This window comes from Amycolatopsis sp. N2S4-7, assembly GCF_058119595.1.
This window is the reverse complement of sequence record NZ_CP172299.1, coordinates 4527928-4585598: the sequence shown is the minus strand read 5'-3', so window position 1 is coordinate 4585598 and position 57671 is coordinate 4527928. Positions and strand designations below refer to the sequence as shown.

44 protein-coding genes and 1 pseudogene (2 of these 45 only partly in view) are annotated in these 57671 nt (G+C 71.2%); 23 read left to right on the top strand and 22 right to left on the bottom strand.

From position 1 onward, the window contains the following. The 3 genes from ACH54P_RS21440 to ACH54P_RS21430 form a co-directional block, all read right to left on the bottom strand. Positions 1–945, bottom strand: partial view of an ABC transporter permease gene (locus ACH54P_RS21440; protein WP_489915400.1) — the 5' portion only. Its footprint begins 81 nt before the window's first position; the window shows 945 of its 1026 coding nt (coding positions 1–945); the start codon lies at positions 943–945; the stop codon falls past the left edge of the window. Then, on the bottom strand, positions 942–2480 hold the full coding sequence (locus ACH54P_RS21435; RefSeq protein WP_489915398.1) for a sugar ABC transporter ATP-binding protein: 1539 nt from the start codon (positions 2478–2480) through the stop codon (positions 942–944). Before ACH54P_RS21435 ends, ACH54P_RS21440 begins: the two co-directional genes overlap by 4 nt. 63 nt (positions 2481–2543) lie before the next feature. Continuing rightward, on the bottom strand, positions 2544–3518 hold the full coding sequence (locus ACH54P_RS21430; protein ID WP_489915396.1) for a substrate-binding domain-containing protein: 975 nt from the start codon (positions 3516–3518) through the stop codon (positions 2544–2546). Between the two features lie 367 nt (positions 3519–3885). Here ACH54P_RS21430 and ACH54P_RS21425 point away from each other — a divergent pair, with 367 nt between their 5' ends. After that, positions 3886–5013 (top strand): CapA family protein, encoded by a 1128-nt coding sequence (locus ACH54P_RS21425; protein ID WP_489915394.1) that lies wholly within the window; start codon positions 3886–3888, stop codon positions 5011–5013. A gap of 129 nt (positions 5014–5142) precedes the next feature. Here ACH54P_RS21425 and ACH54P_RS21420 read toward each other — a convergent pair whose 3' ends face one another. Genes ACH54P_RS21420 through ACH54P_RS21405 form a run of 4 tightly spaced genes read right to left on the bottom strand, consistent with a single transcriptional unit; the run spans position 5143 to position 9129 of the window. Further along, the gene (locus tag ACH54P_RS21420) at positions 5143–6159 is read right to left on the bottom strand and encodes a family 2 encapsulin nanocompartment cargo protein polyprenyl transferase (protein WP_489915392.1); all 1017 of its coding nucleotides are present in this window, start codon (positions 6157–6159) and stop codon (positions 5143–5145) included. Further along, positions 6156–7547, bottom strand: a complete 1392-nt coding sequence (locus ACH54P_RS21415; RefSeq protein WP_489915390.1) for a family 2B encapsulin nanocompartment shell protein — start codon at positions 7545–7547, stop codon at positions 6156–6158. Before ACH54P_RS21415 ends, ACH54P_RS21420 begins: the two co-directional genes overlap by 4 nt. After that, positions 7544–7726 (bottom strand): hypothetical protein, encoded by a 183-nt coding sequence (locus tag ACH54P_RS21410; protein ID WP_489910201.1) that lies wholly within the window; start codon positions 7724–7726, stop codon positions 7544–7546. The genes ACH54P_RS21415 and ACH54P_RS21410 overlap by 4 nt, the downstream gene beginning before the upstream one ends. Beyond that, positions 7726–9129, bottom strand: a complete 1404-nt coding sequence (locus ACH54P_RS21405) for a family 2B encapsulin nanocompartment shell protein (protein ID WP_489910202.1) — start codon at positions 9127–9129, stop codon at positions 7726–7728. Before ACH54P_RS21405 ends, ACH54P_RS21410 begins: the two co-directional genes overlap by 1 nt. A gap of 457 nt (positions 9130–9586) precedes the next feature. On the opposite strand from ACH54P_RS21405, the gene ACH54P_RS21400 reads away from it, so the two are divergent. The 3 genes from ACH54P_RS21400 (at position 9587) to ACH54P_RS21390 (ending at position 13851) form a co-directional block, all read left to right on the top strand. Next, on the top strand, positions 9587–10351 hold the full coding sequence (locus ACH54P_RS21400) for a bestrophin-like domain (RefSeq protein WP_489915388.1): 765 nt from the start codon (positions 9587–9589) through the stop codon (positions 10349–10351). Further along, positions 10348–11637, top strand: a complete 1290-nt coding sequence (locus tag ACH54P_RS21395) for a DUF6923 family protein (protein ID WP_489915386.1) — start codon at positions 10348–10350, stop codon at positions 11635–11637. Before ACH54P_RS21400 ends, ACH54P_RS21395 begins: the two co-directional genes overlap by 4 nt. Positions 11638–12273: 636 nt before the next feature. Continuing rightward, positions 12274–13851 (top strand): esterase-like activity of phytase family protein, encoded by a 1578-nt coding sequence (locus ACH54P_RS21390; protein ID WP_489915384.1) that lies wholly within the window; start codon positions 12274–12276, stop codon positions 13849–13851. 3 nt (positions 13852–13854) lie between these two features. On the opposite strand, the gene ACH54P_RS21385 is transcribed toward ACH54P_RS21390, so the two are convergent. Continuing rightward, positions 13855–14871, bottom strand: a complete 1017-nt coding sequence (locus ACH54P_RS21385) for an autoinducer 2 ABC transporter substrate-binding protein (RefSeq protein WP_489915382.1) — start codon at positions 14869–14871, stop codon at positions 13855–13857. A 261-nt stretch (positions 14872–15132) separates the two neighbouring features. Here ACH54P_RS21385 and ACH54P_RS21380 point away from each other — a divergent pair, with 261 nt between their 5' ends. After that, a complete protein-coding gene (locus ACH54P_RS21380; protein ID WP_489915380.1) occupies positions 15133–15585 on the top strand; it encodes a DUF4396 domain-containing protein in 453 nt (150 codons plus the stop codon). Between the two features lie 37 nt (positions 15586–15622). On the opposite strand, the gene ACH54P_RS21375 is transcribed toward ACH54P_RS21380, so the two are convergent. From ACH54P_RS21375 to ACH54P_RS21360, 4 genes and pseudogenes are all read right to left on the bottom strand, one after another. After that, positions 15623–16858, bottom strand: a complete 1236-nt coding sequence (locus ACH54P_RS21375; protein WP_489915378.1) for a glycoside hydrolase family protein — start codon at positions 16856–16858, stop codon at positions 15623–15625. 231 nt (positions 16859–17089) lie between these two features. Beyond that, positions 17090–17506 (bottom strand): annotated as a pseudogene (locus ACH54P_RS21370) (FAD-binding oxidoreductase); the annotation flags it as partial. Between the two features lie 173 nt (positions 17507–17679). Then, entirely contained in the window at positions 17680–18906 is a 1227-nt protein-coding gene (locus tag ACH54P_RS21365; RefSeq protein WP_489915377.1) for a DUF8814 domain-containing protein, read from the bottom strand. Between the two features lie 124 nt (positions 18907–19030). Further along, on the bottom strand, positions 19031–21964 hold the full coding sequence (locus tag ACH54P_RS21360) for an AfsR/SARP family transcriptional regulator (RefSeq protein WP_489915375.1): 2934 nt from the start codon (positions 21962–21964) through the stop codon (positions 19031–19033). Positions 21965–22085: 121 nt separating this feature from the next. Between ACH54P_RS21360 and ACH54P_RS21355 the strand changes: the two genes are divergently transcribed. The 4 genes from ACH54P_RS21355 (at position 22086) to ACH54P_RS21340 (ending at position 26802) form a co-directional block, all read left to right on the top strand. After that, complete coding sequence (locus tag ACH54P_RS21355; protein WP_489915373.1) at positions 22086–22742, top strand: SH3 domain-containing protein; 657 nt, start codon at positions 22086–22088, stop codon at positions 22740–22742. Positions 22743–22775: 33 nt separating this feature from the next. After that, entirely contained in the window at positions 22776–24347 is a 1572-nt protein-coding gene (locus tag ACH54P_RS21350; protein WP_489915371.1) for an alkaline phosphatase D family protein, read from the top strand. 23 nt (positions 24348–24370) lie between these two features. Then, a complete protein-coding gene (locus tag ACH54P_RS21345) occupies positions 24371–24997 on the top strand; it encodes a TetR/AcrR family transcriptional regulator (protein ID WP_489915370.1) in 627 nt (208 codons plus the stop codon). A gap of 314 nt (positions 24998–25311) precedes the next feature. Beyond that, entirely contained in the window at positions 25312–26802 is a 1491-nt protein-coding gene (locus tag ACH54P_RS21340; RefSeq protein WP_489915368.1) for a glycoside hydrolase family 28 protein, read from the top strand. Positions 26803–26864: 62 nt separating this feature from the next. Here the strand turns inward: ACH54P_RS21340 and ACH54P_RS21335 are convergent, their stop codons facing one another. Beyond that, positions 26865–28052 carry a glycoside hydrolase family 88/105 protein gene (locus ACH54P_RS21335; protein WP_489915366.1) on the bottom strand — a complete coding sequence of 396 codons (1188 nt, stop codon included), beginning with the start codon at positions 28050–28052 and terminating at the stop codon, positions 26865–26867. 354 nt (positions 28053–28406) lie between these two features. On the opposite strand from ACH54P_RS21335, the gene ACH54P_RS21330 reads away from it, so the two are divergent. Continuing rightward, complete coding sequence (locus ACH54P_RS21330) at positions 28407–30179, top strand: discoidin domain-containing protein (RefSeq protein WP_489915365.1); 1773 nt, start codon at positions 28407–28409, stop codon at positions 30177–30179. Here the strand turns inward: ACH54P_RS21330 and ACH54P_RS21325 are convergent. Continuing rightward, a complete protein-coding gene (locus ACH54P_RS21325; protein ID WP_489915363.1) occupies positions 30158–31402 on the bottom strand; it encodes an amylo-alpha-1,6-glucosidase in 1245 nt (414 codons plus the stop codon). The two genes, ACH54P_RS21330 and ACH54P_RS21325, sit on opposite strands and share 22 nt — an antisense overlap. A gap of 52 nt (positions 31403–31454) precedes the next feature. On the opposite strand from ACH54P_RS21325, the gene ACH54P_RS21320 reads away from it, so the two are divergent. Next, complete coding sequence (locus tag ACH54P_RS21320; protein ID WP_489915361.1) at positions 31455–32603, top strand: ROK family transcriptional regulator; 1149 nt, start codon at positions 31455–31457, stop codon at positions 32601–32603. Positions 32604–32919: 316 nt separating this feature from the next. After that, positions 32920–34875 carry a S53 family peptidase gene (locus tag ACH54P_RS21315; RefSeq protein ID WP_489915359.1) on the top strand — a complete coding sequence of 652 codons (1956 nt, stop codon included), beginning with the start codon at positions 32920–32922 and terminating at the stop codon, positions 34873–34875. Between the two features lie 43 nt (positions 34876–34918). On the opposite strand, the gene ACH54P_RS21310 is transcribed toward ACH54P_RS21315, so the two are convergent. Then, positions 34919–36469, bottom strand: a complete 1551-nt coding sequence (locus ACH54P_RS21310) for a sensor histidine kinase (RefSeq protein ID WP_489916558.1) — start codon at positions 36467–36469, stop codon at positions 34919–34921. Positions 36470–36628: 159 nt separating this feature from the next. On the opposite strand from ACH54P_RS21310, the gene ACH54P_RS21305 reads away from it, so the two are divergent. The 3 genes from ACH54P_RS21305 to ACH54P_RS21295 are packed head-to-tail and all read left to right on the top strand — an operon-like array spanning position 36629 to position 39717. Further along, positions 36629–37996, top strand: a complete 1368-nt coding sequence (locus tag ACH54P_RS21305) for a purine-cytosine permease family protein (protein WP_489915358.1) — start codon at positions 36629–36631, stop codon at positions 37994–37996. A 45-nt stretch (positions 37997–38041) separates the two neighbouring features. Continuing rightward, entirely contained in the window at positions 38042–38713 is a 672-nt protein-coding gene (locus ACH54P_RS21300; RefSeq protein ID WP_489915356.1) for an SDR family NAD(P)-dependent oxidoreductase, read from the top strand. Beyond that, positions 38710–39717, top strand: a complete 1008-nt coding sequence (locus ACH54P_RS21295) for an S-adenosylmethionine:tRNA ribosyltransferase-isomerase (RefSeq protein ID WP_489915354.1) — start codon at positions 38710–38712, stop codon at positions 39715–39717. Before ACH54P_RS21300 ends, ACH54P_RS21295 begins: the two co-directional genes overlap by 4 nt. Here ACH54P_RS21295 and ACH54P_RS21290 read toward each other — a convergent pair. Beyond that, the gene (locus ACH54P_RS21290; protein ID WP_489915352.1) at positions 39714–40112 is read right to left on the bottom strand and encodes a hypothetical protein; all 399 of its coding nucleotides are present in this window, start codon (positions 40110–40112) and stop codon (positions 39714–39716) included. The genes ACH54P_RS21295 and ACH54P_RS21290 overlap by 4 nt on opposite strands. A gap of 297 nt (positions 40113–40409) precedes the next feature. Between ACH54P_RS21290 and ACH54P_RS21285 the strand changes: the two genes are divergently transcribed. From ACH54P_RS21285 to ACH54P_RS21275, 3 genes are read left to right on the top strand one after another with little or no spacing between them, the layout of a single operon-like run. Continuing rightward, positions 40410–41468 carry an ABC transporter substrate-binding protein gene (locus tag ACH54P_RS21285; RefSeq protein WP_489915350.1) on the top strand — a complete coding sequence of 353 codons (1059 nt, stop codon included), beginning with the start codon at positions 40410–40412 and terminating at the stop codon, positions 41466–41468. 19 nt (positions 41469–41487) lie between these two features. Beyond that, on the top strand, positions 41488–42279 hold the full coding sequence (locus ACH54P_RS21280) for an ABC transporter ATP-binding protein (RefSeq protein WP_489915348.1): 792 nt from the start codon (positions 41488–41490) through the stop codon (positions 42277–42279). Then, positions 42266–43150: an ABC transporter permease gene (locus ACH54P_RS21275; protein WP_489915346.1), complete on the top strand. Its 885-nt coding sequence runs from the start codon at positions 42266–42268 to the stop codon at positions 43148–43150. Before ACH54P_RS21280 ends, ACH54P_RS21275 begins: the two co-directional genes overlap by 14 nt. Before the next feature lie 836 nt (positions 43151–43986). Here the strand turns inward: ACH54P_RS21275 and ACH54P_RS21270 are convergent. Further along, the gene (locus ACH54P_RS21270; protein WP_489915344.1) at positions 43987–45501 is read right to left on the bottom strand and encodes a DEAD/DEAH box helicase; all 1515 of its coding nucleotides are present in this window, start codon (positions 45499–45501) and stop codon (positions 43987–43989) included. A 235-nt stretch (positions 45502–45736) separates the two neighbouring features. Between ACH54P_RS21270 and ACH54P_RS21265 the strand changes: the two genes are divergently transcribed. The 4 genes from ACH54P_RS21265 (at position 45737) to ACH54P_RS21250 (ending at position 49158) form a co-directional block, all read left to right on the top strand. Further along, entirely contained in the window at positions 45737–47443 is a 1707-nt protein-coding gene (locus ACH54P_RS21265) for an acyl-CoA dehydrogenase family protein (RefSeq protein WP_489915342.1), read from the top strand. Further along, complete coding sequence (locus ACH54P_RS21260) at positions 47443–47889, top strand: nitroreductase family deazaflavin-dependent oxidoreductase (protein ID WP_489915340.1); 447 nt, start codon at positions 47443–47445, stop codon at positions 47887–47889. The genes ACH54P_RS21265 and ACH54P_RS21260 overlap by 1 nt, the downstream gene beginning before the upstream one ends. After that, entirely contained in the window at positions 47886–48656 is a 771-nt protein-coding gene (locus tag ACH54P_RS21255; RefSeq protein ID WP_489915338.1) for a 2-keto-4-pentenoate hydratase, read from the top strand. The genes ACH54P_RS21260 and ACH54P_RS21255 overlap by 4 nt, the downstream gene beginning before the upstream one ends. A gap of 88 nt (positions 48657–48744) precedes the next feature. Next, a complete protein-coding gene (locus tag ACH54P_RS21250) occupies positions 48745–49158 on the top strand; it encodes a hypothetical protein (protein WP_489915336.1) in 414 nt (137 codons plus the stop codon). A gap of 74 nt (positions 49159–49232) precedes the next feature. Here ACH54P_RS21250 and ACH54P_RS21245 read toward each other — a convergent pair whose 3' ends face one another. Beyond that, positions 49233–51605, bottom strand: coding sequence for a Tex family protein (locus ACH54P_RS21245; protein WP_489915334.1), 2373 nt, complete (start codon positions 51603–51605; stop codon positions 49233–49235). A 157-nt stretch (positions 51606–51762) separates the two neighbouring features. On the opposite strand from ACH54P_RS21245, the gene ACH54P_RS21240 reads away from it, so the two are divergent. Then, positions 51763–53241, top strand: coding sequence for a chitinase (locus ACH54P_RS21240; protein WP_489915332.1), 1479 nt, complete (start codon positions 51763–51765; stop codon positions 53239–53241). 55 nt (positions 53242–53296) lie between these two features. Here the strand turns inward: ACH54P_RS21240 and ACH54P_RS21235 are convergent, their stop codons facing one another. From ACH54P_RS21235 to ACH54P_RS21220, 4 genes are all read right to left on the bottom strand, one after another. Continuing rightward, complete coding sequence (locus ACH54P_RS21235) at positions 53297–53737, bottom strand: barstar family protein (RefSeq protein WP_489915330.1); 441 nt, start codon at positions 53735–53737, stop codon at positions 53297–53299. 40 nt (positions 53738–53777) lie between these two features. Beyond that, entirely contained in the window at positions 53778–55436 is a 1659-nt protein-coding gene (locus ACH54P_RS21230) for a GMC oxidoreductase (RefSeq protein ID WP_489915328.1), read from the bottom strand. Further along, complete coding sequence (locus ACH54P_RS21225) at positions 55436–56899, bottom strand: flavin-containing monooxygenase (protein WP_489915326.1); 1464 nt, start codon at positions 56897–56899, stop codon at positions 55436–55438. Before ACH54P_RS21225 ends, ACH54P_RS21230 begins: the two co-directional genes overlap by 1 nt. 77 nt (positions 56900–56976) lie before the next feature. Beyond that, a protein-coding gene (locus tag ACH54P_RS21220) for a winged helix DNA-binding domain-containing protein (protein WP_489915324.1) crosses the window boundary here: on the bottom strand, positions 56977–57671 show its 3' portion. The gene runs 403 nt beyond the window's last position; the window shows 695 of its 1098 coding nt (coding positions 404–1098); its start codon lies off the right edge, out of view; it ends in the stop codon at positions 56977–56979.

The window sequence follows — 57671 nt, the reverse complement described above, 5'->3', positions numbered from 1 at the left end:
GACGTTCTGCCAGAAGGGGTTGATGCCCAGCCCGGACATGCCGTTGTCGAGCACGCCCAGGATGATCACCGCGAGCACGGTGGAGATGATCGACCCGCGGCCGCCCTTGAGCATCGTGCCGCCGAGCGCGGCGCCGGTGACGGCCTGCAGCTCCAGGCCTTCGGACCCGGACGTCGGCTGGCCGGAGCCGGTGCGCGCGGTGATCAGCACCCCCGCGATCGCCGCGACCACGCCGACCAGGGCGTAGACGCCGATGATGTACCGGTTGATGTTGATGCCGGCCAGCCGCGCGGCGGTGTCGTTGCCGCCGATGGCGTAGACGTTGCGGCCGATGTCGGTGTACTTGAGCAGGAAGTGCAGGGCCGCCGCGACGATCAGGAACACCCACACCAGCGACGGCAGGCCCAGCACGGACCCCTTGGCCAGGAAGATGAACAGGTCGTCACCGCCGGTGTAGCCCTGCGCCTTGCCGTCCGAGATGACCTGCGCGATGCCCTTGTAGGTGGCCAGCATGGCCAGCGTCGCGACCACCGGGTTGACCCGGCCGAAGATGATGATCAGGCCGTTGACCAGGCCGCAGAGGATGCCGACGCCGACCGCGGCGAGGATGCCGGCCTCGGAGTTGCCGGTCGAGGTGAACACCATCGCCGAGACGACGGACGCGAGCCCCGCCATCGAGCCGACCGAGATGTCCAGCGCACCGAGGATGATCACCAGGGTCTGCACCAGGGCCAGCAGCCCCATGATGGTGATCGCGCTGCCGATCAGCAGCAGGTTGTTGGTGCGGAAGAAGTTCTCGTTCAGCACGCTCAGCAGGATCACCAGCGCGATGAGCGTGATGATCAGGCTCGAGTTCTGCACGCCGATGCCGGTCAGCACGCGGCGCGCGGCCGACGGCTGGGGCGGCGCGGCGGGGGCCGAGGTTTCCTTGGTGGGGGTGCTCATGCGCCGATCTCCTGCTGTTCTTCCACGGCTGGTTCGGTTTCGGGGATGGCGAGGGTCAGCACGGCCTCTTCGGTGGCTTCCTCACGGCCGAGCTCGCCGGCCAGGCGCCCGGCCCGCATCACGAGGATGCGGTCGGCGAGCGTCAGCACCTCGGGCAGGTCGGAGGAGATCACCAGCAGGGCGATGCCCTCGGCGGCGAGGCCGTCGATGATCCGGTAGATCTCGGCCTTCGCGCCGACGTCGACGCCGCGCGTCGGCTCGTCGAGGATCAGCAGCTTCGGCCTTCGCGCGAGCCACCTCGCGAGGACGGCCTTCTGCTGGTTGCCGCCGGAGAGCTTGCGGACTTCCTGCTCCATCGACGGCGTACGCACGCGAAGCTCGCGTACGTACTCCTCGACGAGCGCGCGTTCCTTCGCGCGCTTCACGACGCGGAAGCGGCGAAGCCGGTCGAGGACGGCGATGGAGACGTTGTCGCGTACAGACCGCTGCATGAGCAACGCGTCCGTCTTGCGCTCTTCGGGCGCGAAGCCGATGCCGGCCTTCACGGCGTCACCGGGGTTGTGCGCGCGCAGGCGCTTCCCGGCGAGTTCCACGGTCCCGGACCGGATCGGCAGGTCGCCGACGATCGCGCGGGCCAGCTCCGAACGTCCCGCGCCGACCAGCCCGGCCAGGCACACGACTTCGCCCGCGCGGACCTGCAGGGAGATGCCGGTGACGTCGTCGGTGGTGACGTCGTCGAGCTTCAGGACGACGTCACCGGTTTCCTGCGTGGTGCGGCGTTCCAGGGCCGAGAGGTCACGGCCGATCATCATCCGGACCAGGCCGGCCTCGTCGGTCTCCGCGGCCTGCTGGACGCCGACGAGCTTGCCGTCGCGCAGCACGGCGACGCGGTCGGCGAGCTGGAAGATCTCCTTCATCCGGTGCGAAACGTAGACGACCGCGACGCCGCTGTCGCGCAGCCGCCCGATCAGCCGGAACAGCGCCTCGACCTCGTGCTCCGACAGCGACGACGTCGGCTCGTCGAACGCGATCACCCGCGGCGGCGTCGCCGCGGTGAGGACGCGCAGGATCTCGACGAGCTGGCGCTGCGCCGGAGACAGGGCGGCGCCCAAGGTCGCGGGGTTGAGCACGCCTTCGAAGCCGTACTCGACGAGCGCGTCGTGCGTGGCCTTGGTGAGCGTGCGGCGGCTGAACACCCGCGCCTTCGCGGGCAGTTCGCCGACGAAGACGTTCTCCGCCACCGAAACGTGCGGGATGATCTCGGGTTCCTGGTAGATCACGCGCACCCCGGCGGCCATCGCGGCGCGCGGGGTGTCGAAGGTGACCTCGGTGCCGTCCAGGAGGAGCCGGCCGTCGTCGGGGCCCTGGTCGCCGGACAGCACGCGCAGCAGCGTCGACTTCCCGGCGCCGTTCTCGCCCATCAGCGCGAGCACCTCGCCGGACCGGAACTCCAGCGAGACGTCGTCGAGGGCGGTGACGCCGGAGAAGCGCTTGCCGATGCCCTCGACGGCGAGCGCGGGAGGAGAGGCGGACATGTGCGGCCTTTCGGCGGTGGGGCCCGCGGGCAGCGCGCTCGGCGCCGCCCGCGGGGAGTGCGGTCAGGTGCAGTTGACGCCGGCCTGCTTGTAGTTGTCCTTGTTGACGATCGTGGTCTTGGCGATCGTCTCCGCGGGCAGCTCCTTGCCGTTCTTCACCTTGTCGACGAGCACCTGGATCGCCGAGCGGCCGACCTCGGCGCCGGAGATGTAGAGCGCGGCCTTGTTGCCGGTGTCCTTGCCGGCGGCCCAGTCCTTGCAGGTGAGGTACGCGCCGAGCCCGACGCCGATGATGTTGTTCGCCGCCACGCCGGAGTTCGCCAGCGCGGTCACGACGCCGGTCTCGTTTTCGTCGTTGCAGCCCCAGACCACCCAGTGCTTGACGCCCGGGTTGGAGCCGATCACCGCGCCGGAGCGGTTCTGCGCGTCGACGGGGGAGTTGTCGGTGCCGACCTCGATCACCGGGACCTCCGCGCCCGCGGCCTTGGCGAAGGCCGACTTCGCGGCCGTGACGCGGTCGGTGCAGACGGTGAGGTCCTGCTTGTAGGCGCTGATGATCTTCGTGTCGGCGGCGGTCCAGCCGGCGGCCTTGAACAGCTTCCCGGCTTCGGTGCCCACCGAGTCGCCCATCTGGCTGCCGTTGAAGCCGACGAACGGGGCCTTCGCGCCGGTGCCGTCCTTGATGACGTCGTCGGAAGCGATGATCGGGATGCCCGCGCTCTTCGCCTTGTCGATCACCTGCGGGCCGATGGCCTGGTCGGGGACCACGATGGCGACGCCGTTCGCGCCCTGCGCGACCGCCGCGTCCAGCTCGGTGATCGCCTTGTTGGCGTCCTGGCCGAGGTTGACCACCTTGAGCTCGACACCGAGCTCCTTCGCCTTCTCCTGCGCCCCCTGCGCCTGCTCGACGAAGTACTGCTGGTCACCCTGTTTCTGCAGGTAGTACAGGGTGATCTTGCCGTTGGCCGGGGCCTGCTGCTGGGGCGCGGCGGCGTCTTTGCCGGACGAGCACGCGGCCAACAGGACTCCGGAAATCAAACAACAACCAACAACGCTCCAGGTCCGGAACCTGTGCGGGTATGTGGACATCGAGTGCTCCCATGGGGCCGGGGACGAGTGGTGCGGGTAGGGGTATCGCCGAGTGACTCGTATTACAAAACACCCGTTCGTGGAGCGTCAAGCCGCAGTTAGCGGAGTGAGACCTACTCTCTGTGACCGTGTGGCGGCGTCCTCGCGGTCATTTATCGTATTTTTTCCCCGCTGGGCTGGGCGTTGTCCGGTTTTGTCCTGTGCGAATGTTGTGATCGGTGTTGTCGACTGTGGTGCGATTTGCCGATGACCGGGATGCCGTCTCTGCGGTGTTCGCCCGGCTGGCAGGATGGCCGGACCACGTTAGGGGGGACCGATGACCAAGCACCGCGTCGCCGTGCTCGCCGGGGTCGCCGTCCTGGCGGCCGCCTGCAGTGGCCCGCCGCAGTCCGGCCCGGCGCCGACCCCGTTCCCGGAGGCGGCGGGGTTGTCGTCGGCCGCCGCGCCCGACGGGTCGTTCAGCGTCGTCGCCACCGGCGACGTCCTGATCCACCCGGCGCTCACCGAGCAGGCCGAGGCCGACGGCGGCGGGAAGTTCGACTACCGGCCGCTGCTGGCCGGGATCAAGCCGCTCATCTCCGGCGCCGACCTCGGGATCTGCCACCTCGAGACGCCGTTGGCGCCGGAAGGCGGGCCGTACAGCGGGTACCCGTCGTTCAGCGCGCCGCCGGAGATCGCGGACGCGCTCAAGGACACCGGCTACGACACCTGCTCGACGTCGTCCAACCACACCATCGACCAGGGCGCCGACGGCGTCACCCGGACGCTGGACAAGCTCGACGACGTCGGCATCAAGCACACCGGCTCGGCGCGGTCGGCCGCGGAAGCCGCGAAACCGCTGATCCTCGACGTCCACGGCGTGAAGGTCGCGCAGGTGTCGTACGCCTTCGGGTTCAACGGCATCAAGGTGCCGGCCGGAAAGCCGTGGCTGGCCAACCAGATCGACGTCGACGACGTCCTTTCGGCAGCTCGCAAGGCGCGGGAAGCCGGGGCGCAGGTCGTGATCGCGAGCCTGCACTGGGGCGTGGAGTACCAGCACGACCCGACGGCGGAGCAGCGGTCCCAAGCCAAGAAGATCCTGGCGTCGGAGGACATCGACCTGATCGTCGGTCACCACGCGCACGTGGTGCAGCCCTTCGAGAAGATCGGCGGCAAGTGGGTGGCCTACGGGCTCGGCAACAGCGTCGCCCGCCACTCCGAACCCCGCGGCGACACCGAAGAAGGTGCGGCGGCCCGGTTCCGCTTCGTCCGCGACGGCGACCGCTGGAAGGTCGACAAGGCCGAGTACATCCCCACCCTGATCAAGCTCGACAGTCCGATCCGCTTGATCGACTTGTCGACATCCCCGCCGTCCGCGCAGGTCACGAAGGCCCTGCAGGACACGGACAAGAACATCCTGAGCCTGAAAGCGGACAAAGACGGCCTCACCCGCCCTGGCAAGTAACGGGCATCAAGCGTGATCAGAGGGGCATCACGCGTGATTGAGGAGGCATCGCGGTGATGCCCCGCCAGGCACGCGTGATGCCCCTTCAAGCACAGGTGATGCCCCTCTGATCACGGGAGAATCCCGTGGTCAGTGGGTGCGGGTGGTGATCAGGCGGGCCAGGGACGCCAGTTCCGCCGCCGGGCGGGGGACCGGGTTCGCCGTTCCCAGCTCGCGAAGTCCCTTCGCCACCAAGGCCGCCGCCTGGGCCTGGCTCCACTGGCGGCCGCCGGCCTCCTCGACGAGCGAGGCGGTGCGGGCCAGTTCGGCGTCGGTGAGCGGGTCGGCGCCGGAGTACAGCGCGGCCAGTTCGGTCGCGGCGGCGGTGCCCGAGCGCAGGGCCGTCACCACCGGCAGCGACTTCTTGCGGTTCTGGAGGTCCGAGTAGACCGGCTTGCCCGTCTCGGCGGGGTCGCCCCAGATGCCGAGCAGGTTGTCGACGTGCTGGAACGCCAACCCGACCGATCGGCCGAACGCCCCGAACCGCGCCGCTGACCCCGGTTGACCGCCGTGCAGCGCGCCGAGTTCGCAGGCCGCGCCGATCAGGGCCGCCGTCTTGCCGACGGCCATCTTGACGCACTCCGCCGCCGTGACGTCGTCGCGTTGCTCGAAGTCCAGGTCGGCGGCCTGGCCTTCGAGCAGGTCGAGCACGCCCTGGGACAGGATCTTCGCGCCATCGGGCGTCAGCTCCTCGAACGCCAGACTGAGCAGCGCGTCCCCGGCGAGCACGGCGGGCCCGGTGCCGAAGACCGTCCACGCCGTCGGCCGGTGCCGGCGGGTGGTGTCGCCGTCCATGACGTCGTCGTGCAGCAGCGAGAAGTTGTGCACGAGCTCGACCGCGACGGCGGCGGGGACGGCGTCCGCGGGATCGCCGCCCGCCGCCTCCGCGGACAGCAGCACCAGCGCCGGGCGCAGGGCCTTGCCGCCGTCGCTGTGCGCCGGTTCGCCGTGGGCGTCCCACCAGCCGAAGTGGTAGCCGGCGATCCGCCGCATCGTCTCGGGCAGCCGCTCGGCCGCGGTGCGCAGCGCCGGGTCGACGAGGCTCTTGCTCCACGCGAGAACATCGGCGATCGGCCGGGCCGCGGTGCGCGTGTTCATGGTCGTCATGGGCGGCCGATTTCGACGTCGTCGAGGATGCCGAGGGCGTCGGGGACGAGGACGGCGGCGGAGTGGTAGGCGGTGAGGAGGTAGGTGGTGATGGCGTGGTCGTTGATGCCCATGTAGCGGACGTTGAGTCCGGGTTGGTATTGGTCGGGGAGGTTTTTCGGTCGGAGTCCGATGACGCCGGCGTCGTCTTCGCCGGTGCGCATGGCCAGGATCGAGGTGGTGCCGGCGGGAGAGATGGGGATTTTGTCGCTGGGCAGGAGGGGGACGCCGCGCCAGGTGGTGACGCGTTTGCCGTCGAGGGTGGTGGTGTCGGGGTAGATGTGGTGGGTGGTGCAGGCGCGGCCGAAGGCGGCGATGGCTTTGGGGTGGGCGAGGAAGAAGCGGGTTTTGCGGCGGCGGCAGAGGAGGTTGTCGAGGTCTTGGGGGGTGGGTGGGCCGGTGCGGGTGGTGATGCGGTGTTTGAGGTCGGCGTTGTGCAGGAGCCCGAAGTCGGTGTTGTTGATCAGTTCGTGTTCCTGGCGTTCGCGTAGGGCTTCGACGGTGAGCCGGAGTTGTTGTTCGAGCTGGTTCATGGGGTGGTTGTAGAGGTCGGTGACGCGGTTGTGGACGCGTAGGAGGGTTTGGGCGACGGCGAGGTCGTATTCCCGGGGTGCGGGGTCGTAGTCGACGTAGGTGCCGGTGAGGTGGGGTTCGCCGTCGTGGCCGGCGGTGAGGTCGATGGCGGCTTCGCCTTTGGTGTTCTGGGGTTTGGCGGGCCGGGTGAGGGTCTCGGTGACGTGGGTGCGGAGGGTTTCGGAGCGGCCGTTGAGGCGGGTGTAGGTGGCGGCGGGCAGGACGAGGGCGGTGACGCGGGTGGCGGCGCGGGCGGTGCAGGGCCAGGTGGTGTCGGTGCGGGCGAGGAGTTCTTCGCCGAAGTGGTCGCCGTCGGTGGCGGTGCCGAGGTGGGCTTCGTCGCCGTAGGGGCCGGTGCGGTGGGTGGTGACTTTGCCGTGGGCGATGAGGATGAGGGTGTCTTGGGGGGTGCCGGCGGTGAAGAGGGTGGTGCCGGGTTCGTATTCGCGTTGTTCGAACGCCTCGGCCAGCGCCCTCAAGGCGTCTTGGTCGGTGAAGTCGCGCAGGAGGGCGAGTTCGGTGAGTTCGGCGGGGACGACGTGGACGCGGGCGCCGGTGGTGTAGAAGCTGACTTTGCCGTCGCCGAGGGTGTAGGTGAGGCGGCGGTTGACGCGGTAGGAGCCGGCGGGGACCTCGACCCAGGGCAGCTGGGTGAGCAGCCAGCGGGTGGTGATGCCGCGCATCTGCGGCACCGATTTGGTGGTGGTGGTCAGCGTCCGCGCGGCGGTGATCCCCAGCGACAGCTGCACGGAGGTGGTTTCTTCGGTGACGGTCACGGGTTCACGCGCCGATCGGGTCCGGGTGCGTCGGGCGGGCGGGTGCCCGCGGTCTTGGGCACGACCCGGGCGGCGGTGGTGCCCAGCCCGGTCGGCCCGAACGCCGAGGGCGGCAGACCGGGCCCGGGCCGCGGCGGTTGCGCGTCGGGTGGGCGGGGCGGGGTGACCGGCTCGGGCATCACGCCTCCCGGCCGAGTTCGGCGCTTTCCAGCACGGCCAGGGCGTCGGGGACGAGGACGGCGGCGGAGTAGTAGGCCGAGACCAGGTAGGAGATGATGGCCTGTTCGCTGATGCCCATGAACCGCACGTTCAACCCCGGCTGGTACTCGTCCGGCAGCCCGGTCTGGTGCAGCCCCACCACTCCCTGGGCCTGTTCCCCGGTCCGCATCAGCAGGATGGAGCTGGTGCGGGTTTCGGTGACGGGGATCTTGTTGCACGGCAGGATCGGCACGCCCCGCCACGCCGGGACCTGATGCCCGCCCAGCTCGATCGCGTCGGGGTAGATGCCGGCCTTGGTGCATTCCCGGCCGAACGCGGCGATGGTTTTGGGGTGGGCGAGGAAGAACCCCGGATCCTTCCACACCAGCGCCAGCAGCTCGTCCAGATCGTCCGGGGTGGGCGGGCCGGTGCGGGTCGGGATCCGCTGGGCGAAGTCGGCGTTGTGCAGCAACCCGAACTCGGCGTTGTTGATCAGCTCGTGTTCCTGGCGTTCCCGCAACGCCTCCACCGTCAACCGCAGCTGCTGCTCGATCTGGTTCATCGGCTGGTTGTACAGATCCGCGACCCGGGAATGGACCCGCAGCACCGTCTGCGCCACCGACAGTTCGTACTCCCGGGGGCGGGCTTCGTAGTCGACGAACGTGCCCGGCAGCACCGGCTCCCCGTCATGGCCCGAGGCCAGCGAAATCTCGGCCTCACCGTGATCGTTGCTGGCCGCCGACCCCCGCGCCAGATACTCCTGCAGATGCGCCTGCAACGTCTCCGACCGGGCCAGGACCTCGTCGAACGCCGCACGGGGCAGCGTCAGCACCGTGCACGCGGTCACCGCCTTCGCGGTGAACTCCCAGATCCCGTCCCCCCGGACCAGGGCACTCTCCCCGAAATAATCCCCATCCGCCAACGTCCCCAGCACGGTCTGGTCGCCGTAAGCGCCGGTACCGACCTTGGAGATCTTGCCGTGGGCGATCAGGAACACCTGATCGGCCTGGCTGCCGAACTCCACCAACGCATCACCCGGCTCGTACTCCCGCTGCCCGAACCGCCCCGCCAGCTCCGTGAGCACCTCCTCGTCGTCGAACCCCCGCAACGGCGCCAGCTCACCCAGCTCCGGCGGGATCACCCGCACCTCACTCCCGGTCGACGTGAACGTCACCCGCCCGTCCCCCACCGCGTAGGACAACCGCCGGTTCACCCGGTACGCACCACCGGAGACCTCCACCCACGGCAGCACCCGCAGCAACCACCGCGAGGAAATGCCCTGCATCTGCGGCACCGACTTCGTCGTCGTCGCCAACGTCCGAGCCGCCGCCCGCCCCAAACTCAACGGCGCCTGCTCGGATTCCACCGGGTCGGTGACAGTCACAGCGAAAACCACCCCATCGTTCGCGCCGGCACGCGCCCAGCACGCCCGGTCATGACCTGTTGTTTTTCCGGGTATTCGCGCGACTTCGCGACACCGCGAAATCAACATAGCAACCGGACCGGGTCGCACAATGACACGATCGGGTCGCCTCCGGGTGATCACCTGTTTGCCTTCCGGCCATTCCGGATACCCCGACGGCGAGGGCTGCTCGCCTCCGGTCACTGCGGGTGTCCGGCTGTCACCCGGTCGGGAAGTTCGCAGTTCATAAGGGGAATCGCCGGTCGCCGCGTGGAGCGGCGGGACCGGTGGAACCCGGCGGAACTGCGCCGAACCGGCGACAGCCGCGGTCCGGGTGAGGCCACTCGGATGAATCGAACCAATTGCGGTTGTCGAGCCGTAAATAGATGACTAACTTGAGCGGTCCGGCGATTAATGCGCCCGGTGGGAAAGGACGTGGATGAACATCTTCGTGGCCGGCAGTCTCTGGGTGGCCGGCGCGGCCCTCGTCGGGGGCGTGATCGCGTACCTCGTCCGCCGGTTCGGCTGGGACGAGGGCAGGCCGGACAACAACGACGCGGCGGGCCAGGTGTTCACCATCGTCGGCGGGCTGCACGCGGTGCTCGTCGCGTTCGTGCTCATCTCGCTGTACGACTCGGTGGGCGACGCGGGCCAGGACGCGCAGACCGAGGCCGACAGCCTGGTCGCGGCGACCTGGGCGGCCGACGCGCTGCCGGGCGACACCAAGGACCGCGTGCACCAGCTCGCCGTCGCCTACGCGCAGACGGTCGAGGAGCAGGAGTGGCCGCGCCTGGCCGACGGCGGCACGGTGCCCACCACGGGCTGGACGCAGCTCGACCAGATGCGTCAGGCGGTGGCCGCGGCCGAGGCCGACGGTGACTGGCAGATCGACCGCAAGACCGAGGCCAGCAACCAGCTCTGGTCGGTCTACCAGGCCCGCCAGCAGCGGCTGGCCAAATCCGGGGGAGGCGGGGTCGGCGCGGTCGTCTGGTTCGCGCTGATCCTCGGCAGCCTGATCACCGCGATCCTGCTGCCCAACCTGTTCGGCGGCACGCGGCTCGCCGCGCACATCATCATCGTGTCCACCCTGGCCGGCACGATCACGTTGCTGCTGTTCGCGATCCACCAGCTGCAGAACCCGTTCAGCGGGGGCGCGAAGGTGCCGCCGGAGGCGTTCACCTCGGCGCTGGAAAGGCTGGCTTGACCGGCACGCGGGCCCGCTGGGCGGCGATGCTCGGCGTGGCCGCGGCGGTTTCGGCGCTGCTGGCGGCGACGGGCTGGCTCGCGCCCGCGTCGTCGCACCGTCCGGCGGCCCCGGACCCGTCCGCCTGCACGGTCCTGCAGGCGGAGAACGAACGTGCCGGCGCGCCGACGACGTTGCGGCTGCTGTCGCTGCCCGGCGGCGCCACGAAACGGCTCAGCCAGGCCGGGTACTGGATCAACGCGATGGGCTACTCCGCGGCGCAGGGCGTCGTCTACGGCGTCGCCGACGGCACCCGCGGCGGCCGCTACGCCCACGGCGCGCACGCGGTGCGCATCGACTCCACCGGCGCGGTCACCGACCTCGGCGTGATCGGCCGCGCCGGGCCCTGGCGTCCGGTGTGGAGCCTGGTCACCGGCGCGACCGCGGGTGCGATCGCCGGGAACCGCTGGTACGTGCGGCAGAACAGCGACCTGTACACAGTGGACATCGACCCGGCGAGCGCGGACTACCTCCGGGTGGTGCACCGGACGGCGCTGCGGCCGGTGTCGCTCGCCGTCGGCGTCGACGACTTCGCGTACGACCCGGCGGACGGGCGGCTCTACGGCGTCTCGACGACTTTCCGCGGCGACAGCTCGGTGGTCACCCTCGACCCGGCGACGGGGAAGGTCGCGGTGGTGCCGGGACTGCGCTTCCCCCGCGGCGGCGCGTACGGATCGGTGGTCCTCGGACCGGGCGCGCTGTACGCGACGGCCAACCGCGACGGGCACCGAAGCATCACCTACCGCCTGCCCCGCGACGGATCGGGCCCGGCGGTGGAGGTCGCGACGGGGCCGCCGTTGGTGAGCAGCGACGCGGCCGGGTGCTACATCGAGGCGGCTCCTCCGCCTCCGCCCCCGCCTACTACTTCGACCACTCCGACTCCGACGCCCACTCCTTCGCCGACCCCGACTCCAACTCCGCCTCCTTCGACTCCGGCTCCACCTCCGACTTCGGCCACGCCGACGCCGGAGCCGCCTCCGCCGTCGCAGCCACCGCCGGTGGAGCAGCCGGTCGAGCGAGCCGTGGCCCCGGCGCCGACGCCGACCCCGGTGGTCACGCCGACACCATCCACGCCGGTTCCGGCACCGACTCCGTCGACGCCGCACGCGCGCCCAACGGAGAAGCCCGAGCCGGCGGCACAGGACACGGGACACCGAACGGAGGAGAAACGCCGCTGGGGCCTGACAGCCCTGATCCTGATCCTCGGCGGCGGAGCAGTGGCCGCCCACGGCCGACGCCACCGGTGACGCGCGGCTGAGCCGAGGTGGCCGCGCGTTGCGGGCGGCGTGGGCTCGGGCGGCTTGGCTGTGCTGAGGCGGCGGGCCTCGCGGGCGGCACCGGCGGTGCGCGGCTGCCCGGCGGCGCGGCTGAGGTGAGGTGGCCGCGCGTTGCGGGCGGCGTGGGCTCGGGCGGCTTGGCTGTGCTGAGGCGGCGGGCCTCGCGGGCGGCACCGGCGGTGCGCGGCTGCCCGGCGGCGCGGCTGAGGTGAGGTGGCCGCGCGTTGCGGGCGGCGTGGGCTCGGGCGGCTCGGCTGTGCTGAGGCGGCGGGCCTCGCGGGCGGCATCGGCACCGGCGGTGCGCGGCTGCCCGGCGGCGCGGCTGAGGTGAGGTGGCGCGCCTTGCGGGCGGCATCAGCACCGGCGGCGCGCGCTCAGCCGAGGTGGCACCGGCGGCAGGAGGCTGAGGGCCGGCAGCACCCGCCGCGCGCTGGGCCTCAGCCGCACGCTCCGGCGGCACCGGTGACGCCGCAACCCCGCAGCGCCCACGGCCAAACCCAGCGCGCCACCGTTAACGCTCCCGCCTTCTCGAAGACCGCCGTCGTCCATGTCGGCCGCCCAGACTCCTCCTCCGGTGCGATCCACGCGCCGGAGGAGGAGAAACGGATGAGACGGGTACGAAACGCCCTGGTGGCCGGGGTGCTGGTGCTGCCGCTGGCCGCCGCCCCCGCCGCGGCGAATGACCACGGGCCGCGGGCGCACGATGATCACTTCCGCGTGCGGGCCGGGCAGTCGCTGCAGGGGCGCGTGCTCGGCAACGACCGATCCGCCACCGCCGTCGTCCGGCACACCGGTGCCGCGCACGGGACCGTGGCCCTCGATGCCGGGGGGACCTTCCGCTACACCCCGGCGCCCGGCTTCACCGGCCGGGATTCCTTCACCTACACCGTTTCCGACGCCGTCACGCTCTACCCGACGAGCCTGCCCCCGCTCGCCACGATCGGCGGCGTCGAGATCAAGGGCGGCGCGTACGGCTCCGGCCTCACCCCGGTGCCCGGCGAACGAGACGCGTTCTACGGCCTCACCGACCGCGGCCCGAACGTCGACGCCCCCGACGGCGGCAAGATCGAGCCGCTGCCCGCGTTCACCCCCGCGATCGGGAAGTTCCGGTTGCGCGCCGGGCGGGCCGTGCTCGAGAAGACGATCCCGCTGCGCGCGGCGGACGGCACGCCGTACAACGGGCAGGTGAACCCGCTCGCCGGCACCGGCGAGAAGATCGTCGACCTGACCGGCACCACGCTGCCCGCGTCGCCGTACGGCTACGACTCCGAAGGCCTGGTCGCCCAGAAGGACGGCACCTTCTGGGTGTCCGACGAATACGGCCCGTTCATCACGCACTTCACCCGCGACGGCCGCGCCCTCGAACGCCTGTCGCCGTTCGACGGCTCGCTGCCGGCCGAGCTGAAGTACCGGGTGCCGAACAAGGGCATGGAGGGGCTCACGCTGACCCCGGACGGCCGGACGCTGGTCGGCGTCATGCAGTCGGCGCTGCAGCAGCCGGACCTGACGAAGAAGCCGGGCAACGTCACGACCCTGCGGATCGTCACCGTCGACCTCGCGACCCGCGTCACGCACGAATACCTCTACCTGCTCGACAACCCCGACACGACGGGCACCGCCGTCAGCGAGATCACCGCGCTGTCGGCGACGCGGTTCCTGGTGGACGAGCGGGACGGCAAGCCGGAGCCGGGCGCTTCCAAGAAGCTCTTCGAGATCGACCTGGCCGGCGCCACCGACGTCGGCCCGCGGGCGGCGGTGCCGGGCGCGAGCTACGACGCCGTCAAGGGCGGCCTGCTCGTCGGCGGGAAGAGCATCGACGCTTACGTCGGCAAGGACACCACGGCCGACGCGACGAAGGACCTGGCCGCCGCCGGCATCAAGCCCGTGGCGAAGAAGCTGCACCTGGACCTCGGCGCGCTCGTCACGAACCTGGACCCGAGCGGCGGCTTCTTCGGCCACGACAAGGTCGAGGGCGTCGCGACGACCGACGGCGGCCGGACCGTCGTGATCGGCAACGACAACGACTTCGGCATCGACGGCGTGACGAACGCGGCCCCGCCGTACGCGCTGCACCCGAAGACGCTGCCGGACGGCCGTCAGGACGACGGCGAGTACCTCGTGGTCGACACGACGAAGCTCCCGGCGGCCACGAGCACCGCGACGGTCACCGTCGACGTGCGGTAGCCGTCAGTACTTGAACTGGTCGACGTTGTCGGCGGTGATGAGCAGCGGATCGCCCAGCAGGACGGTCTTCGACGCGGCGTCGTACTTCACCGCCGGCAACTCCAGGCTCACCTTGTTGACCGGGCCCAGCGGCTTGCCGTCGGCGACCTGCTTCGCCGTCCACGCGGTCAGGTAGCCGAGCGACTCGACGTTCCACAGCACCGACTGCGAGCACGAGCCGTCGAGCAGGTACGGCTTGATCGCCTGCGGCGTGCCGACGCCGACGGTGAACACCTGGCCGACCTTCTGCTCGTCGCCCACCGCCTTCGCGACGCCGGGCGCGGACGTCGTGCACTCGCCGATCAGCCCGGTCAGGTCGGGGTGGCGGGCCATGAGCTCCTTGGCCAGCTTCGTCGCGGTGTCCTGGTCCTCGCCCGCGTACACGGTCTCGACGAGCTGGGCCTTCGGGTAGTGCGCGGCCGCGTACTCCTTCTGGACCGCGATCCACGTGTTGAGGTTCGCCGCGGCCGGGCCGCAGGAGACGATCGCGTACTTGCCGCCCCCGCCGGTCTTCGCCATCAGCGCGTCGACGAGCGCCGTGCCGATGCCCCGGGCGCTGGCCTGGTTGACGAACACCTCGCGCTGCGTGCCCGGCGCGTCGGTGTCCGAGGTGAGCACGTGGATGCCCTTCGCCCGGGCTTCGGCGATCACCTGCGCGAGCGCGCCCGGGTCGTTGGGCGCGACGGCGATGACGTCGACCTTCTTCGCGATCAGGTCGCGCAGGATCGTCACCTGGGCGGCCGGGTCGACGGTCGCCGGGCCGGTCGTGGACCACTCCACGCCCAGCTGCTTGGCCGCCTCGAGGCCGCCGGTGTTCATCGCGTCGAAGTACGGGATGCGGGCGACCTTGGGCACGAACGCGATCCGGGTCGGCGACGGCGCGGGCGCGCTGCGCAGCTGGTCCGAGCAGCCCCCGAGCGCGAGCGCCGCACCCAGCAGCAGCGTCGCGACCAGCCGGGACGTCTTCGTCGGCCCTCGCATCCCCACCCATTCCTCAGGACTTCCGAACGGTCTGCGCGCGGTGGAGACCAAGGGCGAACGTAGAGCTCCGCGTAACTGTGGTCAACGGGATGTGCGCAAAGGGTTACATAAGTGAGTTCAACCTCGTGGACTTCTGGCGGATATCGCCTGGACGGCGGTGTCGGACACGTTGAGTGACGATCGAGCGTACTCTGCGTCGCATTCGACGTCCGTGACGGGCACCACGTGCCACGGGTACCCCCTGGGGGTATAGTTCCGGGCATGAACGAACAGCACGGGGCTTCGTGGGCGACGGCGATCCAAGCGACTCTGCACTGCCTGACCGGCTGTGCCATCGGTGAGGTGCTCGGCATGGTGCTGGGCACGGCGTTCGGCCTCCACAACGCGGCGACCGTGGTCCTGTCGATCGCCTTGGCGTTCGTCTTCGGCTACGGCCTGACCATGCGGGGCGTGCTGAAGTCTGGGCTGGCCCTGGCGGCGGCGTTCAAGGTCGCGCTGGCCGCGGACACCGTGTCGATCGCCGTCATGGAGCTGATCGACAACACCGTGGTCGTGGCGGTTCCCGGCGCGATGGACGCGGGGCTGGCCAGCCTGCTCTTCTGGTTCGCCCTGGCGCTTTCGCTGGCGGTGGCGTTCGTCGTCACGGTGCCGGTGAACAAGTGGATGATCGGGCGCGGCCTCGGCCATGCGAAGGTGCACGCGCACCACCACTGACGGTCCGGGGAGGTGGCGGCCTCCCCGGTTCAGCGGGTCAGACGCTCGACAGGTCGACCGCCCGGTCGACCTTGCGCCGGTCGAGGACCCGCAGGATCCCTTCCAGCAGGTAGTAGTCGGCGTAGGGGAGCGACACCTCGACGCCGTCCTCGGCCGGCCGGTTGCGGGTGCAGCGCGCGACGCTCGCTTCGGCCCGGGTGGACTTCGTGGTCAGGCAGGTCCGCGACACGGCGGTGAGGATCCGCAGCGCGCTTTCCCGGTACCGCGAATGGTGCGTGAGCTCCGCGAGGTCCAGCAGGCCGCACGCCATGATCACGCCGGCGGAGGCGTCCTTGACGTCGTCCGGGGCCTGCGGCGCCAGGTAGTCCCACACCGGCACGTGGTCGGGCGTCAGCCGCGACAGGGCGAAGTCCGCCAGCCGCCGCGCCGTGGCGAGGAACTCCGGGTCCCCGGTGCGGCGGTGGATCGTCGTGAACCCGTAGACGCCCCACGCCTGCCCGCGCGACCAGCACGACGCAGGGCTGTAGCCCTGCACCGTGTTCGGCCCGATCGGCGCGCCGGTGACGGGGTCGAAGTCGAACACGTGCGGGGTCGACCCGTCGGGGCGCAGGAAGTTCCGCTGCGCCGTCTTCGCGTGCGCGATCGCGATGTCGAGGTACCGCGGGTCCCCGGTCTGCTTGCTCGCGAAAGCCAGCAGGTCGAGGTTCATCATCGTGTCCATGATGACGCGGCCCGCGTTGTTCGGGTCGCTCAGCGCGCCCCAGGCGCGGATGAACCGCCCGGCCGGGTTGTAGCGCTTGATCAGCGACGACGCCGCCTGCATCGCGCCCGCCTTCCAGTGGTCGTCCCCGGTGAGCCGCCAGGCGGTCACCCAGGACGGGTAGAAGAGGAAACCGAGGTCGTGCGTGCCGGTGTCGTTCTGGCGCGGCGCGAGTTTCTCCGCGGAGGCCAGCGCGAGCGTCTTGAATTGTTCCTCGCCGCTGTGCAGCCAGGCCAGCCACAACTGGCCGGGCCAGAATCCGCCGACCCAGTCGCCATTCTGCGAATAGGTCCATTTCTCGAACTTCGTGCCGACCGGAAACGCGGTGACGCCGGGGGCGACCGCGCGGAGTTTGGCTACTGCGTAATCGGCCGCTTGGCGGAGCGTCCGGGTGACCGATGCCTGGTCGGAGGCATCGAGGGTGGCCGCGGTGGCCGTGGAGGAGGTGCTGGCGCTCGCCGCCACCGCGGCACCGGCCGCGGTGGTCAGCAGGGTTCTCCGGGTAACGCTCACAGGTGCCCGCCATTCCGTGTGGGGAAATGCTCCAGGTGCCCGGAAGTTTTCCACAACGGACTGGCGCTTGTACACCCGGCGGATAGTCGTTCAAGGTTGTGAATTCATGTCCCGATGGGCGGGATATTGGCATTGTGGTGGAACAAGTCGTACGCCGTCCCGCCGGTGTGCAGCTCCGGCGTCGGCGCGACCGCCGCGATCCCGAAGACGAAGCCGTCCTGGCGGTGGCCGCCGCGCGAACCGCAGCGCCGCCGGGGCGTCGCCGAGGCGCCAGAAGAACAGGCCGAGCTCGACCAGTGGCCCGGCCGGGTGCAGCCGGAACTCGAACTCGGGGACGACGCCGAAGTTGCCGCCCCCGCCGCGCACCGCACAGAACGGGTCCGGGTGCTCGGTTTCGGAGGCACGCAGGACGCGGCCGTCCGCGGTGACGGCCTCGGCGGAGAGCAGGTTGTCGATCGAAAGCCCGTGACGCGCGGTCAGCCAGCCGAATCCGCCGCCGAGGTTGTGCCCGCCGCCGCGGACGATCAGCGCGGGCCGCCGGTCGATTTCGCCGTTCCAGACCCGGCGGGCCTCGTCGTAGCCTTCGTCGCTTTCGGACAGCACTCTGCCGCGGATCCGCGCCGGGAAGCTGTCGCTGGTCGTCGTCATCGGCCCGGTTTCACCGGCTGCCAACGGACTCCGGTGGTCGGGCGCGCGGGCTTCGGGGCGGTACCGGACGCGCGAAAGGGCGAAGGCCCGGCGGGGGACGCCGGGCCTTCGCTGTTATCGCGGGGGTGAGGGCAGTCAACCACGCGATGCTCGGGGCTCGCTGGAGCCGGGGTTCAGCAGTGCGGCGCGACCGGGAGGTCGGAGCCGGTCTGCACGTAGGTGTCCGACACGTAGTGGCCCGGGCCGATGCGGTCCCAGATGTTGCCGGTGCCGAACTTGCCGGTGACGGTGTCACCCTCGACGTAGCACTCGATGTTCACCCGGGCGTAGTTCGCCGCGAGGCCCTTGATGGCGGCCGTGGTGCTCGCGCTCGCCCGGACGTTCATCGGGTCGCCCGCGGTGCTGACCACCCCGGTCGGGCCGGTGCCGGTCCACAGGTAGGTGACGTTCACGTTGCCGTTGTCCGACATGCCGAGCCCGTCCCAGAAGACGCCGTCGGCGAGGTCGATGCCGGCCGGGTTCGCCACCTTGTAGCCGAGGCCGCTCTTGCCGCCGTTGTAGCCGTTGTAGTACGCGGCGTACGCCTCGGGCTGGCCCTGCGGCAGGTCCTTGAACTTGGTCCGGACCGACGCCGGGTTCCAGTAGTCGTCCTGCTCGTTCCACGGGCCGACGTCCCACACCGGCGCGTACTCGCACTTGCTGCCGTCGGTGCGGCAGACGCGGACGGTGTAGTTGCCGGATCCCTTGCTGGACAGGCCCTTCCCGGACGGCAGGGCGACGAAGTGGTCGCGGCTGGTGATGACGTGCCCGTTGGCGGTGGTGCCGCCGATCAGGCCCTCGCGGGTGCCGTACACCTTGTAGGTCAGCGGCGCGGTTTCGGCCAGCGCGTTGACCTGCGGCGCGTTGTCGGCGCCGAGGGTGACGCTCTTGACCGACGGGCGGACGCCGTCGGTGGTGCTGTGCAGGCTGATGCGCACCTGCACCGAGCTGACGGCGGTCTTGAGCGTCGTGCCCGCGGGCGTCCACTCGGTCCAGTCGTTCACGCCGGTGCGGCCGCGGACGTCGACGTCGACCGAGGTGCCCTTGGGGGCGTCGGCGGACAGCTCGGCGCTGACGCGGTTGGCCGGCGAGCCGAGCGCGTGCTCGGCGGTGGTGAGGCTGCCCTCGCTGCCGGCGAACACCCGCGCCGTTCTGTGCCAGGCGGCGTCGGCCAGCGTCAGCGTTCCGCCGGCGGCGGCGACGTTGACGTCATCGGTGTCCACAGTGGACAAATCGGCGGTCCAGCCCGCGCTGCCCGCCAGCGCCGTCGCGGCCTGGGCGGGGGCTCCGGCCAGCGCCGTCACCGCCCCCGCGGCCAAAACCACCGCGGTCACGCGGCCGGCCTTCCTGATCCGGATCATCCCCGGTTCTCCCTTCGCACTTGTTCACTCGAACGTGGCGAAAGACTGGCGGGGCGGCGTACATGATCTGTACAAGCACCGCGCCGCGCAGTTGTGCCGGAGCCGGACCCGCGCGGGGCCGGAGTCAGGCGGAGACGATGTGCGGCGGCTCCACCACCGCGGTCAGGGATTCCTGCGGACGGCTCGAGAGCTCCCGCCAGATGGCCAGCGCCCGCTCCGAGTAGTCACGGGACCGCTCCGGCTGCGAAAGCGCCCGGTGCAGCTCGCCGAGCAGCTGCGACACCTCCGCCTCGGACCGGCGGTCGCCGTTGCGGCGGTGCACCGACAGCGAGTTCACCAGCAGCAGCTGCGCGTGCGCGAAGTCGCCGCTGTGCAGGCACAGTTCGCCGAGGTTCTGGTTCGCGTAGCCGACGCAGTGGTCGTCGCCGAGTTCGGTGAAGATCGCGATGGCGCGGTCGACGTGCTCGCGGGCCGCCGCCAGGTTGCCCTGGTGCTGGAACAACAGCCCGAGCCGCTTGAACGCGTGCGCCTCGCGGTGCCGGTCGCCGATCTCCGCCGACAGCTCCAGGGCGTCCGTGAACCAGCGCTTCGCCGCCGCGTAGCAGCCGCGGGACATCCAGACCGCGCCCGCGCCGATGCGGGCCACGGCCTCGCCGTGCGGGTCGTCCGCTTCGGCGAACAGCTTCAAAGCTTCGTGACAGTGGTCGAGCGCGAGGTCGTCTTCGCCCTCGATGCGCAGGATGGTGGCGAGCCCGGTGAGCGCGATGCCGACGCCCTGGGCGTCGCCGACCTGCTCGAACAGCCTCTTCGACTCCTCGAACGCCACCCGCGACCCGTCGTATTCGTCCTGGTAGAGCAGGTACTGGCCCAGGTTGCGCTGGACGATCGCCTCGGCGCGCAGCGACCCGGTCCGGCGGGCCGCGGCGAGCGCGATGAGGTGCGTGCTGTGCCAGTCGTCCTGGTGCCCGCGTAGGTCGAAGTACGGCGTCAACGCCGACGCGAGCTGCCAGGCCAGGTCGTCGAACCCCCGCTCGGCGGCCAGCGAGACCGCCGCGACACTGGTGTGCCGCTCGGCGGCGAACCACGCGGCCGGGTCGTCCGGCAGGACGTCGGCGGGCACGGACGGGCGCGGCAGCTCGTCGTCGCAGTACATGCCGAAGAAGTGCAGCGGCATCCGGCGCGCCGCCTCGAGCGCCAGCGCCAGGTAGCCGGACAGCACCCGGTGCAGGCCCGCACGCGTCTTCGCCGCGTCACTCTGCTCCGCGAGCTCCACCGCGTATACGCGCAACAGGTCGTGGAGCCGGTAGCGCGGCTGCCCGGCCGAATCGGAACCGACGAGCTCGACGAGGTGGCCGTCGACCAGCACGTCGAGCACCTCGTCGGCCTCGCGGCGGCCCAGCACCGCCGCGACCGCCCACGCCGGGAACTGGACCGGTCCGAGCAGGCCGAGCCCGCGGAACGCCGTGGCCGCCGACATCGGCAGCAGGTCGTAGGACAGCGTGACGCTCGCGCGGACGGCGAGGTCGCCGACGCGCAGCTCGTCGAGCCGCCGGTGTTCGTCGCGCAGCCGGTCGGCCAGCAGCCGCAGTGTCCAGCCCGGCCGGTGCGTCAGCTTCGCGCCGGCCACCCGGATCGCCAGCGGCAGGTGCCCGCACTGGCGCAGGATCGCCGCCGCGCTCTCGGGCTCGGCGGCGACGCGCTCGGCGCCGACGATCCCTTCCAGCAGCCGCGCGGCCTCGGCCTCGGGCAGGAGGTCGACGTCCACCGGCTTCGCGCCGGCGAGCCCGGGCAGCCGGATCCGGCTGGTCACCAGCACCGCGCAGGCGCCGGCGCCGGGCAGCAGCGGCCGCACCTGGGCGGCGCTCCCGGCGTCGTCGAGCACGACGCACATCCGCCGCCCGGCCAGCCGCGACCGCAGCAGCGCCGACCGTTCGGTCGGCTCCCGCGGCAGGCCGGCGTCGGGGATGCCCAGCGCGTGCAGCAGTTCGGCGAGCACGCCCATCGGCGCCCGCGGCGAGGAGGACGTCCCGGCCAGGTCGACGTGCAACTGGCCGTCGGGGAACTCGTCGCGGACCGCGTGCGCGATCCGGACGGCGACCGCCGACTTGCCGACGCCGGGCGCGCCCGAAAGCACGACGACAGCGGGCGTGCCCGAGCCGGCGCGCTCCCGCATCAGGGCGACGACCTCGCGGAGCACGTCGGCGCGGCCGGTGAAGTCCGGCAGGTCGAGGGGCAGCTGGCAGACCGGGGCGACCTCGGCGGGCCGCGGGACCACGAGCACCTCCGGCACCAGCGTCGCGCGCAGCTCGCGCAGCCGGGCGCCGGGTCCGGCGTCGAGCTCTTCGCGTAGGACCCGCTCGGCCGACTCGTACGCCTCGATCGCGTCCGCGGTCCGGCCGGCGGCGCGCAACGCGACGATCAGCTGCGCCCAGAGCTCCTCGCGCAGCGGGTGCTCGGTGACCAGCCCGCGCAGCTCGGCGACGGCTTCGCCGCAGCGGCCGAGGTCGATCCGCGCCCGCAGGCGCTGTTCCTGCACGGAGAGCCGGAGTTCGGCGAGCCGGGCGACAGTCGCGCCCCAGCTGTGGTCGTGCGGCAGTCCTTCGAGGACTTCGCCCCGCCACAGGGCGTCGGCCCGGTCGAGGAGTTTGAGAGCGCTTTCGGCTTCGCCGCGATCGAGCGCTTCCTGAGCTTCGCCGGCGAAGGCGGCGAAGGCGAGGTGGTCCAGTTCGGCCGGCGACGCGGTCAGCAGGTAGCCGGAGGCCCGGCTGCTGATCCGCTCGCCGAGGTCGGGGTCGATCTCGGCGAACCGTCTTCGGAGCGAATGGACGTACGTGCGGATGTTCGCCGCGGCCGACCGCGGCGCCGACTCCGGCCACAGCACTTCCACCAGCACGTCGGTCGACACGACGACGTTCGGCTGCAGCGCCAGCGCGGCGAGCAGCAGCCGGGGCTTCGGACCGCCGAGCGGGATCACCCGCCCGGAAGCGGTGACCTCCAGCGGACCGAGGACGCGGATGGTCAGCGAGGTGGTCTCAACCTGCCCGATGAGTTCCCCCATAACCGGATGCTATGGCCGCCCGACCTCGGGGGATAGATCCATTCGGAGTGTCTGTGCGCGCGCGTGCGCGCGGGGCCCGGCTTTGTACGAGACGTGTACGGCCCGAAGTCACGCTGCCGCCATGAAGCGTTTGAACCTCCGGCGTATCGCCGGCATCGGGGTGATCCTCGCGGCGGTCGGCGCCCTCGTGGTCGGCGGCGCGCTCGAGGCGTCGGCGGCGGCGACCGGCACCGTCAAGACCGCGGGCGACCCGCTCAACGTCCGCCGGGCGCCCACCGCGAGCGCCACGGCCGTCAAGACGGTCGCCAACGGCGCGACCGTGACCATCGACTGCCAGATCAACGGCTCGTCCGTGACCGGGACCTACGGCACGGGCACGCTGTGGGACTACGTGCCCGCGCTCGGCGGGTACATCTCGGACACCTACGTCTTCACCAACTCCGACACGCGGGTCGCGCCCGACTGCGGGGTCGGCACGGGCAGCGGCCAGTGCGCCGACGCCTGCGCCGGCGAAGGGCAGTACCGCTCCTCCGACTCGCACTTCCTGGTCTACGACACGAACTCCGACGGCTACTCGGCCGTGGTGGCGTACTGGCTGAAGGGCGGCGCCGGGCCGTTCTACGTCTGGAACTCCGGCGGCGAGGGCACGAAGGTCGACAAGGCCGTCACGGTCCCGCACGGCGGCTGGGTCTTCTACAAGGTCTGCGTCGCCAACTACACCACCGGCAAGCCGGACCTGAAGTCCTGCAGCGACGGCGTCACCGACTTCGCGGCCTGACCGCGTCCCCTCCTCCCCGAAAGGCATTACGACATGGGCCAGGTCAACCGGCGCAAGGTGCTCCTCGGCGGCCTCGCCGCGGTCACCGCCACCGCGGCTTCGGCGGCACTGCCGTCCTGGGCGAACGCGCGCACCACCGTCGCCGCCCCCACGATCCACGACCCCTTCCAGCTCGGCGTCGCCTCCGGCGATCCGCTCCCCGACAGCGTCGTGCTGTGGACGAGACTCGCGCCGGCGCCGCTCAACCCCGACGGCTTCGGCGGCATGCCGGACGCCACCTACGCGGTCGACTGGGAGATCGCCAACGACGAGGCGTTCAGCTCGATCGTGCAGAGCGGCCAGGTGAGCGCGGCCCGCGCGGCCGCGCACAGTGTCCACATCGAACCGACCGGGCTGCAGCCCGCGCGCGAGTACTTCTACCGGTTCAAGAGCTCCGGCTACATCTCGCCGGTCGGCCGGACCCGCACCGCGCCCGCCGCCGGTGCCGCGGTCAACCAGCTCAAGTACTGCTTCAGTTCCTGCCAGCACTGGGAGGAGGGCTACTACCACGCGTACAAGGGGATCGTGGCCGACGACCCGGACCTGGTGCTGTTCCTCGGCGACTACATCTACGAGAAGAAGTCGGGCCGCACCGCGCAGGAGCGCAACCCGCGCAGCCTGGCCTTCACCGAGGACGTCACCACGCTCGCGCAGTACCGCGCCCGCCACGCCCAGCACAAGACCGACGCCGACCTGCAGGCCGCGCACGCGATCGCGCCGTGGGTCGTGGTGTTCGACGACCACGAGGTGATGAACAACTGGAACGGCACCACCTCGCCCGCCACGGCCGCGCGCAAGGCCGCCGGCTTCCAAGCCTTCTACGAGAACACCCCGATCCGGTCGACGGCCAAGCCCAACGGCGCGTCGATCCAGCTGTACCGGCAGCTGATGTGGGGCAACCTGGCCCGGTTCCACATGCTCGACACGCGCCAGTACCGCAGCGCCCAGGTGCCCGACCCCGCCGGCGACGCCGGCCCGGCCTGCACCGACATGCGCAGCACCTCGCGCAGCATCCTGGGCAGCACGGAGGAGGCGTGGCTGCTCAAGCAGTTCGAGTCGCACCCCGCCACCTGGGACTTCCTCGGCCAGCAGGTCTTCTTCGCCACGCGTGACGCCGACGGCAACAAGGCCACCTGCGAGAGCAACGACTCCTGGCAGGGCTACGAGGCCTCCCGGAACCGGATCCAGCAGGGCTGGGTCGACCGGAAGGTCGCCAACCCGGTCGTGCTCACCGGCGACGTCCACCGGCACTGGGCCGCCGACCTGCGGCTGGACTACTTCGACCACAGCGACCCGGTCATCGGCTCGGAGCTGGTCACGACGTCGGTGACGAGCAACAGCGACACCGCGTCCGCGCCGAGCGCGGCCTGGTACGCCAACAACCCGCACGTCAAGTACTGCAAGGGCGAGCGCGGCTACGTTCGCGTCACGACGACGCCGTCGCAGACGCGAGCGGATTTCATGACGACGTCCGACACGAGCGTGTACGACCCGGCGTCGGTCGTCATCAAGAACGATGTCAGCTACGTAGTGCAAGCAGGGAAGCCTGGCCTGCAGAAAGCCTGACGCAGGGCGCTACGCTGCGTGATGTGGATGATCAACTTGGCCTGCGGGAGCGCAAGAAGCTCCGCACGCGGGCGGCCATCTCGGCGGCGGCGATCCGGCTCTTTTCGGAGCGCGGGTTCGCCGCCGTCGGGGTCGCCGAGGTGGCGAGGGTGGCCGGGGTGTCCAAGCGGACCCTCTTCGCCCACTTCCCGTCCAAGGAGGACCTGGTGCTGCACCGGTTCGCCGGCCACGGGACCGACGCGGCGGACGTCGTGCGGGCCCGCCGTCCCGGCCAGGGCGCGCTGGCCGCGCTGCGGGAGGCGTTCCTGCGGGGTCTCGAAGAGCGGGAACCGGTGACCGGCCTGTGCGACGACGAGGACGTCCTCGCCGTGTTCCGGCTGGTCACCGGCACGCCGGCGCTGGGGACGCGGCTGGCGGAGCGCACCGCCGCGGGGGAGCCCGCCCTGGCCGCCGCCCTCGCCGAGGCCGGCGTCCCCGCGCCGGACGCGAGCCTCGCCGCGGCGCAGATCGCGGCGGTCCGCCGGACCCTGGCCACGGCGAACATGGCGGCGGTCGCGGCCGGCGTCCCCGCGGCCCGGCGCCTCCCGGAGGCCGTCGCGGCGGCCGAACGGGCGTTCACCCTGCTGACGTCCGGAGCAGGGTTCCCGTGACCGTCCCCGATCATGACGAATTCATGGTCCGGACCATGACGATCACACGTTTTTCCTGGACCCGGCGAAGGTAGACTGCGAATTCTGAACAGCCGGGACCGGCGGGTGCCGGTGTCCACGCCGGACCGCGGCCGCGGATCCAGCCGTACCGAACACGGGGGACCCGCGTCCCGACTGGGGGTGGCGCGGGTCCCCTGAGGTGCCCTGGGAAAGGTGATTCCGGGTGATCTTGACAGTGTGCTCGCGCCGCTCGTAATCTGAGTGCTCCGCCGTCATGCCGAGTTTTCTCGATTCCATGACAAGGCGGTCTCACGGTGAAAGCGAAAAGAAACCTCCTGCTGATCGGCTTCGCGGTGGCGGGGCTGGTGGTGGCCGGCGCCGGGATTTCCGCCGCCGCACCCGGCGGCGTTTACGACGTGCACGACTACGGCGCCAAGGGAAACGGGTCCGCCAACGATTCCGGTGCCATCGACAAGGCGATCACGGCGGCCGGCGCGGCGGGCGGCGGCACCGTCCGGTTCACGCCCGGTAACTACAAGTCGGCGAACACCGTGCACCTCAAGAGCAACGTGACGATCCAGCTCGACGCCGGCGCGACGATCACGGGGTCCAGTGCGGACAGTTACGACAAGCCCGAGTCGAACCAGTGGGACGACTACCAGGACTACGGCCACAGCCACTTCCGCAACGCGATGTTCTTCGGCGACAGGCTGACGAACATCGGGTTCACCGGCGCCGGGACGATCGACGGCGGCGGCAACCTCATCACCGGCAACCCGGACTCCGGCGAGGCCGACAAGATCCTCTCGATCACCCGCTGCGACGGGCTCACGCTGTCGGGGATCAAGCTGCGCCGCGGCGGGCACTTCGCGGCGCTGATCAACGGCTGCACGAACGTCGTGTCCGACCACCTGACCATCGACACGGCGAGTGACCGCGACGGCTGGAACATCATCAGCACGACCAACGTCACGATCACGAACGCGACCATCGCGGCGAACGACGACGCACTGGTGTTCAAGAGCGACTACGCCCTCGGCGCGAAACTGCCGAACGGGAACGTCACGGTGAACAACGCGAAACTGTCGGCCGTCTGCTGCAACGCGCTGATGTTCGGTTCCGAGACGTGCGGGGACTTCACCGGTTACCAGTTCTCGGGCATCACGATCACCGGCGCGCACAAATCCGGCATCGGGATCGTTTCGATGGACGGCGCGAAGATTTCCGACGTGCACTACCGGGACATCACGATGTCCGGCACGTACTCGCCGATCATGATGAAGATCGGCACGCGGAAACGGTGCGGGAACAACCCCGGCGTCGGCTCGATCAGCGGGATCACGTTCGACAACGTCACCGGCACGCACACGGGCAGCAGCTTCAGCCCGACGATCTGGGGCGCGGACAGCGGCCACCGGGTCTCCGACGTCACCCTCACCGGCGTGAAGCTGACGGTGCCGGGCGGCAACGGCACCATGGGCACGGGTGTGCCGAGCAACACGGCGACCGACTACAACCCGAAGAGCATCGGCACTCGTCCGGCGTACGGCTGGTACGTCCACTACGCGGCCGGCATCCGGTTCGTGGACAGCTCGGTGGAGTTCGCCAAGGACGACGGCCGCCCGGCGAGCATCGTCAACAACAGCTCGGACGTCACGTTCGACCACTTCACGGCGGAGAAGGGCAGCAAAAGCCCCTTCGACGTCGGCTTCCAGTCGGTGACGGGCTACTGCGTGAAGAACTCGGCGACGACGTCAGGCGCGGCCCTGCGCGTGAACACGACCGGCTCGGCCTCCACCTGCTGACCTGAACGTACGAAGGGGCCCCGGCTCGTGAGCCGGGGCCCCTTCTGCGGCGCGCCTCGTGGTCAGTGGGAGTATTGCTCGTTCATGATCAGGAACGCCCCCAGGCCGTGGAAGTCGTTGGTCTTGCGCGCCCGGGCGTAGTAGTACGACAGGTCGCCGACGTTGGTGCCTTCGCAGATGTCGGTGATGTTCGTCAGCCCGTCCGAACCGAGTGACACCTTGCGCAGCACGCCGGCGTACCCGCGGTCGGCCACCGCCTGGTACGACGCCGGCAGGTAGCCGCGCTGGACGCCGCGGGCCAGCGTGAACGTGTACATCGACGACGCCGACGTCTCCAGCCAGTTCTTCGCGTCGCCGCCGCGGTCGACCACCTGGTACCAGCGGCCCGTGGCCGGGTCCTGGTACCGCTGGTAGCCCGCGGCCAGGAACCGCACGACGTCGATCAGCGCCGCCCGGCGCGGGTGGTCCGCCGGGAGCACCTCGAGGATGTCGATGGTGGCCATGCCGAACCAGCCGATCGCCCGCGCCCAGTGGTACTTCGAGTGGTGCCCGGACCCGGACGCCCACGATTCGGAGCCGTCCTCGTCGTAGGCGTGGTACAGCAGGCCCTTCGCCGGCTCGCGGAGGTGGCTGAAGTACACCGCGATGTTCTTCGCCGCCTCTTCGAAGCAGTACGCGCCGTCGTCGAACGCCGCGCCGTAGAGCGCGAGGAACGGCTGGGCCATGTACACGCCGTCGCCCCACAGCTGACCGACCTTGCTCGTGGCGTGGAACATGCCGCCGTCGGACGTCCTCGGGTAGGACGGGAACCGCTTGCGCAGCTGGTCGGCCGCTGTCTTGTACTTCTTGCGGCCGGTCTCCGCGTGCAGCAGCGGCAGCATCTGGCACGACCGCATCGAGTCGAGGTTGGTGAAGCTGTTCGAAATCCCGCTGTCGGTGATGAAGCGGTCGTACCAGGCGATGATGTAGTCGAGGTACTTCTTCTCGCCGGTGCGCTTGTAGAAGAGGTACTGGCCGTACAGGTACAGCCCGAGGGTGTAGCCCCAGCCGCCGATCTTGTCCGGCGTGTAGCGCTTCATCGTCGAGTCGATCACGGCCCGGGACCAGTCCGGCGGCGGCGCCGCGCCGCCGATCGGGGGCAACCGGTCCGCCGCCCGCGCGACGGGGCCCGCCGCGGCGAGGGCGCCCAGTGCGCCGAGGGTGCCGGCCAGGACCGCGCGCCGGGTCGGGCGAAGGGGGTGCTCGGACATGCGTCGTCCCTTTCGTGCACTGGCCCCGCGACGCGGGAGTGGGTGGCCGGGATGCCGATCCGCCGTCCGTCGGCATCCCGACCAGCTCAGGGGGGCGCGGCGTGCTGCCCGTGTGTCGCCGGAGCGATGGGTGAGGGCGAAAGCGCTCTCTGGGGAGAAGGTCTACTCGCCCTGCCGCCACGCAGTCAAGGAGAGATCGGATCTCTCGTGTCATATATCAGATATTTAACCCGAACGGCGGCAACTATCGTGTACCGGCCAGCGAAACGTGCGCCAAAGGTCGGATCTAAGCCTTGACCTGCGCTCGTCGTCAGGAGTACACCACCGAGTGGACCAGACCACTGGAGGTCGCTCATGTCAGCCAAGTTCCTGCGCCGGGCGCTCGCCGCGGCGGCGTCGATGCTGGTGGTGTCCGCGCTCGTCGCCGCGCCGGCGTCGGCCGACCTGCAGAAACCTTCCCAGCAGTGGCTGCGCGACAGCCAGGCGGGGTTGTTCCTGCACTGGGGCATGCGCACGTCACCCGGTTACACCAGTTGCAGTGCCTGGGAGAAGGCGGTCACCGACGGCGGGTGGAATCCCGCTTACTGGGTCACCGAAGCCAAGAAGCTGCACGCGTCGTACCTCGTGCTCGCCTCGTTCCACAGCCGCCTCGGCTACGCCCGGGCTTGGCCGTCGAAGATCCCGGGCAGCTGCACCACCAAGCGGGACTTCCTCGGCGAGCTGATCGACGCGGCAAAACCCCAGGGGCTCAAGGTCATCCTCTACATGACCAACGACGCCCAGTGGCACGACGAGGGCGGCCACGAGTGGCTCGACTCGGCCGGCTACTCGAAGTACAAGGGCAAGACCGTGAACCTCGACAGCCAGGACGGCTTCGGCCAGTTCAGCTACGACAACTTCTTCGAGGTCATGAAGAACTACCCCGGCCTCGGCGGGTTCTGGATCGACAACGACAACGCCTACTGGGAGTCGCACAACCTTTACGGCCAGATCTACCAGCAGCGGCCCGACTACCTGCTGAGCAACAACAACGAAGACACGCCGATCATGGACACGATCAGCAACGAGCAGAAGACCGGCATGACGCCGTCCTACGACTACCCGCAGGCGACGTACACGGCGATGCCACGGCTCACCGAGGCGTGCTTCAAGCTGCCCGACACCGGCTCGTGGTGGTACGGCGGGTCGAACCCGCCGGTGAACAAGATGCTCAACCTCGGCAGGCTCATCACGAACTCGGGCTCGTCGATCAAGTCCCTGATGGCCGAGACGGCGATGGTGAACGGGAAGTTCCCGTCGAACCAAGAGGCGTTCAACAACTTCGCGAACACCTACCTGGACGGGATCTGGGCATCCCTCGGCGGCACCGAAGGCGCCGGCTACATGTACGGCGGCATGCAGCCGGGCTTCTGGAACGACGGCGCCCACGGAGTCGTCACCATCAAGGGAGACACGCAGTACGTGCACGTCCTGACCAAGCCGTCGGGCAGCACCCTGAAGATCCGCGACAACGGCTACCGCGTCCGCAGCGTGACGAACCTGCGCACGGGTGCGGCGATCTCCTTCGGCCAGGGCGGCGGCAGCCTGACGCTGACGGGGCTGTCCGGCTGGGACGCCTACGACACGGTCTTCAAGGTCGAGACCGCGGGCCGCACCGGCACCTACGACCCCAAAACCGTGACGCTCAAGGCGAGCGCGTCGGCCGGCGGCCACAGTGGACAGTCGGCGAGCGACGGCGACTACCTCACCTACTTCGACAACAACAAGACCCTGCCGGTCAACCTGGACTTCGACCTCGGGACGGCGAAGAAGGTGCAGTACGTCGGCATCAACCAGCGGGAGGACTCGGTCAGCTACGCCCGGTCGGACTCCGAGCAGTCCGCGCGGATCAAGGCGTACCAGGTGTTCGTCTCGAGTGACGGCAAGAACTGGGGCAGCGCGGTGAAGTCCGGCACGCTCCCGAGCCACCGTGGCGTCCAGTTCGTCGACCTTTCCGCGGTGACGGCGAGGTACGTGCGCCTCCAGGTGACGAGCACGTACGCCGCGTCGAGCGACAGTTCGCGCTACAAGCGGCTGCGGATCGACGAGACCTGGCTGGGGGCCGACTACGCCACGGCGGCGGGCTGAGCGAGCAGGTCGACGGTGAGGGCCGCGGTCCAGCTGAACGAGCGGGTGCCGTGGCCTTCACCGGTGAGCGGGTCGCAGTACTCCGCGAAGCCCGTCGCCGAAGCCGTTTCCACGAGGTCGTCCCGCAGCCGTGCGGCCAGCGCGTTCTCGCCGTGGCGGAGCAGCCCCTGGCGGACCAGCCAGCCGACGTTGAACCACGACGGCCCGCGCCAGTAGCGGCCCGGGTCGAAGCCGGGGGCCGTCAGGTCGTAGCTCGGGACGCCGTGCACCTCGCCGAGCCGGAAGCGCGGCCCGGTCGCCGTCGCGAGCAGGGCCGGGGCCACGGCCAGGTCCGGCAGCACCAGCGGCAGCAACCCCGCGCACGTGTGCTCGGGGGTGAGCGAGCCGGTCCGGACGTCGCGGGCGAAGAAGAAGCCGGACGCGCTGTCCCACAACGTTTCCTGCAGCGCCTTGGCCACACGCGCCGCCGATTCTCGGTGGACGGCGGCGGCCGCGGGCAGGCCCAGTAGCTCGGCGATCTCGGCCAGCGCCAGTTCGGCGTCGGCCAGCAGGGCGTTGAAGCCCGGGTCTTCCACGACGAACGTGCCGTCGTCGGCGTAGCCGCTGTCCCGGTAGTCCTCGGCGAGCCGGACGTACCGGCCGTAGTCCGCGTCGCTCGGCCGGTCGGCGGCGGCACCGTGCTGCAGGTCGCGGCGGACGAACCCGGTCGACGGCCGGACGCGCGCCAGCGGACCGTCCCACGCCGGGCTGTTGTCCATCCCCGACTCCCACGGGTGCACGATCGCGGCGAGCCCGCGCCCGCCCGCGTCCCGCCGGGTCCGCAGGTACTCGTGCCACGCCCGGAGTTTCGGGTACAGCGTGGCCAGGAAGGTCGGGTGGGGTTCGGCCTGGTGCACCGCCAGCACCGCCCGCGCGTGCACCGGCGGCTGGACCAGCCCGGACGTCCGCCCGGCGCGCCACAAGGCCGGGCCGGGGAAGTACGCCTCGGGCGGCGTGTCCGGGTCGAAGAGGATGTGCGGGACGCGGCCGTCGCGCCACTGCGCGGAGAACAGCGTCTCCAGCTCGCGCCGGGCCCGCGAAGGCGACAGGTGGCGCAGGCCGAACGCGATGAAGGCGGAGTCCCAGCTCCACTGGTGCGGGTAGAGCGAACGCGAGGGCACGGTCGACGAGCCGAGCCAGTTGCCCGTCAGGACCTCGGCCGCGCGTTCCCGTGTTACGTTCATATGTCCAATCTATCTCCAACTTATGTCTTGTCAATGCGCAAAAGGGGTCACGATGACGACGCCGACCAGTGCCGGCGAGCTGTTGCAGCTGGTCAGGACCGGCCGGGCGACCACGCGGAAGGCCCTGCTCGTGCGCAGCGGGCTGTCGCGCTCGACGCTGACGGCGCGCCTGGAGCAGCTCCAAGCGGCCGGCCTGCTGACCGAGGGTGGCCAGGAGGACTCCACCGGCGGCCGCCCGGCGCGGCAGCTGCGGTTCGACGACCAGCACGGCGTCGTCCTCGCTGCCAGCATCGACACGACGCACGCCGAGGCCGCGGTCACCGACCTGTCCGGACGCCGGCTCGCGCACCGCGCGGGGGCGGTGCGGGTCGCCGACGGCCCGGAGCCGGTGCTCGACCGGATCGCCGGCTGGTTCGAGGCGATGCTGGCCGAGGCCGGAGGGCCGGTCAGTGGCGTGGGCCTGTCCGTGCCGGGCCCGGTCGAGCCCGGCCGCGCCCGCGTCACGCAGCCGCCCATCATGCCCGGCTGGGACGGTTACCCGATCGACGCCCACCTCGAGGCCCGCTTCGGCGCTCCGGTGCTGGTCGACAACGACGCCAACCTGATGGCGCTGGGCGAACACCGCGCCCGGTACCCGGACTCGGCCGCGCTGGTCGTCGTCAAGGTGTCCACCGGGATCGGCGCCGGCATCGTCATCGGCGGCGAGGTGTACCGCGGCGTCGACGGCGGGGCGGGCGACATCGGGCACATCCGCCTGCCGGAGCACCCGGACGCGCGCTGCGCGTGCGGCTCCCTCGGCTGCCTCGCCGCGGTCGCCGGCGGGGGCGCCCTGGCCGCGCGGCTGACGGAGCAGGGCCTGCCGACGACGTCGGGTTCGGGCGTCCGCGACCGGATCCTGGCCGGCGAGCCGGCCGCGGTGCGGCTCGCCGAAGCCGCCGGGCGGCAGGTGGGGGAGGTCCTCGCGACGCTGGTCTGCGTCGTCAACCCGGGGGTGCTGGTGATCGCCGGCGACCTCGCCGAGCCGCATTTCGTCGCCGGCGTCCGCGAAGTGCTGTACCGGCGGGCCCTGCCGCGCGCGACGCAGTCCCTGCGCGTCGAGATCGGCGGCCGCGGTGAAGGGCTGGCCGGGGCCGTGACGATGGTCGTCGAATCGGTGTTCGCGCCGGCCGAGGTCGACCGCCGCCTGGCCGCGCGGGCCTGACGACGGCCGAAGTACCGTCAGGTCCTGGGCTGTCCTGGACTGTCCCGAGTGGACAGAGCGACCGACTTTAGTAGGTGGCGGGGCCCCTGCCGGCGTGGTCCGCGATACGGTCGCGAACCGGACTTAAGGTGCATCACGTCGCATTCCTCGCGTTTTACGGGTGACAAATCGGATTTCCGTACCACGCGGCCGCCGCCGTGAATTCGCGGCCAGATAACGGTTCCGCAAGCACTTCCCCGCGAGCGGAACACCGATCTAGTCTCAGCCGGTGTTCCAGGCCCATTTACTGGGGGCCGTTTTCGAGAGGGAGATTTCTGTGCGAAGAAGCTCCACCCTGCTCCTTTCGCTCGCGGTGGTGGGTGGTCTCACCGCGGCCGCGCCGGTGGCGTCGGCGCAGGGGCGTCAGGACATCCCGCAGTCGCACCCGTTGTGGGCGAACGCGCAGTCGAAGGTCGCCGACACGGCGCCCGCGGCGAAGCTGAGCTTCCGGGTCTACCTGAACCAGCGCGACAACGCCGGTGCCGAGGCGCTGGCGCAGGCCGTGTCCGACCCGGACAGCAAGACCTACCGCCAGTTCCTGAGCCCCGACCAGGTCCGCGACCGGTTCGCCGCGAGCGACGCGACGGTGAACGCCGTTAAGTCGTGGCTGACCGGCAACGGCTTCAGCATCGGCGAGGTGCCGTCGAACCGCGCCTACGTCGAGGCCACCGGAACCGCCGACCAGACGGAGAAGGCGTTCGCCGTCGACCTGGGCAAGTACCGGGTCAAGGGCCAGACGCTGCGTGCCGCCGACAAGAACCTGTCGGTGCCGGCGAACCTGGCGGGTGACGTGCTCGGCGTCGTCGGCGTCGACCAGGCGACCAACCTGTTCAAGCCCGACCACACCGACGGCATCGACTCGGGCCGGGCCACCAAGTCCGTGCAGCCCTCCGACGTCGCGCCCGGCCCCGGCTTCCGCAACGCGCCGCCGTGCAGCGCCTACTACGGCGAGAAGATCGACACCACCGATCCCGCCTACAACGGCAAGCAGCTGCCGTACGCGCCCTGCGGCTACACCCCGGCGCAGCTGCGTTCGGCCTACGGCGTCGACAAGGTCGGCGCGGACGGCAAGGGCACCACGATCGCCATCGTGGACGCGTTCGCCTCGCCGACCATCTACGCCGACGCCAGCGAGTACGCGCGCCGCAACGACCCGGCGCACCCGCTCAAGCAGAGCCAGTTCAAGCAGCACGTCTTCCCGGCGAACCCGGTTCTCGAGCCGCCGGACCAGTGCGACGCGGCGGGCTGGTACGGCGAGGAGACCCTCGACGTCGAGGCCGCCCACGGTCTCGCGCCGGGCGCCGACATCCTGTACGTCGGCGGGGAGTCCTGCGAGGACAACGCTCTCGACGTCGCGCTGAACTACGTGATCGCCGGCCACAAGGCCGACATCGTGTCGAACTCCTACGGCGACACCGGCGAGGACATCCCGGCCGACGAGGTCAAGGTGTTCAACCAGATCTCGCTGCAGGCGGTGCTCGAGGGCATCGGCGTGTACTTCTCCTCGGGCGACAACGGTGACGAGGTCGCGCGCCTCGGCACGCCGTCGCCGGACTTCTCCGCCTCGGCGCCGTGGATCACCGCGGTCGGCGGCACGTCCATCGCGATCGGCAAGGACGGCAAGCGGATCTTCGAGACCGGCTGGGAGACCAGCAAGTCGACGCTGACCAACGGCGTCTACGGCCCCGCCGCCTACACCAGCGGTTCCGGTGGCGGCACCAGCCGCCTGTTCGAGCAGCCCTTCTACCAGAAGGGCGTCGTGCCGGACGCGCTGTCGACGAAGAACCAGGTCGGCCACAAGAAGGGCCGGGTCGTCCCGGACATCTCCGCGGTCGGCGACCCGAACACCGGCTTCCTGGTCGGCCAGACGCAGACCTTCCCGGAGGGTGCGCACTACGACCAGTACCGGATCGGCGGCACGAGCCTCGCGTCGCCGGTGTTCGCCGGGATCATGGCGGTGGCCGACAGCTTCGACCACTTCCACCACGGCTTCATCAACCCGGTGATCTACAAGCTGACCTCCCGCACCGCGGCGATCAGCGACGTGCAGCACGTGGACGGCCAGGCAGTGGCCCGGGTCGACTACGCCAACTCGGTCGACGCGACGGACGGGCTGCTCCGCTCGGCCCGCACCCTGGACTACCAGGGTCTGACGATCCACACCGCCAAGGGCTACGACGACGTGACCGGCCTCGGCACGCCCAACGGGCTGCTGTTCCTGCTCCTCGTCTAGTTCCGCGGTCCGTGAAGGCCTCCTCGCTCCGGCGAGGGGGCCTTCACGGCTTTTCGGTGGCCAGCGGGATCACCGCGCACACCGTGGTGCCGCCGGGGCCGCTCGTCACGCCGAGCTCGCCGCCGAGGGCCTGGACCCGGTCGCGCAGCCCGGCCAGGCCGGTGCCGCCCTCGACGTCCGCGCCGCCGACGCCCGGGTCGGTCACCTCGACCCGCAGCTCGGCGCCGTCGACGGCGATCCGGACGTCCACGTGGTCGGCTTGGGCGTGCTTCAACGCGTTCGTCAACGCCTCCGACGTCACGAAGTACGCCGTCGCCTCCACCGCCGCGTCGAGGCGGGGGACCGTGCCCACCGACAACGCCACCTCCACCGGGATGCGGTCGGCCAGCGAGCGGACCGCGGCGACCAGGCCCGCTTCGGTGAGGATCGCCGGCCGGATGCCGCGGGCGAGCTCGCGCAGCTCGGTGATCGCCGTCTGCAGCTCGTCGACCGTGCCGGCGAGCAGGGCGCGGACCTCCGCCGGCAGCTCGGCGCCGTACCGGCGGCCGGCCATCCGCAGCAGCAGCACCACGCTGACCAGCCGCTGCTGGGCGCCGTCGTGCAGGTCGCGCTCGAGGCGGCGGCGCTCCTCGTCGCCGGCCGCGACCAGCCGCGCCCGCGACGCCCGCACCTCGGCCAGCCGCTGTTCCAGCTCCGCGGTGAGCCGCTGGTTGTCCAGCACCAGCCCGGCCGCCGCGTTGAGCGCGTCGATCGAGCGGCTGTCCTTCCAGACCTCGTCGTCCTGCACCAGCGCGGCCAGCCCGGTGCCGTCGCGTTCCAGCAGCAGCCGGATCATCTCGGCGTTGCCGACGCGGGCGCGCAGCACCCCGGCCAGGAACGCCAGCGGCCACAGGCAGAACAGGATCCGGTAGGCCTGCAGCAGCGGGTCCGACAGCGGGTGCCCGTCACCGAGGGCCGTGCCCGCGCCCGACGTCAGCGCGCCGAACAGGGCGATGACGATCACCGGGGACAGCAGCCGCCGCTGCGGCAGCCGTCCGCTCAGCCACCGGTAGAGCAGCACGACGACCACGCCGGCGCTGATCGCCGTCGCCGCGAGCTCCAGCACGCGGTCGGCGAAGGCGCCGCCGGCCGGGTCCGAGGAGATCGCCAGCAGGTCGCGGGGGTCGTCGCCGAACAGCAGCCCGACGACCCCCGAGCCGAGCACCACCAGGTAGGCCGCGGCCACCAGCAGCCGTTCCCACCGCGAGCGGAGCCTGCCGTGCGGGAACGCGAGCACGAGGTGCGCGATCACCGGGCTGGACGCGGCGCGCAGCGGCACGGCGATCGTGTACAGCACCGGGTTGCGCGTGAACTGCAGGTCTTCGAGGAACAGCGCGACGCCGGCGAGCGCGATGAGCACGCCGATCGGGTTGGCCGGGCGCCGCACGTGCGCGACCGCGCCGGCGAGCAGGAACAGGAAGCCGGTCGTGGTGCTGAGCGCGGTGTCGAGCGCGGAGTGGGTGCCTTCGGAGGCCTTGAGCGTCAACGCGGTGACGCCGAGCGCGAACCCGGCGGCCAGCAGGCCGGTCATCGCCAGCGTCCGCGGATGCTGCACCACGCAACCCCTCCTGGTGTGCCGCCCGGGCCCGGCTGATCCTGGCGGGAGCCGGCGGCGGTCCGGAAACGGCTAACCGTGATTCGCCCGTTCGGGCCGTCGCGTTACACCGGGCGGGCGCGCTTTAGGGTGATCCGGGGCTCGGACGGGAGGCAGGACATGAGCGGACGCGGTCTGGACGCCGAGGTCTTCGGAGGGCGGATGCCCACGGGAGGCCGGGACCTGGCGATCGAAACGCACGGCATCAAGCCGGTTCCGGAGGGCAACCGGTTCGGGCGGCCGTGGCGGCTGTTCAGCGTGTGGTTCGCGCCGAACCTGACGATGACGGCCGTGTTCACCGGCACCCTCGCCGCGTCGCTCGGCCTGGGGTTCTGGACCGGGCTGGCCGCGATGCTCGCCGGCACCGTGCTCGGGTCGCTGCCGGTGGCGTACCTGTCCACCTGGGGCCCGCGCACCGGCACCGGCCAGCTGCCGCTCGCCCGGCTGCCGTTCGGCGGCGGCGTGGTGCTGCCGGGGCTGGTGCAGTGGCTCGGCTCGATCGCCTGGGACGCGCTGGTCGGGCTGTTCGGCGGCGAGGCGCTGGCCGAGCTGACCGGGCTGCCGTTCTGGGCCGCGGTGCTGATCGTGCTGGTGCTGCAGTGCGCGCTGGGCGTGTTCGGCTACGCGCTGATCCACCGCGTCCAGGCGGTGATGAGCGTGCTGCTGGTGCTCGCCTTCGCCGCGCTCACCGTGAAGGTCCTTTCCGGACACCCGATCGCCACCGCGAACACCGCTTCGGGGGCCGACCTGGCGGGCGGGGTCGTCCTGTTCACGACGATCGCGCTGTCGCTGGCGATCTCGTGGGCGCCGTACGCCTCGGACTTCAGCCGCTACCTGCCCCCGCGGACGTCGTCGCGGGCCGTCTTCTGGGCCACGCTGCTCGGCCTCACGGCGTCGTACGCGATCGGTGAAGGCCTCGGGCTCGCGTTGGGGTTGTCGCTGGGCGACCAGACGGCGGCCGGGGTCGCGAAGCTGCTCGGCGGCGGGTTCCTGGGCGCGCTGGCGCTGGCCGTGATCGCGCTCGCGGCGGTGTCGTCGAACGCGATGAACGACTACAGCGGCTCGCTGGCCCTGCAGACCGTCGGCGTCCGGCTGCGGCGCCCGGTGTCGGCCGTGGTCGTCACCGTGCTCGCCTTCGCCCTCATCCTCTGGATGCACAGCGGCGACCTCTCGGCCAAGTTCGAGAACGTGCTGCTGTTCGTCAGCTACTGGATCCCGCCGTTCCTCGGCGTCGTCGTCCCGGACTGGCTCGCGCGGACCCGCGGCGGGCGGCGCGTGGACGTCCTCGCTTCGACGTCTCCTCGCCCGTGGGCGGCGGTGGTGGCCTTCGTCGTGGGCTTCGGCGCGGCGGTGCCGTTCATGAACACGTCCCTCTACACCGGACCGGTCGCCGCGGCGCTGCACGGCGCCGATCTCGCGTACTACGTCGGGCTGATCGTTTCGCTGGCAGCGTATTTCCTGCTCCGGCGCCGGGTTGACCTCAAGTAATGTAGAGGTTTGACGATGGGCTGGTACCCCCTCGAAGGAGGAACCATGCCCACCGCACTCGTCACCGGTGCGTCCGCGGGACTCGGCCGAGCCCTCGCCGCGGCCCTGGTGAGTCGCCAGTGGACGGTCGTCGGCGACGGCCGGGACGCGGCCGCGCTCGCCGCCGCCGCCCGGGAGATCGGCTTCACCGCCGTCCCCGGCGACGTCACCGACCCCGCCCACCGCGCTTCGCTGGCCGGCGCCTGTCCCGAACTCGACCTGCTCGTCAACAACGCCAGCTCGCTCGGCGTCAGCCCGCTGCCGCCGCTGGCCGGCTATCCCCTGGCAGAACTGGAAAACGTCTACCGCGTGAACGTCTTCGCGCCGCTCGCGCTGACCCAGCTGCTGCTGCCCGCGCTCACCGCGGCGGGCGGGACGATCGTCGACGTCAGCTCGGACGCCGCCGTCGAAGCGTACGAAGGCTGGGGCGGCTACGGCTCCGCGAAGGCCGCGCTCGACCAGCTCACCGCCGTGCTCGGCGCGGAGAACCCGGACCTGGCCGTGTACGCGGTCGACCCTGGCGACCTGCGCACCGCGATGCACCAGCGCGCCTTCCCCGGCGAGGACATCTCGGACCGGCCGCTGCCGGAGACCGCCGTCCCGGCGTTCCTGCGGCTGCTCGACGAGCGCCCGCCGAGCGGGCGGTACCGCGCCGCGGACCTCCTGGTGGCGGCATGACCGTCCGGTTCGAGCTGCCGGACGAGCTGTCCGCGTCGGCGCCGCCGGAGGCCCGCGGCCTGGCGCGCGACGAGGTCCGCCTGCTGATCGCCTCGCCCGAGGGGGTCCACCACACGGTGTTCGCCGCACTGGGCGAGCACCTGCGGCCCGGGGACCTGCTGGTCGTCAACACCTCCGGCACGCTGCCGGCGGCGGTCGACGCCACGCGCGGCGGACGGCCGGTCGTCGTCCACTTCGCGACGTCGCTCGACGACGGTGCGTGGGTTGTCGAGCTGCGCGCACCCGGCGGTCCGTTGCTCGACGGCAGGCCGGGGGAGCGGCTCGAGCTGCCCGGGGGCGCGTCGCTGACGCTGCTGGCCGAAGCCGTGCCGGGGGCCGCGCGGCTGTGGCGGGCGGCGGTCTCGGTGGAGGTCACCGGGCTCCTCGCGGCCGCCGGCCGCCCGATCCGCTACGGCTACGTCCCGCGTGCCTGGCCCCTGTCCGACTACCAGACGGTGTTCGCCCGCGAGCCGGGCAGCGCGGAGATGCCGTCGGCGGCCCGGCCGTTCACCGAGTCACTGGTGACGCGCCTGGTCACCGACGGCGTGCTGTTCGCGCCGCTGGTGCTGCACACGGGGGTGTCGTCCCCGGAGGCGGGCGAGCCGCCCCAGGCCGAACGCTTCCGCGTCCCCGCGACGACCGCGGCGCTGGTCTCGTGGGCCCGGGCTCGCGGCGGCCGGGTGATCGCGGTCGGCACGACGGCGGCCCGCGCCCTGGAGTCGGCCGCGTCCGGCGGCGAGGTCCGCGCGGCCGAGGGCTGGACGGACCTCGTGCTCGGCCCGGACCGCCCGGCCCGGGTGGTGGACGGCATCGTCACCGGCCTGCACGCGCCGGACGCGTCTCACCTGCTGCTCCTGGAAGCGGTCGCGGGGCGCGAGCTGGTCCAGCAGGCGTACGACGCGGCGGTGCGGCGGCGCTACCTGTGGCACGAGTTCGGCGACGTCTCGCTCCTCCTGCGCCGCTAGCGCCGGGCGGGCTCGTGGTCGTGGCGCCGGGCGCGGACCAGCCCGGCGACCGCGACCACCGCGATCCCCAGCCCGGCCCCGCTGACGATCGAAGCCACCAGGCTCGCCGTGCCGGTCGCCAGGCCGAACGCGCCGCCCAGGTACACCGGGATGCAGACCGCCACCGGCAGCCACGTCCGCAGCGCGAACGCGCGGTCCGACGCCAGCCACAGCACCAGCGTCACCGCCGCCCCGGTGGCGACCGGGATCGCCCAGACGACGAGGCTCGTCACGGCGTCCATCCCGAGTGACCTGAGCCACTCGAACGACGCCTGGCCCAGCCCGATGAACAGCACGACCAGCGCCACGCGGACGCCGGCGGCCCCCTGGCCCCGTCGGTGTGCGGTGCTCGTCATGTCTTCCCTCCGAATCCGTGGTCACCCATACCACGTTCGGGTGACGCGGTCGGTTGTCCGAGCCGTCGGATTTCCCGGACGGACCGGACCGCCCAGATGCCGGGAACACCTCGCGCCCGCGGGGTCCGCCCCGCATGCTCGTGCGGCACCAGGTGCGAGAACGGCCCGCCCTCCTAGGCGCAGCGGTCACCGATGTCAAGGAATCTCACCAGAATTCCCGGGATGCGGATGGCTATGCGCCCCAGTGGGTGACCGTGCGAACCTCGCCCCACACCGACCCCGAAAGGCGACGCAGACGTGCGCACCCACCACAGGACCCGTTTCTTGGCCTCGGCGCTGGCCGCCCTGACCGTCGTGGGCGGGCTCGCGGGCTGTTCCCGCGCGGACAGCAGCGTCGCGCCGGCCGCGAACCAGGGGGCCGCCGGCGAGGTCCGGGTGGGTTTCTTCCCGAACGTCACGCACGCGCCCGCGCTGATCGGCGTCAAGAAGGACTTCTTCAAGAACGAGCTCGGGGCGACGAAGCTCACCACGCAGACGTTCAACGCCGGCCCCGAAGAGGTCAACGCCCTGCTGGGCGGCTCGCTCGACATCGCGTTCATCGGCTCCGGCCCGGCGATCAACGCCTTCACCAAGTCCAAGGGCGCCATCCAGCTGGTCTCCGGCGCCGTCTCGGGCGGGGCGCAGCTGGTCGTCAAGCCGGACATCACCAGCGTCGACGGGCTCAAGGGCAAGAACATCGCGACGCCGCAGCTGGCCAACACCCAGGACGTCGCCCTCAAGAAGTTCCTCGCCGGCAAGCAGCTGACCGACCAGGTCAAGATCACCAACCTCGACAACCCGAAGACGCTCGACGCGTTCAAGAAGGGCGAGGTCGACGGCGGCTGGCTGCCCGAGCCGTGGGCGTCGCGGCTGGTCCTCGACGCGGGTGCGAAGGTCCTGGTCGACGAGAAGACCCTGTGGCCGGGCGGCCGCTTCCCGAGCACCGTCGTCATCGTGCGCAGCGAGTTCCTGCAGCAGCACCCGGACACCGTCCGCGCGCTCCTCAAGGGCGAGCTGGCCGCGATCGACTGGGCGAAGGCCAACCCGGCGGACGCGAAGACCGTGGTCAACGGCGCCCTCAAGGAGCTGGCCGGCAGTACCCTGAGCGCGGCGGTCCTCGACCGCGCGTTCTCCGGCATCGAGCTGACCACCGACCCCGTCGCCGCCGAGTTCCCGCAGCTCGCGCAGGACTCGGTCACCGCCGGCGTGGTGAAGTCGGCGGTGGCGCTGAAGGGCTTCGCCGACTTCGGCCCGCTGAACGACGTCCTCAAGGCCCGGAACCTGCCGGCCGTCGAAGCCCCCGAACTGACCAAGTGATCCGGAGAGGCAGCCAGCGATGACCACGACCCTCCCGACCGGCCGGTCGAGTTTCACCGGCGCGACCGCGGTGCGTCTCGACGGCGTGCGCAAGACGTTCGGCCCGGCCGGCCGCGCGGTGACCGCGCTCGACGGCGTGGACCTGACGGTCGCGCCCGGCGAGTTCGTCTGCCTGCTGGGTGCGTCCGGCTGCGGCAAGAGCACGCTGCTGAACCTGGTCGCGGGCCTGGACGCGCCGTCGGCGGGGGAGATCACGCTGAACACCTCGCGCCCCGCGGTGATGTTCCAGGAGGCCGCGCTGATGCCGTGGCTGACCGCGGCCCGCAACGTCGAGCTGCCGCTGCGGCTGGCCGGCTTCGGGCGCGCCGAGCGCCGTGCGAAGGCCGCCGAGCTGCTGGACCTGGTCCGCCTGAACGGGGCGGGCGGCAAGCGCCCGCACGAGCTGTCCGGCGGCATGCGGCAGCGGGTCGCGCTGGCCCGCGCGCTGGCCGCGACCCTGCGCGTCGGCGGCGACCCCGAGCAGTCGCTCCTGCTGATGGACGAGCCGTTCGCCGCGCTCGACGCCATCACCCGCGACGTCCTGCAGGGCGAGCTGCTGCGCGTCTACCGCAGCACGGGCACGTCCGTGCTGTTCGTCACGCACGACGTGCGCGAAGCGGTCCGGCTCGGGCAGCGCGTGGTGCTCCTGTCGTCACGGCCCGGCCGGGTCGTGCGCGAGTGGACGGACGTCCCGCTGGCCGACGCCGAGGAGCTCACCGAGGAAATCACCGGGCACCTGCGAGAGGTGATCAGCACCCATGCCGCAGCTTGACCGGTCCGCCGAACCCGACCTCGACGCGGTCGGTGCCGGACTGGACTCGCTCGACGCCCCGGTGGGGGAGCGCCGCCCGAGTTTCTGGAAGCGGTTCGCCTGGGGTTTCCTGCCGCCGCTCGCCGCCCTCGTCCTGCTGATCGTCGTCTGGCAGATCCTCTGGGCGGCGGCCTTCTGGTCGGAGGCGCAGCTGCCCGCACCGATCGCGGTGTGGAACGAGTTCTGGGGCATCGTCGTCGACGGCCAGGTGTTCGGCTTCGTCTGGACATCGGTGCACCGCGCCGCGCTCGGCTTCGTCGCCGGGGTGCTCATCGGCACCCCGCTGGGCCTGGTGGTGGCCAAGGTCCGCGTGGTCCGCGCGGCGATCGGGCCCCTGCTGACGGGGCTGCAGAGCCTGCCATCGGTGGCCTGGGTCCCGGCGGCGATCCTGTGGTTCGGCATCAACGACGCGGCGATCTACTTCGTCGTGTTGCTGGGCTCAGTGCCATCGATCGCGAACGGCCTGGTGTCGGGCATCGACCAGATCCCCCCGATCCTCCCGCGCGTCGGCCAGGTGATGGGCGCGAACCGCCTGTCTTCGGCGCGCCACATCTTGTTGCCTGCGGCGTTGCCGGGTTTCCTCGCGGGGCTGAAGCAGGGCTGGGCGTTCTCGTGGCGCTCCCTGATGGCGGCCGAGCTGATCGCGCTGTCCCCGCAGCTGGGGGTGGGACTGGGCGCGTACTTGAACCAGGGATCATCGCTGAACAGCATCGAGACGGTGATCGCGGCGATCTTTTTGATCCTGCTGGTGGGTGTGGGGATCGAGCTGGCGGTGTTCCGTCCGCTGGAGCGGGCGGTGCTACGGGCCCGAGGCCTCACGGCGTCCCTGTAGACGGCGGCTCCTGCTCCCGCCTCCGCTGACCGTGCGGCTTCTGCAGGGCCGGGCGGGTCGGCTCCTGACCGTTGGCGGGTCGGCTCTTGCCCCGGAGTCCCGGGAGCGTGCGCCCGGCGAGGTCGGCTGGTGCCCCGAAGTCTCAGGTGGCTGCCCCCGGGACGGGTCGGCTCCTGCCCGGGAGTCCCGGGGGCCTGCCCGCGGGGAGGTCGGCTCTTGCCCTAGAGTCCCAGGGGCCTGCGCCCCGGTGGGTTGGCTCCTGCCCCGGAGTCCCGGGGCCCGCTCGCGGGGAGGTCGGCTCCTGCCCCGGAGTCCCGGGGCCCGCTCGCGGGGAGGTCGGCTCCTGCCCCGGAGTCCCGGGGCCCGCTCGCGGGGAGGTCGGCTCCTGCCCCGGAGTCCCGGGGCCCGCTCGCGGGGAGGTCGGCTCCTGCCCCGGAGTCCCGGGGCCCGCTCGCGGGGAGGTCGGCTCCGGCCCCGAAGTCCTGGGGGCTGCGCCCCGGCGAGGTCGGCTCCAGTCCCAGGCGGCTGCCCTCGGCGAGATCGGCTCCTGCATCTCCCGCTTCCGGTCGCCTACCCCGCCAATCAGGATCCGCGGCCGCCGCACCGGCGGCGGCGGCCCCATCGGATGCGCCCAGGCTGGCCGTGCGTGGGTTATCCACAGTGGGTTCAGTTGTCCACAGATTCTCCGGCTGCCCGTTTGCGCAGGTCAGAGCCCGGTAGACTGGAGCAGGGACGGACCCCCGGGAGGGCGGGCCCTGGACTGGACCCGAGACGGCAATGGGCCGGACAGGTCAACTCCTGACCCATCCGGCCCCAGCCGGTAGTTTCGAAAACCCTCAGCGCCCGCCGCGGCGTCCGCCGGCTCGGGTGCCCGATGAGAAAGCCGCCGCGCCGCCGCTGCGGCGGTTGCCCGCCGCCGGGGCGCCTGTGCGGCCGTTGCCGCCCGCGGCGGCCGCAGCGCCGCCAGATCGGCGGCCGCCACCCGACGCACCACGGCCCGAATCAGCCGACCGCTGCTGCTGCTCGTCGCGGCGAGCCTGGCCGTTCGCGCGGGAACGCTGCCCGCCCCGGTTCTCCTTCGGGGTGGCGGGCCCGCCTCGGCGTCCACGCCCCCCACCCGGCGCTGCGCCCGTGGCGGAAACCTTCTTCGGCCGGTTGTCGACCACCGGGCGCGCCGGGGTCGCCGTGAACGTCCGCTCGCCCGGGGCCAGCTCCGCCAGCAGCGGGTGACCCGGGCCGAGCTGGGTGGTCGTCGGCTTGATGCCGGCCTTGCGCGTCAGGTCCCGGACGTCGCGGACCTGCGCGTCGGTCATCAGCGTGACCACCGTGCCCGACGCCCCGGCCCGCGCCGTGCGGCCCGAGCGGTGCAGGTACGCCTTGTGCTCGACCGGCGGGTCGGCGTGGATGACCAGCCGGACGTCGTCGACGTGGATGCCCCGCGCCGCGATGTCCGTCGCCACCAACGTGCGGGCCGTGCCCGACGAGAACGCCTCGAGGTTGCGCGTGCGCGCGTTCTGGCCCAGGTTGCCGTGCAGCTCGACCGCGGGAACCCCCGAGGCGACGAGCTTGCGCGTCAGTGCCTTGGCCCGGCTCTTCGTCCGCGTGAACACGAGCGTGCGGCCCGGCGCGGCGGTGAGGTCGACCAGCACCGGCAGCCGGTGGGTCTCCTCGAGGTGCAGCACGTGGTGCTCCATCGTCGACACCGGCGACTGCGCCGAGTCGACGCTGTGCGTGACCGGGTCGGTCATGAAGCGCTTGACCAGCACGTCGACGCCGTTGTCCAGCGTCGCGGAGAACAGCAGCCGCTGCCCGCGCGCCGGGGTCGCGTCCATGATGCGCCGCACCTCGGGCAGGAAGCCCAGGTCGGCCATGTGGTCGGCCTCGTCGAGGACGGTGATCTCGACGGCGTCGAGCTTGACGTGCCCGGAGCGCATGTGGTCGGCGAGCCGGCCGGGGCAGGCGACGACGATGTCGACGCCGTCACGCAGCCGGGTGATCTGCGGGTTCGCGCTGACGCCGCCGAAGATGGTTGTCGCGCGCAGGCCCAGCGGCTTCGCCAGCGGCAGGATCGACGCCTCGATCTGCGTCGCGAGCTCGCGCGTCGGCGCCAGGATCAGCGCGCGGGGACGGCCCGGCCTGCGCCGCGTCGGGCCCGCGGCGAGGCGGGCCAGCACGGGCAGCACGAAGCCGTACGTCTTGCCGGAGCCGGTGCGGCCGCGCCCCAGCACGTCGCGTCCGGCGAGGGTGTGCGGCAGCGTCGCCGCCTGGATCGGGAAGGGCGAGGTGACGCCCTGGGTGGCCAGCGCGTCCACGAGGGTGGTGGGCAGGCCCAGTTCGGCAAAAGTGCTCATAAGTACATGCGGGCGCAGCTACGCCCTGGTCTCCATAACCTGAGAAGGGTTGTCCTGCCCGGCGCAGACCGGTGTTCGGCCGCGGCGCGTGGTAGTCGACAACAGCAGCGGCCCGAGGCAGAACTGAGCGGGCCGCATGATCAGTATAGCGGGAGAGGGTGACCTACCCCCAGTGAGATTGCCCGCACTCGGACCGCCTTGCTAAGTTACCGGTCGGTAATCAAGGAGGAGCGCCATGCTGCTGAACCCGCACGAGTACGACCCGGGCCACTTCGACGCCGAAACGCGCCGGCTGCTGCGGGCCACCATCGACTGGTTCGAACAGCGCGGCAAGGCGAAGCTGACCGAGGACTACCACGCCCGCGCCTTCTACGCGGACTTCCTCGAGTTCGCGGGCAAGGAAGGCCTGTTCTCGACCTTCCTGACCCCGGCCGCGAACGCCGGCGGCAACCCGGACAAGCGCTGGGACACCAGCCGCGTCGCCGCGCTGTCGGAAATCCTCGGGTTCTACGGCCTCAACTACTGGTACCCGTGGCAGGTCACGATCCTCGGCCTCGGCCCGGTGTGGCAGAGCGGCAACGCCGCCGCCCGCGAGCGCGCGGCGGCCGCCCTCGACGCCGGCGGCGTCGGCGCGTTCGGACTGTCCGAAAAGGACCACGGCGCCGACATCTACTCGTCCGACATGGTGCTCACCAAGGACGGCGACGGCTACCGCGCGACCGGCTCCAAGTACTACATCGGCAACGGCAACTGCGCGCGCACGGTGTCGGTCTTCGGCCGCATCGACGGCGTCGAGGGCCCGGACCAGTACGTCTTCTTCTACGCCGACTCCGAGCACCCGAACTACCACGTCGTCAAGAACGTCGTGCCGTCGCAGATGTACGTCGCCGAGTTCCGGCTCGAGGACTACCCGGTGCACGCCGACGACATCCTCCACGTCGGCGCCGAGGCCTTCAGCGCCGCGCTGAACACGGTCAACATCGGCAAGTTCAACCTCTGCTTCGGCGGTATCGGCATGGCGACGCACTCGCTGTACGAAGCCATCACGCACGCGCACAACCGCGTCCTGTACGGCAAGCCCGTCACCGACTTCCCGCACGTCCGCCGCGAGTTCGTCGAGGCCTACGCGCGGCTGACCGCGATGAAGCTGTTCTCCGACCGCGCCGTCGACTACTTCCGCAGCGCGCACCCGGACGACCGCCGCTACCTGCTGTTCAACCCGATCACCAAGATGAAGGTGACGACCGAGGCGCAGAAGGTGATCGGCCTGGTCGCCGACGTCGTGGCCGCCAAGGGCTTCGAGGCGGACACCTACCTGGCGATGTCCAAGAACGACATCGACGGCCTGCCGAAGCTCGAAGGCACGGTGGCGGTCAACCTCGCGCTGATCGCGAAGTTCATGCCCGCGTACCTGTTCGCGCCGCAGGAGTACGCCCCGGTCCCGACCCGCACCGACGCCGCGGACGACGAGTTCCTCTTCCGCCAGGGCCCGGCGCGCGGCCTGTCGAAGATCCGGTTCCACGACTGGAAGACCGCCTACGCCGAAGCGGCGCACATCCCGAACGTCGCCCTGTTCACCGAGCAGGCCGGTTACCTGGTCAAGCTGCTCACCGAGGCGGCGCCGGACGAGGCGCAGCAGGCCGACCTCGACTTCGGGCTCGCGCTGACCGAGCTGTTCACGCTGATCGTCTACGGCCAGCTGGTCCTGGAGCAGGCGCGGATCACCGGACTCGACGAAGAGGTTGTCGACCAGATCTTCGCGGTGCTGGTGCAGGACTTCAGCGCCGCGGCCGTGGACCTCAACGGCAAGGCGAGCTCGACCGAGGCCCAGCAGGCGATCGCGCTGGCCGCGCTGCGCAAGCCGGTGGTCGACGCCGAGCGCTTCGAGAACGTCTGGGCGCGGGTGCGCGCCTTGTCCGGCGTCTACGCCATGCAGCCGTGATGGCGCGCAAGTACCGGCTGGGCGTGACCCGGAAAGCGGCCAACGTGGTGGTGAACGCGTTGCTGGCACGCGGGATCCCGATCACGGGCAGCACCGGCTTCCTGCTGACCACGCGCGGGCGGAAGAGCGGTGTCGACCGGACGACACCGGTCAACGTCCTCGAGATCGGCGGCGACCGGTGGCTCGTCTCGCCGTACGGGCAGGTCGGCTGGGTGCACAACCTGCGCGCCGACGCCACCGCCCGGCTGTGGCGCGGCCGCACGCGCGAGACGTGGGAGGTCGAGGAGGCGGACGCCGCCACGGCCGGCCCGGTGCTGCGCGCGTACGTTCGCAGGATCCCGGTCACGGCGCCGTTCTTCGACGCGAAGCTCGGCGACCCCGCCGAGGCCTTCGCGGCGGAAGCCAATCGACACCCGGTGTTCCGGTTGGCAAGATCACGGGCGTGAACCGAGAGCGGGCGGCGCAGCTGATCTGGGACGCGTGGCAGACCGGGAAACGCCTGGACGGTCTGCCGGACGGCGCCCGCCCGCACGACCTCGCCGAGGGCATGGCCGCGCAGACGGCACTGGCCGGGCTCGCCGGGCCGGTGTCCGGCTGGAAGATCGCCGCGACGACCGCGTACGCCCGGCAGTACCTCGACGTCCCCGGTCCGTTGCCGGGCGCGATGTTCGAGCGGTTCCGCCACGCCGAGGGCGAGCCGGTGCCCGCCGACACCATGACCATGGGCGTCGCCGAGCCCGAGTTCGCCTTCCGGCTCAAGGCCGACCCCGGCCTGTCGCCGTCGCTGACCGCGGTGCTCGACGCGGTCGACACGATGTTCCTCGCGGTGGAGCTGCCGGACAGCCGCTACACCGACCACCAGCACGCGGGCGGCCCGCAGCTGCTGGCCGACGCCGCGTGCGCGGGCCGGTTCGTCGAAGGGCGGGCGGTGCCGCGGTGGCGCGACCTCGACCTGCCGCGGCAGCCGGTCGTCCTGCACGCGGACGGCGAGGAGTTCGCGCGCGGCAGCGGCAGCCTGGTCCTCGGCGACCCGCGGCTGGCGCTGCACTGGCTGGCGATGGAGCTGCCCCGCCACGGCCTCCGGCTCCGCCCGGGCGACGTCGTGACGACCGGGACGGCCACCCCGCCGTGCCCGATCCACGCCGGCGGCCACGTCGTGGCGGACTTCGGCGCGCTGGGCAGCGTGGAAGTGCGGTTCGCGGGGGAAGGGTGATTCCGCGGCTGTCCTCGGCCCGTGGGCGAGCGCGGCAGGCCACGTCACCGCGGTCATGGCCCGGGCGGATCCTCGCTAGGGTGATCGGGTGCTGACGATCCGTGCCGGGTTCCTCGTGCTCGCCGTGGCCGTCGCGGGGCTCGACGCGGGGTTCTGGCTCTTCACCCGCGCCCAGCACCAGACGACCGCGCGGATCGGCTTCCTCGTCGCGTTCGTGCTGCTGCTGGCCCTGCTCGCGGCGGCCGCGGGCCTGGTGCGGTGGGAGGTCGCGGCTCCGCTGGCCGCGGCGTCGACGTCCGGCCTGCTCTTCGTCGGCGCGGCGGCGGTCTTCAGCGTCGGCCTCGGGTTCCTGCTGACGGCGGTCGTCGAGGCGGCGCTGGTCCGCCGGATGGTCCTCGACTCCTCGCCGGTGGGCTGGCGCCAGGGGACCTGGCTGATCAGCTCGGCGGCGGCGGTGGTCCCGGTGGCCCTGTTCGCGGTGGGCCTGTTCGCGCTCCGCTGACAGAGCTGGGTGCAGAACGCCGTGAAGGCCACCCTGAGGACTCCCTCGAGGTGGCCTTCACGAACCGCCAACGCCTACTTGCCGAACCCGGCCCGCCGAAGCGCCTCCGCCATCGAGCCGCTGGCCGCGGAGTTGCCACCCCGGCCGCCCCCGCCGCCACCGCCGCCGCGCCGGTCACCACCGCCACCGCCACCGCGACGCTGACCACCGCCGCCGCCACCTTGACCGCGATCCCGGCGCTCGCCGCCGCGCGAAGACCCGGCGCCCGGCTCATCGTCCAGCCGAAGCGTCAGCGAGATCCGCTTCCGCGGCACGTCGACCTCCAGCACCTTCACCTTCACGATGTCCCCGGGCTTCACCACCTCGCGCGGGTCCTTCACGAAGTTCTTCGACAGCGCCGAAACGTGGGCCAGGCCGTCCTGGTGCACGCCCACGTCGATGAACGCACCGAACGCCGCCACGTTCGTCACGACACCCTCGAGCCGCATGCCCGGCTTCAGGTCGGAGATCTTGTCCACGCCCTCGGCGAACGTCGCCGTCTTGAAGGCCGGTCGGGGGTCGCGGCCCGGCTTGTCCAGCTCGGACAGGATGTCCGTCACCGTCGGGAGACCGAACGTGTCGTCGACGAAATCGGCCGGGCGAAGCGCCGTCAGCGCCCGCGTGTTGCCGATCAGGGTGCGCAGGTCGGTCCCGGTCGACGAGAGGATCCGCCGCACCACCGGGTACGCCTCCGGGTGCACCGCCGACGAGTCCAGCGGGTTGTCGCCGTCCGGGATGCGCAGGAAGCCCGCGCACTGCTCGAACGCCTTCGGCCCGAGCCGCGCGACCTCCTTCAGCGCCATGCGCGAGCGGAACGGCCCGTTCGTGTCGCGGTGGGAGACGATGTTCTCGGCCAGCCCCGTCGTGATGCCCGAGACGCGGGTCAGCAGCGGCGCGGACGCGGTGTTGACGTCGACGCCGACGGCGTTCACGCAGTCCTCGACCACCGCGTCGAGCGAGCGCGACAGCGAAACCTCGGACAGGTCGTGCTGGTACTGCCCGACGCCGATCGACTTCGGGTCGATCTTCACCAGCTCGGCCAGCGGGTCCTGCAGGCGCCGCGCGATGGAGACCGCGCCCCGCAGCGAGACGTCCATGTTGGGCAGTTCCTGCGAGGCGAACGCCGACGCCGAGTACACCGAAGCGCCCGCCTCCGATACGACGGCCTTCGTCAGCTTCAGCTCCGGGTGCTTCTTGATCAGCTCGATGGCGAGCTTGTCGGTCTCGCGCGACGCCGTGCCGTTGCCGATCGAGATCAGCTCCACCTTGTGCCGGGCGCAGAGCGCCGCGAGCTCGGCGATCGACTGGTCCCACTTGTTGGCCGGCTGGTGCGGGTAGATGACGTGGGTGTCGACGACCTTGCCGGTCGCGTCCACCACGGCCACCTTGACGCCGGTGCGGAAGCCCGGGTCGAGACCCATCGTGGCGCGGGTGCCGGCGGGCGCCGCGAGCAGCAGGTCGCGCAGGTTGGACGCGAACACGCGCACGGCGTCGTCCTCGGCGGCCTGGCGCAGCCGCATCCGCAGGTCGATGCCCAGGTGCAGGAGGATCTTGGTGCGCCACGCCCAGCGCACGGTGTCGCCGAGCCACTTGTCGCCCGGGCGGCCCTGCTGCGTGATGCCGAACTTCGCCGCGATGCGGTGCTCGTATTCGGTGGGCCCGACCTGGGGCTCGTCCGAGGGCTCCTCGGGCGCCATCGTCAGGTCGAGGACCTCCTCCTTCTCGCCGCGCAGCATCGCGAGGATGCGGTGCGAGGGGAGCTTGGTGAACGGCTCGGAGAAGTCGAAGTAGTCGGAGAACTTCGCCCCTTCCTCCTCCTTGCCCGCCCGGACCTTCGCCACCAGGTGACCCTGGCCCCACATCTTCTCGCGCAGCTCGCCGATGAGGTCGGCGTCCTCGGCGAAGCGCTCGACGAGGATCGCGCGGGCGCCGTCGAGGGCGGCTTGGGCGTCCGCGACGCCCTTGTCGGCGTCGACGAACACGGCGGCGGCGGCCTGCGGATCGGTCGACGGGTCGTTCAGCAGGCCGTCGGCCAGCGGTTCGAGACCCGCTTCGCGCGCGATCATGGCCTTCGTGCGGCGCTTCGGCTTGTACGGGAGGTAGATGTCCTCGAGCCGCGACTTCGTGTCCGCGGCCAGGATCTGGGCCTCGAGGGCGTCGTCGAGCTTGCCCTGGCTCCGGATGGACTCGAGCACGGCGAGCCGCCGCTCGTCGAGTTCCCGCAGGTAGCGGAGCCGTTCCTCGAGCGTGCGCAGCTGCGCGTCGTCGAGCATGCCGGTGACTTCCTTGCGGTAACGCGCGATGAACGGCACGGTCGAACCGCCGTCGAGCAGCTCGACGGCGGCCTTGACCTGCCCTTCGCGCACGCCCAGTTCTTCGGCGATCTTCTGCTCGACCGACAAGCTCACTGCACCACGCTCCCGCTTAGCCCTGGATCGGATCCTCACATTCTGCCGTTCCGGCCACCCCGACTTTCGGATGGGGCTGCCATCGACCTCCTTGACAACGAGATTGGTCTAGTCCATTTTGTGGTGACCTGCCTCACCACCGTCGTGGAGGTCGCCCGTGGTCCCCAAGGTCCGGCTCGCCCTGCTTTCCCTGCTTTCCGTGGTCACGCTCAGTCTCGGCGTGACGTTCGTGCTCGCCGGCAGCGCTTCGGCCGCGAACATCCTGGCCAACCCCGGCTTCGAGGCCGGCACCACGGGCTGGACGTGCACCGCCGTGCCGACCGCCGTGAGCACCCCCGTGCACAGCGGGAGCCGCGCCCTGAGCGCGACGCCGACGTCGTCGGACAACGCGCAGTGCTCGCAGACGCTCACCGTCTCGCCGAACACGGCGTACAAGCTGTCGGCCTGGGTCCAGGGCAGCTACGTCTACCTGGGCGTTTCCGGTTCCGCGAGCGCCAGCACGTGGACACCGGGCACCAGCGGCTACGCGCAGCTGTCGCTGAGCTTCACGACCGGCTCGAGCACGTCGCTGACGGTGTACCTGCACGGCTGGTACGGCCAGCCGACGTACTACGCCGACGACGTCAGCCTCGACGGCCCGGGCACCCCGCCGACGACGACACCGACGACGCCGCCCACCACCACGACCCCGCCGACCACCACCACCACGCCGCCGACGACGACCACGCCGCCGCCCACGCAGGGTGACCTGCCGAAGCACGTCCTGACCGGCTACTGGCAGAACTTCTACAACGGCGCGAAGGCGCTGAAGCTGGCCGACGTCCCGACGAAGTACAACATCATCGCCGTGTCGTTCGCGGACGCCACGGGCACGCCGGGCGCGGTGGGCTTCACGCTCGACTCGGGCCTGTCCTCGCAGCTCGGCGGCTACACGGACGCGCAGTTCAAGGCCGACGTGAAGACGGTCCAGGCGCGCGGCCAGAAGGTGATCATCTCCGTCGGCGGCCAGAACGGCACGATCAGCGTCAGCGACTCTTCGTCGGCGACCAACTTCGCCAACTCGATCAAGTCGCTGATCGCGAACTACGGCTTCGACGGCGTCGACATCGACCTCGAAAACGGCATCAACGCCACGTACATGGGCCAGGCGCTGCGCAGCATCCACAACGGCGGCGGCAAGGTCATCACGATGGCGCCGCAGACGATCGACATGCAGTCCACGGCCGGCGGCTACTTCCAGCTCGCGCTGAACATCAAGGACATTCTGACGATCGTCAACATGCAGTACTACAACTCGGGTTCGATGAACGGCTGCAACGGCAACGTCTACGCGCAGGGCACGGTCGACTTCCTGACGGCACTGGCCTGCATCCAGCTGCAGGGCGGTCTCCGCGCCGACCAGGTCGGCCTGGGCCTCCCGGCATCCCCCCAGGCCGCAGGCGGCGGCTACCAGGCACCGTCGAACACGGTGTCGGCGCTGAACTGCCTGGCCCGCGGAACGTCGTGCGGATCGTTCAAGCCCTCGACGACGTACCCGGCCATCCGCGGCGCGATGACGTGGTCGATCAACTGGGACGCGTCGCAGGGGTACGCGTTCGCCAACACGGTCTCGGCCGGCCTCGCGGGCCTGCCGTAACCGTGCGCTGAAGAGGCCCTCCCGGGAGCGCGGTCCGGGAGGGCCTTTTCGCGTTCTAGCCGCGCAGCTCGGTCCGCAGCTGCCCGGCGTTGGCTTCGTCGGCGAGCAGGACGGTCTGGAATGGGATACCGGCATTCCGCGGCTTGCCCAGGGGGCTGGCCCATTCGCGTGCGGCCCGTCCGAGGATCGCGAAGAGGGTCCGCCGGCCTTCCGCGTCACCGGACAGGAGCCGCATCGGCTCCTCGATGACGACCAGGTACCGGTCCGCCGGCAGCCAGTTCAGGTCGCGCAGGCAGTCGGAAAGCGCGTCCCAGTTCCAGCCGAAGTACGCCGGGAAGCGCAGCGCGTCCGAGAACTGGCCGAACAGCTCGCCCTCGCTCCCGGCGTCGGCACCGTCGATCCGGGCGACGGCGACCACGCCTTGCGGCGGGAGGGCGTCCGCCACCGCGATCTCCTGGTCCGGGGACAGGACGGTGATACCGGATCTTGTCCACATGGGAGCATTCTCGCCCGGCTGCCGTGGTCGCGCGAGTGCGTTAGCGAGGGGTCAACGGCAGCCGCAGGGCGCCCGGCGCCGCCGCAGGCACCACCGGGTTCTTCGGCGCCACCGGCGTCACCCGCCGGTACTCGGCACCCAGCTCCGGCCGCGGATCCACCTCGCCCCGGTTCGGCCAGAACGCCATCGCCCGCTCGGCCTGGGCAGTGATCGTCAGCGAAGGATTCACCCCCAGGTTCGCCGAGATCGCCGACCCGTCCACCACGTGCAGCCCCGGGTACCCGTACACCCGCTGGTAGGGATCGATCACCCCCGACGAAGCCGAGTCCCCGATCGTGCAGCCGCCGATGAAGTGGCCGGTGATCGGGATGTTCGCCAGGTCCGTCCACGCTCCCTGCGGCAGCCCGCCGATCTTCTCCGCCACCCGGCGCGTCACCTCGTGGCCCGCCGGGATCCAGGACGGCGACGGCTCTCCCGCCCCCTGGCGGGTCGTCATCCGGCGGCCGAAGAGCCCGCGTTTCGTGTACGTCGTCACGGAGTTGTCGAGCGTCTGCATCACCAGCAGCCCGATCATCCGCTCCGACCAGTGCCGCGGGTTGTGCAGGCGCACCAGGTCACGCCGCCGGCGCCAGAGCTCGCGCACCCCCAGCACCCAGCGGCGACGCCCGGTCTGCGCGTCCACCAGCACCGTCGTCAGCAGGCCCATGAAGTTGCTGCCGCGCCCGTACCGCACCGGCTCCACGTGCGTCACCGCGTCCGGGTGGATCGACGACGTGATCGCGACGCCGCGCGTGTAGTCCGTGTCCTTTCGCAGCGATCGCGCCGCCAGCACGGCCTCGGAGTTCGTCCGGGCCAGCAAACCCAGCCGGGGTGACAAAAGAGGAAGCGTCCCCGTGTCCCGCATCCGGTGCAGCAGCCGCTGCGTCCCCAGAGCGGCGGCCGAGAACACCACCTGGGTCGCGGTGAACGTCCGGCGGCCCCGGCGTCCGGTGCGCACCGTGTCCACGGCGTACCCACCGGGGATCGGCCGCACCGACACCGCGGTCGTCAGCGGGTGCACCACCGCACCCGCCTTCTCCGCCAGGTACAGGTAGTTCTTCACAGTCGTGTTCTTCGCCCCGACCCGGCAGCCGGTCATGCACTCGCCGCACAGCGTGCAGGACGACCGCAGCGGACCTGCGCCGCCGAAGAACGGGTCCACCCCGGACTGTCCGAAGTAGACGCCGACCGGGGTGCGGCGGTACGTGTGCCCGATGCCCATGTCCTCGGCGACGTCGCGCAGCACGCGGTCCGCGGCCGTCGTCGCCGGGTTCTCGACCACGCCGAGCATCCGCTTGGCCTGGTCGTAGTACGGCGCCAGCTCGTCCTTCCAGTCCGTGATGTGCGCCCACTGCGGGTCGGCGTAGAACCCGTCCGGCGGCTCGTACAGCGTGTTCGCGTACACCAGCGAACCCCCGCCGACGCCGGCGCCGCTCATCACGAACGTGTTCTTCAGCAGGGTCAGCCGCTGGATGCCGAAGCACCCGAGCCGGGGCGCCCACAGGTACTTCCGCAGCCGCCACGACGTCTTCGCGAACTCGTCGTCGGCGAACCGGCGGCCGGTCTCCAGAACGCCGACGCGGTAGCCCTTCTCCGTCAGCCGCAGCGCCGTGACGCTGCCGCCGAACCCGGACCCGATCACGAGGACGTCGTAGTCCATCAAGCCACCACCCGGTAGTCCGCGACCTCGAGCCGCCGGGTCCGGCGGTCGTACTCGGTGACCAGGCCCGGCCAGTTGGTCGTCCCCCGGCCGTCGGCCTGCCGGTACCAGCTCGTGCACGCGCTCCACACGCTCCGGCCCAGCCGCCGCTGGACCTCGGCGTCGTAGCGCTCCTCGACCTCCGGCTTGACGTCCACATAGGACACGCCGGGGCGCGCGAGCTGTTCCACCGCCTGCCGGATGTAGCGCGCCTGGCGCTCGATCATGTAGATGATGGACCCGGCGCCGAGGTTCGTGTTGGGCCCGTAGACGCAGAACATGTTCGGGAAGCCGGGCACGGTGATGCCCAGGTACGCCCGCGCGCCGCCGGACCACGCGTCCTGCAGCGAGCGGCCGCCGAGGCCGAGCACCTTCAGCCGGCCGAGGAAGTCCGTCGCGGCGAACCCGGTGCCGTAGACCAGGACGTCCGCCTCGAGTTCGGTCCCGTCCTCGACGCGCACGCCGCGCGAGGTGATCGAAGAGATCCGCCGCGTTTCGACGTCGACGTTCGGCTGCGCCAGCGCGGGCAGGTAGTCGTTGGTGAACAGGATCCGCTTGCAGCCCAGGGGATAGGCCGGCTTCAGCTTCGCGCGCAGCTCCGGGTCCTTGATGTGACGCCGGCGCAGCTGCGCCGTCCGCAGTTCGAACATCTTCGCCAGGAGAGGGTGCTTCGTCATCGCGTATGTCGCGTACTCGGCGAGCAGGAAGATCCGCAGCCGGCCGAGCAGCTGCGTGGCCGGCAGGTGCTCGAACAGCCAGTGCTGCCACCGCCGGTAGCTCGGATCGGACTTCGCCATGACGTACGGCGGGGTCCGCTGGAAGACTGTGACGTGCTTCGCGCGCTTGCGCAGCTCGGGCACGAACTGGACGGCGCTGGCCCCGGTCCCGATGACGGCGACGCGCTTGCCGGCCAGCTCGACACCGTGGTCCCAGCGCGCCGAGTGGAACGCGTCGCCGGTGAAGCTCTCCCGGTTCGGGATGTCGGGCAGCACCGGCCGCGACAGCTGGCCGACGGCGGGGACGAAGACGTTCGCCTCGTACGTCTCGCCGCTCTGCGTTTCGACGCGCCAGATGCCGGCGGCTTCGTCGAACGCGGCCCCGGTGACCTCGGTGCGGTACCGGATGTGCGGCTCGAGACCGTACTTCGCGATGACGCGCCGCAGGTAGGCCAGGATGTCCGGCTGGTGCGAGAACCGCTTCGGCCAGCGCGGGTTCGGCTCGAAGGAGAAGGAGTAGAGCGGCGACGGGATGTCGCACGCGGCGCCCGGATAGGTGTTGTCCCGCCACACCCCGCCGGGCTCGGCCGCGCTCTCCAGGATCGTGAAGTCGGAGAACCCGGCGCGCTTCAGCTCGATCGCCGTCCCGATGCCGCCGAAACCGGTGCCCACGATCAGCACCGACGGCCCCTTCGCCGAACTACTCATGCTGGAAAAGCTACGCATCCGGGGCCTGTGACAACAGGACACGAACGGTCACTCGATCGAGAATTCCGGCCAGCGGTTCAGGTCACCGGAAGCACCCGCACCTCATGGGTCTCCGCGGCCGGCTCCGCCCACTTCAGCAGCTGACCGGCTGCGCTCTCCACCGCCGCCAGGTCCTTCTTCGGCAGCTTCTCGAACGGCGAAAGCTCCACGGCCGCCGCCTTGCGGTCCTTCCGCAGCTCCCAGAACCCGCGCACCTGCCCGCCCACCAGCAGCGTGCCCTTGACCAGCCCGTTCTGGGTGATCACGCGCTTGCGGTAGTCGTCGGAGATCACCCGCGTGCGGTCCGCGTACGACAGGATCATCTGGTCGAACGGTCCCAGCAGCCGCGGCGGCGCCGGGACGTCCTCGTCCGGCAGCGTCAGCTCCGGCAGGTCCAGCAGCTCGCGGCCGTCCGGGTCGCGGTAGCGCCGCAGGTCCATCTCCGCGGCCACCTCGCCCAGCCGCGTGATGCCCGCCCACGCCTGGACGTCCGCGACCGACGCCGGCCCGAACGCCCGCAGGTACCGCGAGATCAAGGACGCGGGCGACGGCGGGGGGAGCGGCGAACCCACCCACTCGTCCAGGCACGCGTACGTCGTCTGCCCGGCCTTGCCCCAGATCGCCCGCGGCGGGGTCTGGACGAGCGGCAGCCGCGCCCGGGCCAGGTGCGTCAGGGACGCCGTCGCGACGTCCGGCCAGCTCCGCGCGAGCTCGGCACCCAGCGCCGTGCTGG

Coding starts and splice junctions, on each gene's coding strand:
- ACH54P_RS21435 (WP_489915398.1), bottom strand. CDS start 2,480: ATGTCCGCCTCTCCTCCCGCGCTCGCCGTCGAGGGCATCGGCAAGCGC.
- ACH54P_RS21425 (WP_489915394.1), top strand. CDS start 3,886: ATGACCAAGCACCGCGTCGCCGTGCTCGCCGGGGTCGCCGTCCTGGCG.
- ACH54P_RS21420 (WP_489915392.1), bottom strand. CDS start 6,159: ATGACGACCATGAACACGCGCACCGCGGCCCGGCCGATCGCCGATGTT.
- ACH54P_RS21410 (WP_489910201.1), bottom strand. CDS start 7,726: ATGCCCGAGCCGGTCACCCCGCCCCGCCCACCCGACGCGCAACCGCCG.
- ACH54P_RS21400 (WP_489915388.1), top strand. CDS start 9,587: ATGAACATCTTCGTGGCCGGCAGTCTCTGGGTGGCCGGCGCGGCCCTC.
- ACH54P_RS21390 (WP_489915384.1), top strand. CDS start 12,274: ATGAGACGGGTACGAAACGCCCTGGTGGCCGGGGTGCTGGTGCTGCCG.
- ACH54P_RS21385 (WP_489915382.1), bottom strand. CDS start 14,871: ATGCGAGGGCCGACGAAGACGTCCCGGCTGGTCGCGACGCTGCTGCTG.
- ACH54P_RS21380 (WP_489915380.1), top strand. CDS start 15,133: ATGAACGAACAGCACGGGGCTTCGTGGGCGACGGCGATCCAAGCGACT.
- ACH54P_RS21365 (WP_489915377.1), bottom strand. CDS start 18,906: ATGATCCGGATCAGGAAGGCCGGCCGCGTGACCGCGGTGGTTTTGGCC.
- ACH54P_RS21360 (WP_489915375.1), bottom strand. CDS start 21,964: ATGGGGGAACTCATCGGGCAGGTTGAGACCACCTCGCTGACCATCCGC.
- ACH54P_RS21355 (WP_489915373.1), top strand. CDS start 22,086: ATGAAGCGTTTGAACCTCCGGCGTATCGCCGGCATCGGGGTGATCCTC.
- ACH54P_RS21350 (WP_489915371.1), top strand. CDS start 22,776: ATGGGCCAGGTCAACCGGCGCAAGGTGCTCCTCGGCGGCCTCGCCGCG.
- ACH54P_RS21335 (WP_489915366.1), bottom strand. CDS start 28,052: ATGTCCGAGCACCCCCTTCGCCCGACCCGGCGCGCGGTCCTGGCCGGC.
- ACH54P_RS21330 (WP_489915365.1), top strand. CDS start 28,407: ATGTCAGCCAAGTTCCTGCGCCGGGCGCTCGCCGCGGCGGCGTCGATG.
- ACH54P_RS21325 (WP_489915363.1), bottom strand. CDS start 31,402: ATGAACGTAACACGGGAACGCGCGGCCGAGGTCCTGACGGGCAACTGG.
- ACH54P_RS21320 (WP_489915361.1), top strand. CDS start 31,455: ATGACGACGCCGACCAGTGCCGGCGAGCTGTTGCAGCTGGTCAGGACC.
- ACH54P_RS21305 (WP_489915358.1), top strand. CDS start 36,629: ATGAGCGGACGCGGTCTGGACGCCGAGGTCTTCGGAGGGCGGATGCCC.
- ACH54P_RS21300 (WP_489915356.1), top strand. CDS start 38,042: ATGCCCACCGCACTCGTCACCGGTGCGTCCGCGGGACTCGGCCGAGCC.
- ACH54P_RS21295 (WP_489915354.1), top strand. CDS start 38,710: ATGACCGTCCGGTTCGAGCTGCCGGACGAGCTGTCCGCGTCGGCGCCG.
- ACH54P_RS21290 (WP_489915352.1), bottom strand. CDS start 40,112: ATGACGAGCACCGCACACCGACGGGGCCAGGGGGCCGCCGGCGTCCGC.
- ACH54P_RS21280 (WP_489915348.1), top strand. CDS start 41,488: ATGACCACGACCCTCCCGACCGGCCGGTCGAGTTTCACCGGCGCGACC.
- ACH54P_RS21275 (WP_489915346.1), top strand. CDS start 42,266: ATGCCGCAGCTTGACCGGTCCGCCGAACCCGACCTCGACGCGGTCGGT.
- ACH54P_RS21270 (WP_489915344.1), bottom strand. CDS start 45,501: ATGAGCACTTTTGCCGAACTGGGCCTGCCCACCACCCTCGTGGACGCG.
- ACH54P_RS21265 (WP_489915342.1), top strand. CDS start 45,737: ATGCTGCTGAACCCGCACGAGTACGACCCGGGCCACTTCGACGCCGAA.
- ACH54P_RS21260 (WP_489915340.1), top strand. CDS start 47,443: ATGGCGCGCAAGTACCGGCTGGGCGTGACCCGGAAAGCGGCCAACGTG.
- ACH54P_RS21235 (WP_489915330.1), bottom strand. CDS start 53,737: ATGTGGACAAGATCCGGTATCACCGTCCTGTCCCCGGACCAGGAGATC.
- ACH54P_RS21230 (WP_489915328.1), bottom strand. CDS start 55,436: ATGGACTACGACGTCCTCGTGATCGGGTCCGGGTTCGGCGGCAGCGTC.
- ACH54P_RS21225 (WP_489915326.1), bottom strand. CDS start 56,899: ATGAGTAGTTCGGCGAAGGGGCCGTCGGTGCTGATCGTGGGCACCGGT.